Source organism: Demequina sediminicola (genome assembly GCF_000975055.1).
Taxonomy (GTDB): Bacteria; Actinomycetota; Actinomycetes; order Actinomycetales; family Demequinaceae; genus Demequina; species Demequina sediminicola.
Genome location: NZ_BBRB01000007.1, coordinates 1 through 57671, shown reverse-complemented (window position 1 = coordinate 57671; position 57671 = coordinate 1). Strand labels below are relative to the sequence as shown.

General features: G+C 63.2%; 31 protein-coding genes and 1 pseudogene (1 of these 32 running past the window's edge). 12 read left to right on the top strand and 20 right to left on the bottom strand.

The window, feature by feature from the left end:
* From AOP79_RS11395 to AOP79_RS12015, 4 genes and pseudogenes are all read left to right on the top strand, one after another.
* Window positions 1-863: the 3' portion of a DUF6361 family protein gene (locus AOP79_RS11395; RefSeq protein WP_062073677.1), read on the top strand. It extends 265 nt beyond the left edge of the window; 863 of the gene's 1128 nt are visible here — the last part of the coding sequence; the start codon falls outside the window, past its left edge; it ends in the stop codon at window positions 861-863.
* Window positions 860-2764 (top strand): phospholipase D family protein, encoded by a 1905-nt coding sequence (locus tag AOP79_RS11850; protein ID WP_062073675.1) that lies wholly within the window; start codon window positions 860-862, stop codon window positions 2762-2764. The genes AOP79_RS11395 and AOP79_RS11850 overlap by 4 nt, the downstream gene beginning before the upstream one ends.
* Window positions 2748-5957 (top strand): helicase-related protein, encoded by a 3210-nt coding sequence (locus AOP79_RS11385; RefSeq protein ID WP_161794272.1) that lies wholly within the window; start codon window positions 2748-2750, stop codon window positions 5955-5957. Before AOP79_RS11850 ends, AOP79_RS11385 begins: the two co-directional genes overlap by 17 nt.
* Window positions 5958-6057: 100 nt before the next feature.
* A pseudogene (locus AOP79_RS12015) lies at window positions 6058-6424 on the top strand (transposase family protein); the annotation flags it as partial.
* 47 nt (window positions 6425-6471) lie between these two features.
* On the opposite strand, the gene AOP79_RS11375 reads toward AOP79_RS12015, so the two are convergent.
* Window positions 6472-7107 carry an NUDIX hydrolase gene (locus tag AOP79_RS11375; RefSeq protein WP_062073669.1) on the bottom strand — a complete coding sequence of 212 codons (636 nt, stop codon included), beginning with the start codon at window positions 7105-7107 and terminating at the stop codon, window positions 6472-6474.
* Window positions 7108-7190: 83 nt separating this feature from the next.
* Between AOP79_RS11375 and AOP79_RS11370 the strand changes: the two genes are divergently transcribed.
* From AOP79_RS11370 to AOP79_RS11360, 3 genes are read left to right on the top strand one after another with little or no spacing between them, the layout of a single operon-like run.
* Window positions 7191-8801, top strand: coding sequence for an ADP-ribosylglycohydrolase family protein (locus tag AOP79_RS11370; protein WP_201774467.1), 1611 nt, complete (start codon window positions 7191-7193; stop codon window positions 8799-8801).
* A complete protein-coding gene (locus AOP79_RS11365) occupies window positions 8798-9541 on the top strand; it encodes a TY-Chap2 family putative peptide chaperone (RefSeq protein ID WP_062073667.1) in 744 nt (247 codons plus the stop codon). Before AOP79_RS11370 ends, AOP79_RS11365 begins: the two co-directional genes overlap by 4 nt.
* A 16-nt stretch (window positions 9542-9557) precedes the next feature.
* A complete protein-coding gene (locus AOP79_RS11360; RefSeq protein ID WP_062073665.1) occupies window positions 9558-10502 on the top strand; it encodes an FRG domain-containing protein in 945 nt (314 codons plus the stop codon).
* Between the two features lie 56 nt (window positions 10503-10558).
* On the opposite strand, the gene AOP79_RS11355 is transcribed toward AOP79_RS11360, so the two are convergent.
* From AOP79_RS11355 to AOP79_RS11310, 10 genes are all read right to left on the bottom strand, one after another.
* Window positions 10559-11470 (bottom strand): GIY-YIG nuclease family protein, encoded by a 912-nt coding sequence (locus AOP79_RS11355; RefSeq protein ID WP_062073663.1) that lies wholly within the window; start codon window positions 11468-11470, stop codon window positions 10559-10561.
* Window positions 11467-12759 (bottom strand): hypothetical protein, encoded by a 1293-nt coding sequence (locus tag AOP79_RS11350; RefSeq protein ID WP_062073702.1) that lies wholly within the window; start codon window positions 12757-12759, stop codon window positions 11467-11469. Before AOP79_RS11350 ends, AOP79_RS11355 begins: the two co-directional genes overlap by 4 nt.
* On the bottom strand, window positions 12756-14954 hold the full coding sequence (locus AOP79_RS11345) for a 3'-5' exonuclease (RefSeq protein WP_062073661.1): 2199 nt from the start codon (window positions 14952-14954) through the stop codon (window positions 12756-12758). Before AOP79_RS11345 ends, AOP79_RS11350 begins: the two co-directional genes overlap by 4 nt.
* Window positions 14951-21328 (bottom strand): DEAD/DEAH box helicase, encoded by a 6378-nt coding sequence (locus AOP79_RS11340; protein WP_062073659.1) that lies wholly within the window; start codon window positions 21326-21328, stop codon window positions 14951-14953. The genes AOP79_RS11345 and AOP79_RS11340 overlap by 4 nt, the downstream gene beginning before the upstream one ends.
* Window positions 21325-25887 (bottom strand): Eco57I restriction-modification methylase domain-containing protein, encoded by a 4563-nt coding sequence (locus AOP79_RS11335; protein WP_062073657.1) that lies wholly within the window; start codon window positions 25885-25887, stop codon window positions 21325-21327. Before AOP79_RS11335 ends, AOP79_RS11340 begins: the two co-directional genes overlap by 4 nt.
* A gap of 1 nt (window position 25888) precedes the next feature.
* On the bottom strand, window positions 25889-28819 hold the full coding sequence (locus AOP79_RS11330) for a helicase-related protein (RefSeq protein ID WP_201774466.1): 2931 nt from the start codon (window positions 28817-28819) through the stop codon (window positions 25889-25891).
* 9 nt (window positions 28820-28828) lie between these two features.
* On the bottom strand, window positions 28829-29623 hold the full coding sequence (locus tag AOP79_RS11325) for a hypothetical protein (protein WP_062073655.1): 795 nt from the start codon (window positions 29621-29623) through the stop codon (window positions 28829-28831).
* Between the two features lie 65 nt (window positions 29624-29688).
* Window positions 29689-31560, bottom strand: a complete 1872-nt coding sequence (locus AOP79_RS11320) for an AAA family ATPase (RefSeq protein WP_152648115.1) — start codon at window positions 31558-31560, stop codon at window positions 29689-29691.
* A gap of 132 nt (window positions 31561-31692) precedes the next feature.
* Window positions 31693-35037 (bottom strand): DEAD/DEAH box helicase, encoded by a 3345-nt coding sequence (locus AOP79_RS11315; RefSeq protein ID WP_062073652.1) that lies wholly within the window; start codon window positions 35035-35037, stop codon window positions 31693-31695.
* A 514-nt stretch (window positions 35038-35551) separates the two neighbouring features.
* A complete protein-coding gene (locus AOP79_RS11310) occupies window positions 35552-36373 on the bottom strand; it encodes a PIG-L deacetylase family protein (protein ID WP_062073650.1) in 822 nt (273 codons plus the stop codon).
* Between the two features lie 95 nt (window positions 36374-36468).
* Here AOP79_RS11310 and AOP79_RS11305 point away from each other — a divergent pair, with 95 nt between their 5' ends.
* Window positions 36469-37770, top strand: coding sequence for an MFS transporter (locus tag AOP79_RS11305; RefSeq protein WP_062073648.1), 1302 nt, complete (start codon window positions 36469-36471; stop codon window positions 37768-37770).
* A 62-nt stretch (window positions 37771-37832) separates the two neighbouring features.
* Entirely contained in the window at window positions 37833-38297 is a 465-nt protein-coding gene (locus AOP79_RS11300) for a heme-binding protein (RefSeq protein WP_062073646.1), read from the top strand.
* On the opposite strand, the gene AOP79_RS11295 is transcribed toward AOP79_RS11300, so the two are convergent.
* Genes AOP79_RS11295 through AOP79_RS11285 form a run of 3 tightly spaced genes read right to left on the bottom strand, consistent with a single transcriptional unit; the run spans window position 38294 to window position 42894 of the window.
* Window positions 38294-41290, bottom strand: a complete 2997-nt coding sequence (locus AOP79_RS11295) for an AAA family ATPase (protein WP_062073644.1) — start codon at window positions 41288-41290, stop codon at window positions 38294-38296. The genes AOP79_RS11300 and AOP79_RS11295 overlap by 4 nt on opposite strands.
* Window positions 41287-42516, bottom strand: a complete 1230-nt coding sequence (locus tag AOP79_RS11290; RefSeq protein ID WP_062073642.1) for an exonuclease SbcCD subunit D — start codon at window positions 42514-42516, stop codon at window positions 41287-41289. The genes AOP79_RS11295 and AOP79_RS11290 overlap by 4 nt, the downstream gene beginning before the upstream one ends.
* A gap of 39 nt (window positions 42517-42555) precedes the next feature.
* A complete protein-coding gene (locus AOP79_RS11285) occupies window positions 42556-42894 on the bottom strand; it encodes a hypothetical protein (RefSeq protein WP_062073640.1) in 339 nt (112 codons plus the stop codon).
* A 168-nt stretch (window positions 42895-43062) separates the two neighbouring features.
* On the opposite strand from AOP79_RS11285, the gene AOP79_RS11280 reads away from it, so the two are divergent.
* Together AOP79_RS11280 and AOP79_RS11275 are read left to right on the top strand one after the other, a co-directional pair.
* Complete coding sequence (locus AOP79_RS11280; protein ID WP_062073638.1) at window positions 43063-43557, top strand: PIN domain-containing protein; 495 nt, start codon at window positions 43063-43065, stop codon at window positions 43555-43557.
* Window positions 43558-43725: 168 nt separating this feature from the next.
* A complete protein-coding gene (locus tag AOP79_RS11275; RefSeq protein WP_152648114.1) occupies window positions 43726-44331 on the top strand; it encodes a hypothetical protein in 606 nt (201 codons plus the stop codon).
* A gap of 60 nt (window positions 44332-44391) precedes the next feature.
* Here the strand turns inward: AOP79_RS11275 and AOP79_RS11270 are convergent, their stop codons facing one another.
* The 6 genes from AOP79_RS11270 to AOP79_RS11250 form a co-directional block, all read right to left on the bottom strand.
* Window positions 44392-44991, bottom strand: coding sequence for a dienelactone hydrolase family protein (locus tag AOP79_RS11270; RefSeq protein ID WP_062073635.1), 600 nt, complete (start codon window positions 44989-44991; stop codon window positions 44392-44394).
* A 61-nt stretch (window positions 44992-45052) separates the two neighbouring features.
* A complete protein-coding gene (locus AOP79_RS11265; RefSeq protein WP_062073633.1) occupies window positions 45053-45895 on the bottom strand; it encodes an anti-sigma factor in 843 nt (280 codons plus the stop codon).
* Entirely contained in the window at window positions 45892-46557 is a 666-nt protein-coding gene (locus tag AOP79_RS11260; RefSeq protein ID WP_236683422.1) for a sigma-70 family RNA polymerase sigma factor, read from the bottom strand. The genes AOP79_RS11265 and AOP79_RS11260 overlap by 4 nt, the downstream gene beginning before the upstream one ends.
* Window positions 46558-46584: 27 nt before the next feature.
* Window positions 46585-46857: a hypothetical protein gene (locus AOP79_RS11255; RefSeq protein ID WP_062073631.1), complete on the bottom strand. Its 273-nt coding sequence runs from the start codon at window positions 46855-46857 to the stop codon at window positions 46585-46587.
* Between the two features lie 180 nt (window positions 46858-47037).
* Entirely contained in the window at window positions 47038-47196 is a 159-nt protein-coding gene (locus tag AOP79_RS11845; protein ID WP_161794271.1) for a hypothetical protein, read from the bottom strand.
* 118 nt (window positions 47197-47314) lie between these two features.
* The gene (locus tag AOP79_RS11250; RefSeq protein WP_062073629.1) at window positions 47315-49003 is read right to left on the bottom strand and encodes a cytochrome c biogenesis protein CcdA; all 1689 of its coding nucleotides are present in this window, start codon (window positions 49001-49003) and stop codon (window positions 47315-47317) included.
* 344 nt (window positions 49004-49347) lie between these two features.
* On the opposite strand from AOP79_RS11250, the gene AOP79_RS11245 reads away from it, so the two are divergent.
* Window positions 49348-57671, top strand: an 8324-nt coding sequence (locus tag AOP79_RS11245) for a DUF7927 domain-containing protein (protein ID WP_161794270.1), incomplete at its 3' end; no start/stop codon positions are given.

Sequence of the window (57671 nt, the reverse complement as noted above, 5' to 3'; positions counted from 1 at the left end):
AGGATCTGCGTAAGGCGCTCATGGCGGGACAAGCCGGTGACGGCATTGTTGGTGTGACTCGGGAAGAGCCGGTGAAGCAGTTGCCGTATTCGCTGTATTGGTCTGCGTTGTCGCGGTGGGGGATTCTCCCAAATGGGGCTAGCGCGGATGCCTTGTTGAGGGTGCCGGACGAGGATAGTGCAAGCATTTTCCGTGACATCGAGATCCCATATTCGACTGTGCCTACGAAACTTACTTTTGACCTTCATGAACGAGAAGCGAGTTTCCTGCAATCCCGCATCCGTTCTACGTGTCAAGGTTCGATGCTCGCGTATCTGGTAGATCAACCGTCGAGGGAGTACTTGCCTGGTCAGGTGTGGGAACACCCAGCAGTTGCCGATGCAGGGTCGGAACTGAAGTCGATGGTGATGGGCGCACGGAGTTTCAGTTGGGCGATGAAGGGTGCGTCACTCACGTATCACGTGGTTTTGGCACGGCAACAAGGCAACGAGGAGAATGAGGCTGCAAGGCTGGCAGACTTCGCGGAGTGGCGCGAGCAGGTCGGAGTGCATCTGAGTGGTGCGGATGAGCGTGTGCGTTGGTCGGCCCAGATCCTCGAAAGGAACGCTCACGCACTGCAGCCGCTGGAATTCTATGAGCGGTGGCTGGGGTCCGTCGGCAATCTCACGCACGACGCCCCCTCACCGGAGATGGTCACACTTGTCACTCATCGCGAGGCAAGGGTTAAGGGGCAGCGCAAGCGGATCGGTAACTCGGCTGTAGCGAAGAACTGGTCTGGGAAAGAGGGGCCCGGACAGTTGGCCTTCCGGTGGGAAGTCGCGCGTAAACATCTTGCTGACATTGAGGCAGGACTGAATTCATGACGCTTGATCCGAACAGTCGAGTGCTGTTGACGGAAGGGCTACGACCGCCCCCCGGGTACCGGGTCGTCAACGCTGTAGCAACCACCTATTCGCTCGACCTAGCGACGCTCATGACTGCGCCCTTGGCGTTCGCGATGTATGAAGTAGGCGATACCGTCGATGCCGCGATGCGGGATCAGGTCCGTCTGGTCGAGTCGTTGCGGCGGCATACCGAGAACCTGACGGTGTTTTGCCAGGCGGGTGCGATTCACCCACGTGTGAACGCTGACAGGAGGCTCCTTGCCTTCATTGAGGATTGTGTGGTGGAGACCAATGGGTCGACCGACCACGACTCGCCGACGCTGTTCCACCCCAAGATTTGGGTCATGAGGTTTGAGGCGTATTCGGGTGCGGTGGATGGTCCGGCGTTCCTCCACAGGCTCGTGGTACTCAGCCGCAACATCACGGGTGATGATTCTTGGGATACCGCTCTGGTGCTCGACGAGGATCCCGACGGGACAATCGAGGCGGCACCTCTTGCTCAGTTCCTGAGGAGATTGCCTCAGGCTGCCCTCGTTGAGCCTTCGGCCAAACAGCGCGCGAATGTGGAGGCGCTCGCGGACGCTGTCGCACCATTGCGCTTTGCTGCTCCGGCTCCTTTTACCCATGGGGTGTTATTGCCGATTGGTTTGGGCTTTGACGATGTCTGGCCGTTCTTGCCAGGAGCTAAGCGAGTGCTTGCTGTTAGTCCTTTCCTCACGGCGCCGGCGGTAGCGGCGTTGGGGTCCATCTCGCGCAATAACACTTTGATTTCTCGCCAGGACTCCTTGGAATCACTTGGCCCGGATGCACTTGGGTCGTGGACAAGCACCCGTGTGCTCTCCTCCTCCCAGTGGACACCCGGTGAAGGGGAGGATTCTGGCTCAGACGACTCGCACGACAATGCGCATCCTGCGGAACCAGGCGAGGACGCACTGTTCGGTGTTCCCCGCGGTCCGCTACATGCGAAGACTTTTGTGGTCGACTACGGCGATGGGTCGTCCCTGACGGTGACGGGGAGTGCCAATCTCACGTCGTACCCGTGGAGGTCCGGCACGGAGTTTGATGTCGCTCTGTGGGGACCAACGCGTGACTGTGGAGTTGAGGCCGTGTTGGGCGATGGTCGTGATGGTGGATTGTCCGAGGTGCTTGACGAGGTCACGGTTGAGGCGCGCACACCACTGGAGAACGTTGTCGAGCAGAAGCAGTTGGAGCAACTCCATCAGCGCATCGCGGCCGCAGCGCCACGCCTCCACGTGTCGCCCGCAGACGATAGCGAGGTCATGGTTGAGTGGGTGATGGACGCGAAGTGGACGGCTGCAGAGCAGCGCCTGGCGGCCGCGACGCAAATTCATCCGGTCACTGTCCATGCTTCTCAGCGGCTCGATTCGCACGTGCGGTGGTCCATGGAAGTGGACGACGTGACACCCTTTGTGCGCGTCGTGACGACCATCCCTGGCACGGATGGCGACCAGGTGCGTGGGTGCGTGGTCCGTGCAGAGCTCCACGGGAACTTGGGCGATAGGCGCGGGAGGGCCTTGCGTAGCCTAGTCAACGGCCAAGGCGCAGTCACGCAGTACCTCACCTACCTTTTGGGCGATCCTGCGCGTGGAGTCGGTCTGGGCTTAGACGTATCGGGACAGACACGTTTGGGCGGCGAGGCGGGAGACGCAGGCGCTGAGCGGGGAGGTGACGCGCCCGATGCTCCGCTCTTCGAGTATGTGGTGCGTGCCTTCAGCCGTGACCCTGCGGCATTGGACCGCGTGGCATCGTTCATCTCTGATGTGGAGAACGACGATGGTGACGCGAACCTTCCGGACGGGTTTCTGGCACTGTGGGAAGCAGTCATGGAAGCACGGGGCGGGCGTGAGCGTAGTGAGTGACAACGTTGACCCATTGGCCCAGTTGAAGGGCTTCCAACGCGACACTGTCGAGCATGCGTTTAGTCGGCTATGGGACGCGGCCGATGCTGTAGACCAGTTTCTCGTCGCCGACGAGGTGGGGCTCGGCAAGACCATGGTTGCGCGGGGTGTCGTGGCTAAGGCAGTCAAGCGGCTTGGCGCCACGCAAGATCGCGTCAAAGTGGTCTACATATGCTCCAATCAGCAGATCGCTCGACAAAACTTGGGCCGGCTCAGCGGCGGTGCCGATGTTGAGGTCCCACATGCTGACAGGTTGACCATGCTGCCTCGTGCACTCAGCCAACTCGCGGACAAAGAAGTCTCGTTTCTATCATTCACTCCCGGTACAAGCCTTGAGTTTGGAGTCTCGACGGGACACATGGGTGAGCGTGCATTGGTTCTTGCCATGCTGGCACGTGGCTTGCGCCGCCCCCTGACCAAGCGCAAAGGATGGCTTCGGTATTTCCAGTGCGGAGCGGGCTACGAGAACTTCTCTCGCCAAGTCCAGGCCATCCCTGCCGATGCCGTGTCTGACGAGGTATGTGAGGCCTACGTTCAACAGTTGAGTGGATTACCGGGCACCGGCACGGGATCTTTGCTCGATGAAGTTCAGTCCTGCGTAAGTGAGTTCTCTCACCGGGGTTCCGTCATCCCGGAGGAGCTCCACTCGCGGAGGCGTCGGAGCATCGGCCGGCTGCGCCAAACTCTCGCGGAACTTGCCGTGGATTACCTGGAGCCAGACCTCGTCATCTTGGACGAATTTCAGAACTTCAAGAAGATTCTTCCCGTCGCCGGCACGACCAGCGATGGGGATTCGTCAGAGGCCACCCGGCTGATGAGCAAAGTGCTCGGCGGGTCGTCTACCAAGGTACTGATGCTGTCCGCGACACCGTTCAGTATGTATACGCTGCCCGGCGAAAGCGATGGGGATAGCCATCACGAGGACTTTCTGCACACAGTATCCGTACTCGGTGGGCGTGCAGCCGCCTCGTCTGTGCAGGAGAATCTTCGCCGCGTAAGGCGCTACTTGCGCACCGGCGAGGACTTTGAGGATGCGCGCCAGGGGCATCTGGCAGTTGAGGCCGAACTGCGCAGATTCATGTGCCGTACTGAGCGAGTAGTTGCAACAGCAGACCGCAATGGAATGGTTGAGCCTCGCGAACTTGGCGATGTTGCTGTGAGCGCAGAGGACCTGGAGCGTTGGAACACGCTCGACAAGGTAGCCACCCATCTGAAGAGCCCCGATCCGTTGAACTTTTGGAAGTCGGCGCCGTATGCGCTCAATCTCATGGAGAAGGGCTCCTACGTGCTTCGCCAGCGCTTCGAAGAAAGCGTGGAGGCCCAGGACGCTGAGCTTGCTCAAGTCCTGAGCGGTGCCCGGGGCCTATTGCGCGGCCGTGAACTTGCCACTTATGAGCGTGTGGATCCCGCCAACGGGAAGATGCGTGCCCTGCACCAGGATGTGTTTGGCAGCGAGGCTTGGAAGGTCGCATGGTTGCCGCCCGCGCTTCCGTACTACGAACTCGGCGGGCCCTTCGCGAGCCAGCCGATTCGTAAATTTACTAAGAGGCTGGTGTTTTCAGACCTTAAGGCCACGCCTCGATCGATCTCCGCGGTGACGAGTTATGAGGCGGAACGGATGGCCGCCTTGCAAGCCCGTGCCGAGTTTGGCGACTCCACCGAGATGTCCACTGAGTACTACAAGCCCACGCGCCCAAGGCTCACCTACCGCGTGAGCCCTACAGGCAAAGTCGAGTACCTCCCAAACCTCTTGCTCGCATATCCATCGCCAACACTCGCAAAGCTCGGTGACTCCCGCCTCGTCGTGCAGCGTGTGGCGCGGGACAACAACGCCACTGCAGGCGACGTGCTTTCGTGCGTTGCACACGACATTGCCGCTGAGTTGCCGCCGCTCGGGGATCGTGGCACCGCGTCAAGCGCTGATCGTGACTGGTACATGGCCGGAGCGTTGTTGCTCGACCGCGCCAATGGACATGCGCGTACCGCACTTGCAGATATGGAGCGTGGCGCGGCCTTGGTCCGTGACGATCAAGGGCGCAGGAAGGCAAGCCCGCTTGGTGACAACTTTGTCTCCTATCTCACTCGCATGCGTGAGTTGGAGGGGATGACAGTTGCCGAGCTGCGCGAACACTTGGGGCCGGCTCCCGATGATCTTGAAGACATGCTCGCCGCCATAGCAGTGGGTGGACCTGCGGTGTGTGCAGCTCGTGGGCTTGTGCGCAGAGGCGGACAGGCCAGCGACGTCGGTGCGGAAGCGTTTCAGATGGCGGAGGCACTGCGCACGACCATGAACCGGCGCGACATCTTCCTTGCGGTCCAGCGAGGGGCATTGGTTGATTACTGGCGCGACGTCCTCAGGCACTGTGTGGACGGCTGCTTGCAAGCGGTGCTTGACGAGTACCTGCACATGCTTGTGGAGATGGAAGGGCTGCAGCAGGTAGAGCCCTCGGATACGCATCGCCCACTCGCGGAGGCTGCCAGCATGGCGATGACGCTGAGGGGAGGTTCGCTCACGTTCTATGAGATGCAGGAAGTGAATGGCCGCATTGAGCCGGAGCCGCACAGTGTCGGACTGCACTTCGCGGTCCGGTTTGGCCGCGCCAGCCACGAGGACCAGACCGCGGCATACGAAGGTGAGGTGCGTGCTGCGTTCAATTCGCCATTCCGCCCCTTCGTGTTGACAACGACCTCTGTGGGCCAGGAGGGTCTGGATTTTCATGCTTACTCGCACGCCGTAGTGCACTGGAACCTTCCGCCGAACCCCGTGGATATGGAACAACGGGAGGGTCGCGTACATCGCTACAAGGGGCATGCGATTCGCAAGAACATTGCGTCGAGGTATGCCCAGGTTGGCCTCACCTCCGATGAAGAACCGTGGGATGCGATGTTCACGGCAGCGGAGAGGGACCGTGAGCCAGGAACGTCCGAGTTGCACCCATATTGGCTCTATCCGGATAGCGAAGGCGCTGCGATCGAACGCTATACGCCCATGTTTGACCTCAGTCGGGAAGTCAATCGCAGCGCACGGTTGCGTGAGTCAGTGGCTGAGTACAGGTTGCTGTTGGGCCAGCCACGACAGAGCGATTATGTCGGGGACCTGCCGGAGCGTGCCGGCGAACTGATGATTGATCTGCGGCCTGCGAAGCGCCGTTAGGTGTAGTGCCCAGGGACGTTGTTTGATTTCGGGGCGGCGGGGAGAACCTCCGGGCAGAGTGGAGCTGTATAGTTCTTCGCTCTGAATCCCGGAGGTCCTCGTGTCCCACGCTAACGCTGCTTTGACTCCGGTCCAACGTGCTCGCATCGGTCGTCTCATCGTTGATGAGGGCTGGTCCATCGCTGAGTCGGCTAGGTTTCACCATGTGTCGTGGCCCACGGCTGCGAAGTGGGCTCAGCGGTATGCGCTGATGGGTTGGGCCAGTGGAGATGTCCTCGAGCCTGGGCGTGCCAGCCTCGACCGTGCATGCGTTCGTCCATACCGTCATCGACGACCACTCCCGAGTCGCCTATGCCGAGATCCACGAGGACGAGAAGGCCGACACCGCCATCGGGGTCCTCACCCGCGCGGTCGCCTGGTTCGCTGCTCGCGGCGTCCACGTCGAGTCGTTGCTTTCGGACAACGGCAAGATCCCACCCATCAACAGATTGAACAGCCTGCCTGGGCACTACAACTAGTTGATCCTTCTGAACAATCTCGCGGGTTTGCCTACGGTCCCACGTTCGACCTCGCCGGTGTCGGCGAGCATGCCAACCATGGAACGTCGGAACGAGTCACGCATGGGTGTCCCCGCAGGGTCGACGGCGCGGTGGAGGCGCTCGAGCTCGAGCAAGGTGAACGTTTCCCGACCTAGAAGACGCCAGGGGTCGGGGGACCGGGAGTAGTCGGCGCGGAGTCGTTCCACAGCTAGGGCGACGATGTCGGAGTGATCGAACGCCATCGGCGCCACGTCACCGACCTGCACCAGCGCGGCAGTGCTGGCCAAAGCATCGGCCGGTACTGCGACCATGTGAGCGACCGAGAGGACCCATCCGCGTTCGTCACGATCGAGTGCGTCGAAGACGTGCAGTTGCACGGGGGTAAGTCCGGAGACGCCGGCCTTGTCTGCGAGGGAGCGGGCTACGGCATCGGCCAGGCGCTCTCCCGTGTGCAGGAAGGTGCCGGGTAGGCGGAAGCCAGCCGAAGCATCGGCCGTCACCACCACGCTGAGGACTCCATCCGAGACCGTCAGCACCGCGGTGTCGACCGCCACGGATGGTCGCGGATAGTCGGCCAGTGCCTTGCCTGATGTGTCTCGGTACGCCGTCATGCTGGCCATTGTCGCAGATGTGCGCTAATCTGAGAGCAGAGAGTTAGAGCGGAATCGCTCTAACGCGAGACTGAGGGGGCGTCATGAGCCAGAACACCGAACACAATCCAGAATTTCCCTACCGCGATGCGCACATCAGCGGGGCGCTCTACGCGGAACTGCCGGCGGAGGAGAGCGAGCGCCGCGTCGTCGGTGGAGCACGTCGCCGGGCGGGCGCAATCCTCGGAATGGCCGTCGGCGACGCTTTGGGTGCGCCGTACGAGTTCAAACCATCTCAGGGAATCACGCTGCGCGGCACGAGCGAGGACATGATCGGTGGTGGCTCATTGGGCTGGGCGCCGGGGGAGTGGACCGACGACACCGCAATGGCCATCCCGCTGCTACGCGCCCAACGCGACAACGAGTGGGGCGACCCAGATCAAGTAGTCCAGGAATGGCGTGAGTGGGCGTTGACAGCGAATGACGTCGGTATACAGACCCGCGAGGTCCTCGGACAGTTGGACGCATCGTCGACGGCAGACGACGCTCAGGCTGCGGCTGCCTCCGTGCACCGCGCACGTGGTCGCTCCGGTGGCAACGGCTCACTGATGCGCACCACGCCTATCGGGTTGCGCCTGTCTCTGTCAGCCAGCAATGCGTTTAGCCCCAGCCGGACGGTCGGCGTGATAGTGGAGCAGGCACGCTCCTTCAGTGCGCTCACCCACTATGACCCGGATGCTGCCGACGCCTGCGTGCTGTGGTCAATCATGATTCACATGGCCGCCACGCACGGTGTAGTCGATGTGGCCGATGCGGTGAAGTGCCTGCCGAGGGAGCGCCGCGACAAGTGGACAGCCCTCTTGTCGGAGGCGGCAGCTGGGCGGCCCGGAGACTTCCCGAACAACGGCTGGGTGGTGCACGCGCTTCAGGCGGCGTGGTCCGCAATCCATGTCGCTGGCATTGATGTGGCCGACGAGAGCACCGCTACCCCCGACGCCTTCCGGTTGGCACTGCAGCACGCGATCAACGCAGGAGGGGATACGGACACCGTGGCCGCGATTACAGGGGCGCTCGCGGGCGCCTTGGTCGGGGCCGATGCGATCCCGTTGGGCTGGCAGCGCCTTCTGCATGGTTGGGGTGGCGACGGTGTGGTGCTGGACTCGGGTGCGTTGGTGCGGTTGGCGGCCGACGCTCACGCGAACAAGGTCGGCGACCGCTATTCGTTTACGCCTAAGCGCACGCGACGAGTCGACTACAGCACGTTTGGTCCGTGCGACACGTTGGCGCGTCACCCTCACGACGGCGGAGTGTTGCTGGGTGGGGTCGGGGTGCTGGATGCGCTGCCTGACGAGGTCGACGCGGTGGTTTCACTGTGCCGCATAGGTGACGAGCAGGTGCCGGAGCGCATTGCGCGCGAGGACAAGGTCGAAGTGTGGCTGATCGACCGACCTGAGGTGGTGGAGAACCCGAGCCTCGAGTACGTCTTGGCGCAGGCAGCCGATGCCGTGGCTGAACTACGGGCGGCGGGCAAGACCGTGCTACTGCACTGCGTGCAGGCACAGTCGCGGACGCCCACCGTGGCGGCGCTCTATGCGACACGGCACCTAGGAGTGCCGGCCGATGCCGCACTGGCGGAGGTGTGCGCGGCGTTGCCTGAGGCTCGGCCCAATAGGGCGTTCCGAGGACTACTGGCACAGATGGGAGGCCGACCATGACTGGACCCAGGGTGTTTCAACCCGCTGACAGGTTTATCGACGCGCAACTGTGGTGGGTGGCATCGGAGCTGTGCCGGCGGCACCCACGGCTTGGACTCGTGGAGACCGTGTTCGACGAGGTGGGCACTGTGGTCGAGGCCGTTGGGTTGATCGGCGCACGCGAGGCTCGTGTGGGGTTCTCCCGAGTGGCGGGGATTGCGATCAAGGATCGGCAGTTCGGAGTTGCACCGCCCGCGCTACTAGAGCAGGTCAACCCGCACGCCATTTTACGCCAGATTGAGCAAGCCCACGGGATGGGCGCGCCTATCGATACGCCTCCCACCAATGGAGTCACCATCGGGTACAGGGCAATCGCCTGGATCCTGGGCGCCATGGTGAACTCGCGGCATTCGTGGACCGTGCGAGGTGAACGGCGCACTGATCCCCACGTGCTGGACGACCTGGAATGGATGGGCGGTGCAGGCGACTGGCCCGCGATGGCAAAACTGCGCGCCAATTGGCAGGAGGCCGAGGACGACGGAGCGCTCTACGAAGTGGAGCTTGCCCACGCGTGGGTGATCTTGCGCGACCTCGAACCCGTTGCTGTCGTCGACCGATACGGCGACCTGATCACTGCGCGGGGAGCAGTCGATGTGTTGGGGACCTATCGGGCATTCGGCGACGATCTTGGTCGCGCTGTGGAGGCGGCACTGGGGATGTGCTGCGGTAAGGCGGTCGCGATCTGCGGCCCTTGGTCCTGATCGCTACGCTCCATTCATGAGCGAGACAAGACCCAGCACCGAAGCCGCACCCGGCTGGCGATTTGCCGACTGGGACCAGGACGTGATCTCTACGTGGTCCGACTTCCAAGAAGCGGCGTACCGACTGTCCGAGAACTATCGCGGTAGCCGCCTCGTGTGGCGCGGAGTGCGCAACGCAGACTGGGGTGTGCACAGTTCGCTGTATCGACGTTTGAGCGACGTTCTCGGGTACCGGCCCACCGAGACCGAGATGGTGGACGCTGAGAAGGAGATCCTGCGCCGAGCCCGCCAGGATTGGCGCTTCGATGGAGTAGACGCACTCGAACTCTTTGCGCAGATCCAACACTTTGGCGGACCCACGCGCCTGATCGATGTCTCGGAAGACCCTCTTGCTGCACTTTGGTTTGCGGTGGAGGCGGGTAAAGGCACCGAGCCCACGGACACCGATGGCCGACTATTTGCCTTTGTTGCGCCGGTGAAGTCGGACCTTCACCTCAACCGGAACTGGAAGACGCGCGACGCACTGTGGCACGAACTCACGACGGATGACCGGCGGGCCACGAAGCGCTGGGGTACCGGCACGAACCGGCGCTACTGGCGCCCGCCGGTCTACCACTCACGCATTGCGGCGCAGAATGCAGGGTTCCTCCTGGACGGTGTTCCTCTCGACGCTGGTGCGCGCAACAAGTTTGGGCGCGTTCACCCCGGCACGAGTGAGACCTGGACACTCAACGACATGCAGCAAGCCGCATCGATACCTCTGCGCCTCAGCACATCGCGACAAGGAACTATGAGTGAGGACGCCAATCCCGTCTTTACGTTCCGAGTCCTCGAGACCGCGAAGGAAGAAATCCGTCGTCAACTCGAGGAACGGTTCGCGGTCCGCGCATCGAGTATCTATCCCGACATGTTTGGGCTCGCCAAGTATCTTGACGAACGTGCGGAGACTTTGCTCGCTTAACCATGCGCGTAGGGCCGAGGAACTTCCTGGAGCGCTCGGTGGAGCAACCGACCGAATCACGCGATTCCTCGGGTCTCCCAATCTCCGAAGGCGCTTCCATCACTCGTGCGCCATGCCGTGCGTCCATTAGCCGCAGATAGACCCTGAACGACTGCGGCCGCTGCGGACGACGACGAGAAGACTGTGTCGCGAGTGAACTCGGCCCTACTTCCATCGACCAGTATTGATCCGTCCATGATGAGCTTGGCGTGCAGGGCTTTGCGTGACTCATAGGCGCGCAGGGTGCTCTCACGGAGTCCTTGTTTGGAGTCGACGCTGGGAAACACGGTCGATCCTGCGAGGACTGTGAACTCGCCATCCACCTCTTGGGCGGAGGCGTTGACCCCCCGTTTTGTGTTTACCAGGTGAAATACGGGAGAGTCCGTGCCGGTTGTGGTTGTGCCAGGACGGACTAGCACCGACTGGCGCGATCGCATCACATTGATCCCCAACACAGGCAGTACCACATGCAATTGCTCAAGAAAGTACTCCATGTCCGACCTGTCGGCTTCGGGTAACCGTGGGTCAGGTGGATTGGTTCCGTTCACGACGGTGGACCTAGCCGCGGATATCGCGAGCGAGATCAGGCGAGACTCGAGATATCGACAGTGTGCCTTGGTGAGGTTGTCGTCCTTGGACGTGATGGTAATGACGCGGTCCCAGAAGTCCTTTTCCTTAACGTGTGACTTGAGGCGTTGGCCTACTACGTCGGCCTCGCCTACATAACACCTCACCCCGCCGTTAGCCTCTTCGTCGTCGCCTAGTAAGAGATAGACGCCGGTGCGATCCGCTTCATCGCGGTCCAAGAGGCTTCCGACATCCGACCGTCGAGCAGACAGCACATGTCCGGTCCAGTTCGTGATCTCTGCGGTCGTCAGGCCTCCGGGTGTGCCATCAATCAGAAACACCTTCACTTGCTTACCGGTCATAGGGTGTCGCCTTCTTTCGCTGAGTGATCGTCGCCGTTTTGACGCCTTCTCGGGGACCGTTGCGTGAGGGCAGCTCGAGTCCTTCCGGCAGCCGATGCGGCTGAGTCCAGGCCAGATGTGCCCACACGACGCAAAACTCCTGCTCCACGAACGCCGGTGTCAACGGCCCTGTCTCGCGCCTCGACGGCGGCTTCGACCCACCGGCGCGCGACAATCTCATCCTGAGGCCCTCCGATTCCGAGCGCGGAGTGGAATTCGTCAAGGGCTTGAGCGGTGTAGTCGGCGGCAGCCAAAACGGCCTTGGCACTGCCAGGATGCAGCAGGACTGCGGAGTTGGCCGCCGTGGATACAGAGGTGAGCTTTGCTCCTAGACTCTCGCTCGCGGCGGCGATTGCCGACAGTCGCTTTGCCCGCGCGGTCAGTAGTCCGCGACGGTGGGCTTCCAGGTCTTCTGGGAGGCCGTCGAGAACCCGATCTAGCTCTAGTACCCCTGTGGCGTCGTGCAATTGCACGCACCGCGCCAATACAGAGAGCCAGTCCTGCGCGTCTCGCTCGATCTTGCGCACGTCCTTGGCCAGGGCTCCCACGCCCTTCGCCGCTTCGAGCTTTCCAGCGGCCGCGTCGATTTGGCGGAGCGCGTAGGCCTGCGTTCTGTTAATGGTGTTGCCGGCACCTTGAACCTTCGACCAGGTGACCTCTGACACCCGACCCGTTGATTGAAGGATGGCCAAGGCTTCATCGATCGTGAGTTCAATTCCGAACATGTCGGCGAATACGGCGTCTTTCTGGGCGCGAAGGACGTCGTCCACCTTGGCATCGATCAGGGCGAGATAGTCCGTGATCTCGTCTATCGCTTGTTGCATGGCGACTTGCGCCATGATCCCTGCGGCACCGGTCAAGATTGCGGGGTTGCTCGCGATGTTCTTGGCGCCCGTCTTGGAAAATTCCAAGATGTGTGAGGCTTTGCCGTTCTTGGTCAGTATCGCGCGGCTCACGTTAGGGCTTGAACCCTTCATCGTCTCGCCGGTTCGCAGGAGAGCTGCCGACTTGTCAGAAAGCTTCACCCACTTGCCAGCATTTGCCGAGGCTTCCCCCGCAGCATGGAGTGCCGCCGATCCCTTGGCTGTGTGGCGGCTCAAACGGCCAAGGCCTAAAGGACGTGAGGGTAGTCCGTTCGACACGAGGAATTGCTCTATCGCTGCGGGGTCACCGATAAGACCAAAACCGTCACCATCATCGATTATCTCGACCTCTCCCACAGGGGCGATCTCCGCCGGCTCTTCGCTCAACTCTTCGCCCCGATCAGGTCGCTCCGTGTCCCACTCCACGTCACGACTAGTTCGTCTCGTGCGCGTGTGGCCGCAACGTATAGCAAAGATCGCTCACGCAGCATGGCGTCCTCATAGGCGTCGGCATCGTACTTCTCGCTTCCGACCGCCGCAGGCACGGCGCCTTCCGCGACGCCGGCGAGCACCACCTTCGAGAACTCGGTTCCCTTGGCACGGTGCATGGTGAGCACGACTGGAGTTCCAGTACCAATCTTTGCGTGCCCGTCGATGCTACGAGCATCCACCCCACGCTCTCCGAGTGCGGATACGACGCGGGCGGCTTGGCGATTCGAGCGCACGAGGACGGCGATCGCCTCGGGTTCAACGTCCTTTGCCTCGAGCCATCCACGGATGCGTGCCGCGATCTCGTCGAACTCGGCCGCGTCGTTGTTACACGGAACTAGCGCCGGGGAAGGCCCGGAACGGGCGGAGTGGTAGCCAGCGACAGTAGCCGCGTCGCCTTCGACATCTGAGAAGTCGGCGCCAGATAGTACGCCCACTGCCCACTCAAGGTTTTGCTCAGTGGTGCGGTAGTTGAGCGTCAGGCGCTGTGACCGGCCCACGATGCGGATGCCGTATTGCCCCAGCACCACTCGTTGCCCGTAGATGCGCTGGTGGGAGTCTTCAGCGATGAATAGGTCGTCTGGCCCTTCTGCGACCAGGGCGCGTAGCAACTGCCATCGCACAGGTGTCAGGTCCTGGCCCTCGTCAACGAGCACGTGGTCGGCGAGATGTCCAGACATCGAACTCAACGTCAGGTGCTCGGCTGCAATCGCGACGGATTCTTCCCAATCGACCTTGCTGAAGACCTTGCCCGACGCGCGGTATGCATCGATGACCGACCACACCTTCGAACGCAACGCGCGGTTAAGTGCGACACCCCGCCCGGCACGAGAGGCAGAGAAGTAGCCCGCTCGAGACACCACGCGACGGGGGAGCACCACCATCGCGTACTCGGCCGCGAAGAAGGAGGGTGATCTCAGGTTGTCCGGCAGCCCGTCTCCCGCCGCGGAGATAGCTGTTTCCCACGTATCGCCATCGGGCCGGCTTGTCACATGAGTGGCAGGGCGGCCCAATACTTGCTGTGCGGCAGTTGAAATCTCAGTGCCTGCCTCCTTGAGGACCTGTGACACGAGGGCGTCAATGTTGGTGATGTAGACCCCGGGCGCACCGAGTTTGGAAGCGATAGGTACTCCGGGATCGAGTTGTTGCAAGTTGGCGCGGAGCATGTCAGCGAGGTTGCGTGTGTAGGTCGTGAGGACCACGCGAGCCTGAGGGTTCTCGCGCCAAAGGTTGCGCGCGCGGTGCACCAGCACCACCGTCTTGCCTGTCCCTGCACCGCCTGAGAGACGGAAAGCACCGTTGTAGTGAGCGGTCGCATACTTGCGCTGCTCAGGGTGCAGGAAGACTCGCCATGCCCCAAAGTCTTGCGCTTCGATGACCCGCTGAAGTTCTTCTTGCCCTTCGATGTACGCGAACGCGGCCTGAGCCGTGGGGTGCTCGAGACCCCGCAGGATCTTCTCGTCCTCGGTGGCGTCGGCATCTTGCTCGACCGGCGTGTTGAGTCCGAATTTCTCCCGGATGTCCTCGATGCTCAGACCGTCGACGAGGTACCCCAGCGCCTCGCCTTGCCATCCGCCCACCCGCACCGCGACCTCGAGCAGCGCCTCCTCGTCCGGAGCCGCTGCCGCGGCGCGTGCCGTTGCCCGCGCGAGGCCAAGCTGGTCGGTGAGATGCTCGAGCGTGTACCCCCAGCTCTCGAGAAGCGAGAGAGTGTCGGCGGTGTCCGTCGGTTCGACGACGACGTCCTCGTCGTCAGTTTCGGGCTCCTCGACGTAGCTGACTTCCGTGAACCCTCCCACCGGGTTCACGCTGATCGTCATCTTCCGCGCAAGATCGATCGCCTCGTCGTGGTTCCACGTCCCCATGTAGAAGTACGCGACGTCGTCCTTCTGCGGAACTTTGAAGAGGACGGCGCGCCACTGCTGGTCGACGCGTCCCGTGCGCACACGCGCGTCGACCGGCTTCTGCATGGGCTCAATGTGCAGGCCCGGGAGGGCATCGTTGGTTTGCAACTTGTCGAGGAAGTCGTAGACCTTGGCCTTGACTGCCTTGTCAAGCTTCTGTTGCTTGTTGGCCCATACGAGCGTGGTCACTTCTTCACTCCTTCACTCAGCACCGCGGCCATCGCATTAGCGTCGGCTGCGACGACTGTCCAGCCCTCATTCTGCAGGCGCTCACTGACATCGGGGTCGAGGCCTGCATCGACAGCGACCTTGAGGTCCGGCCACGCGATTATTGTGGTCGCGCCGCCGAGAACTTCGTGGCCCAACTCGGGCGGGGTAGCACCAGGTACGGCCGATGCGGCAGTCACCACAGCGCGCTCGGTGTCCGTCTCGCAGTACCCGAGTACCTCCTGCCACTCCTCATCGAGGGAGTCCGATGGAGTGGCACTTGGAGCCGCCTCCGGTTCGGGTGTCCCGTGTGACATCGAACTCAGCGCCGTGATCATCGTGGAGTGATCGCGCATGCCGAACAGGTTCGACAGTCGCAGCCACTCGCGCCAAGCAGTCTTGAAAGTTGCTGAATCCTCGACCGTCGCATCTCGGTCGTCGATAGCGACGACGATCCGCAGGAGGTCGGTGCTTTCGACTTCTGCGTTGAGGCCACATGCACCGTGGCGCCACATCCAGCGGCTCTTCGGATCGGACTCGACAGGCGCGCTCTGACCTTGGAGCGCGGCAGCGAGCACTGTCTCCAGGGGCGAGTCCGGGTCAGCACGGTACCGAGTGGTCGCGGCTTCGTTGACGAAGTAGTACGGGGCCTGGTCGGCGAATGAGCGCCGTTGGTCGAGCCGTGGTTCCCGCATCCAGGACACCAAGAGCGCAATGGGTCCGTCAGCTACTGCGTTGACGTCTTCGGCGCTGAAGCTGGCCCCGCGAAGCATGAGGTGGTTCGTGAGTTGTTCGGTCATCCAGGTGGGCTGAACGACGGCCTGCGCGCTCCACTCGTCGATGTCGGGAGCCGTCACCGCGATCACTTTCACGCCCTGAGCGCGCAGCGCGGCGCGCTTCTGGGCGTCGTCGGCGACTCGGTTGTGGAGCTTGGTGGCGTGGTACGTGAACCCGTCGGTGAAGACGGCGAGTTGGCCATCATTCGGGTTGGTGGAAGACAGCACAAAGTCGGGCTTGGATCCATGCATCATCACCTGCGGTTCGAGGATCCACGTGCGCTTGCCAGCGGGGAACGTGATGCGTAGCTTCGGCCCATGGGGACCCGGGACTGAGACCACCTTCGCGCTCGCGCTCTCGAGCGCTTCGACCAAGGCCGCGCGGAAGGCCTGCTCAAGGTGGCTCTCAGTGTCGAGCTTCGCTGGTGGCGTCGAAGTCGTGCTCCACGCCACGTCGGCACCGGGCTCGGCATTTGATGGTTTCCCAGAGGCCAGCATCGCTCGCAAGTGCATCGCTGCGGCTGCACGCGACGTCGAGGCGACCTCGTGTCCACGCGCAAACGGCAGCAGGCACCGATGGCACGCGTGGCGATCGCCGTCCTGGCATTTGCACGCATCCAGCAGCGCCCACGCGCGCCGCAGCAGGCTCCAGACCTTCTCGGGGTTGCGCAGGTCGGCCAAGTACCCAGTACCGCCGGGCACGACGTCGTGGAGAAGCAGCGAGGGAACCGGGTTCCCGCCGTCGGCGCCGGATTGAGGGTCTACCGTCTCGATGACGTCGATGTGGTCAGGGGCCCCACCGAACTCTTCGCGAAGGCCCAGCAGGATCGCGGCCTTGAGGCTCGGGAGCGCGAAGTCGTCGCCGAGTGTCACGGACTTGGGTAGCCGCAACAGCACGCCCTGCGTCGACAGCGTCCGGGTCAGGACCACCTTGCGGTGGTGTTCGGCACGGTCGTTGCGGTACCGGCACCACGTGCGGTGCTCCCAGGGATTGTTCGCGCCCGCGTGCGAGTCCTGTTTTCCGCAGCCCTCGCACACCGCGAACATCGCCGCCGACACCTCGCGCCCGGACGCCATCAGGGACGTGCCCTGTGCATCGGCCTTGCCCATGTTGAGCCAGCGGATGTCGAGCTTGCTGAAGTAGCGGGCACCGAAGTCGTAGTCCTGGACGTACCAGGACCCGCTCTCGTAGCCAGGGTCGATGTCCGGGGCTGCCAGCACGGAGAAGCGGGTGCGTTGGCGGTCGTCGGTGCGGTCGGAGATGCGGTGCTCGTCGCGCCGCACCTCCGCGCTCGCTCGCGTGAACTCGAGGCTGTCGACGCGTTGGCTCACGTCTGCGATCGACGTGTCGCCGCAGCGCGGGCAATGCGTGACGGCCTCGCCGTCGGTCGCGTCGACGGTGTAGCCGCACTCGCCGCACAGCGCGAGGGTGCGGATGCTCGTGCCATCCACACCCAGGTCGACGGCGTCGATGGTGATCTCCATCCCACCGGCGTAGAAGACCGAGCCGGGGGCGAACTCGCTCAGCGCGGACCGCGATCCGCGTGAGTAGCTCATGGGAGCGGCTTGGAACTGGTCGTTCTCGTCCACCCACGTCAGGGCGATGTCGAGCTCGACGGAGTCATCGAGCAGGGTGTAGTTGGGCAGAATGCCGTACTCCTCAAGCGCGGCCACCCACCACTGCTGCTTCATCGCACCAATCTGCGCGTTGACCATCTTGAGCGAGCCATGTGCCATGCGGGCGTCACGAATCTGTGCTTCGGTGGGCTTCGGAAGCGCCGCGATGCGATCGAGTTCCGGAATCTCCTTCAAGATTGCCGCAAGCCGGTGCTCGAGGCTTTCGAGCGTCGTGGTCCATCGCTGAGAGGCCGCATAGATCAGCGCAGCGATGCCCGAGGTTCCGGGGCCATCGGATGGCGTGGCCCAGCGAGCAAGAGCCTCCCGCGTGGCCTCAGCCAGCCCCGCAAACGTGCCAAGGAACCGGTCGACGTGACCCGATGCATCGGCCTCGGCAAAGTCGATCAATGAGCCCAGGTAGGTGCCGGGCTCACACCTGTTGAGCGTGGCCGATGCGAGCGTCGGGTGCTGGATGGTCGTGTTTCTGGCGAGAGCATCGGCCAGATGCGCGAGGTACTGGCGCTGCAGGATCTCCTCGGCGTCGAGGTAGGTCGCAGGCGGGCGCACCTCGCCGTTAATCACCGACAGGGGGTCCTCGAGCCGCGGCAGCTGCTCGCCGCGTCCCGTCACGAATGCCAGGTTGAGCGCGTTGCCTGTGAGGCGGCCGGCACGTCCCACGCGCTGCAGGTACGAGGCCACCGAACGCGGCAGGGAGGAGAGGAACACCGTGGACAGGTCGCCGATATCGATGCCCATCTCGAGCGTGGGCGTCGCGACTAGAACATTGGGAGCGTCCGGGCGAGTGCCGGACTCCTTGAACCCGGTCTCGAATTCCAGCCGCTCTTTGTCGTCCAACAGGCTCGTGTGCTCGCGAGCGACCACGCGGCGCATCGCGGCGTCGGCGTAGAAGCTGCGGTAGAAGTTGGCGCCCTGTGGGCGCCTGCGGAGCGTGCCGGGGCAGCGGATCACCATGCACGGCGCACCCTCGAGTTGCGCGACGGCTTCCGGCGCGCCGGGCACGACGTTGGAGCACACGTCACATGTGAGCAGCGTCTCCCCGGACTCGAGGGCAACGTCGCTCACTCGCGTCAGCTTCACGCGCGCGGGCGGAAGGGCATAGACGGCCGCTCCGGAGTCCAAGACGGCCGATGCGCTGAGCACTTCGGCATCGGCGAGGGCGGCGAGCAACTGCCGCGCCAACACGGCAGCAACGGGGCCGGGTACCTGCAGCGCCCTCTGTGCCCAGCGGGAGTACCAGCTCTGAGGCGAAGTGACGTTGACGAGGTTCGAGTTCTTGGTCCCGCTGCGCTGCTTGCCGACGCGGGGGAACTCTGGCGCCGGGCGGCCCTGGGGAAACGCGGGCATGCCCTTGTTCTTGGGCCTGCCGCCCCAGATGCGCCAACGGTTGCCGTCCTCGGCGAGGTACTTGTCGAGCCACGGGTGGTGGAGCCCGCCCTGCTGGCGGATGTGGACGAGCACGCCTCGTGCCCATTGAGCGAGTGCGGCATCGTCGATATCGCCGAGGAGCTGGACGTCCGAGCCCTCAAGGGCCTTGCGCGCAACGCGAGCGAGGCGGCCTGCGTCGCCGGCGTCGACATGACCGACCACGGCGCCGGTGAGCTCCAGTGTTCGACCCACTCGGGACTGCAGTCCGAACTCGAGTACCGCGTCGAATGCCAGGCGCTGGCGGACACGCTCGCGAACGCGCGACGGGACCTTCGCGAGCGTAGGTGCCGTCCAGAACTCGCGGAACAGGTCATGACTCACCAGGTCCGGCGGAAGGATGCGGTAGCGGGCGATCGCGTCGTCGCCGGCTTGCTCGATGACCCGTGCGGCGAGCTCGTCGAGCGTGATGGTGCCGTCCGAGGGGACGGCGTCCATGAGCAGCGAGCGCAGGGTCAGCGAGTGGGAGCGCGTCTCCACGAATCCCGCGCGATGAGCGGCGTCCTGGACGGAGTCGGTGAAGACGAGCGCTTTCTTCTCGCGCGTGTCGAGTTTGGCGTCGCCGAACAACGTCGACATCGACACCGAGAGCAAGGTCGCAATGGCGGAGCCCAGGAAGCGGATGCCGTCTTTGCCTCCGCAACTGGGGCACGTGTCGTTGTTGGACTCCTGATCGGCATCGTCGCTGGTCTGGGTGAGCACCGGCAACACCCAGCCGTCGCGCACGGCCTCGTCGTCCGGCGCGGGCGGCGCCGCAGTGATCTCGTGATCATGGACGCGCCAGTGCATTAGGCCCGGGACGGCGGTGCCCTTGAACTCGGCGGCGTCGGCCTCCGCGGGCGCGTACATCAGCGCGCGGAACCGGCCCTCCTTGTTGAGGTGCTTGCGCCGCACGGCGCTCGCGTCGTCCTCGACCGTGAGTCCGGTGGGTGTAAGCGTGATGCCCCAGCCCGACCGGCCGCAATGGCGGCAATACAGCGCAGGGAAAGCGGGCCTGCCAGCCTCGTCGTCGATGCCGGCGCTATCCGACAGCGCCGCGGCGCCGTCGTCGGTCCAGCGGAAGCTGGGGTGTGCCGAGGCGAGCCGGTCGATGCGTGAAAGCTCGCGGACCCACAGGTGCAGGTCGACGTTCAGCATTGGCAGGCGCCCGCGGCCACACACGGTGCGGACGTGGCTGATGGCCGCGAAGACGTAGAGGAGGAACTCCTCGGTGGTCGCTTGCCAGTCCTCGCTGCGGGCTGATGCGGGTGGCTCGCCGGGCAGAACGGCACGGGCGAGATCGGAGATGGACGTGGCCTCGGACGCCGCGGCGACGAGGTCCCGCACCAGGGGGATGCTGACCAGGCGCGCGCGCAGTACTGCGGGCGCTGAGCTCTCGTCCAGATGAGAGTTGCCCGAGAGATGCTTGATCACCGAGCGCGCGAGGGTGTCCGCTTCGTTGACGCTCGCGCTGGAGCGCCAGTCTTTGACCGCGCCGTGAATCGACTCGGCAGTAAGGTCTGTCGCGGGCGCAGCTGATGTGGCATCAGCCTGTGCTTCGCGCGCCCACTCGTCGAACGACATGCGCGACTCGGTCACCACGGCGTCGTGGCGGAAGGCTTCGCCGAACACGGTCTCTGCGAAGCCGAGCATGACGTCTGGGTCGCCCTTGTCGCCCAGCGTCGCTGAGGTCGCGATCGGAGTGATTCGCCCGAGCGGTCGAGAGTCGAACTCGGCGGCCCCCTCGTCGTCGAGGTAGTTGCGCAGCGTGAGGCCAAGGCGGCGTAGCAGCATCGCGACGTCGGTTCCCTGAGCACCGTCGTAGGTGTGGAACTCGTCGAGCACGAGGTACTGCAGCGAGTGCGCGCTGCCGGCCCAGATCTTCTGGTCGGCGGGACGCAGCAGGAGTTGGTCCAGCATCTTGTAGTTGGTGAGCAGGATGTCCGGCGGGTTCGAGCGGATCACGTCCCGGTCGGTGATGAGCCCGCGCTCGGACACTACGGAGCGGTTGCCCGAGTTCTCGCCGGTGTAAATCGCTGCGGTGATGCCAGCCAGCGCCGACTCCTGCGTGAGCAGCTGGGTCAGGCGCTTGGCCTGGTCGTTGGCCAACGCATTCATGGGGTAGAGGATCAGCGCCTTGGTGCCGGTCTCACCACTCACCCGTGCCCGACGCACGTGGTCGAGGATGGGGAAGAGGAAGGCCTCGGTCTTTCCAGAGCCTGTGCCCGTAGTGACGAGGGTGGGTTGCGGGCGAGGCTGGGTGAGGCTCGACAGGCGCTCGAACGCCGCGGCCTGGTGGCCGTAGGGCTTGAACCAGTCGGGAAGCCAGCTGATCGACTTCTCCCAGCCGGGCTCGGCGGGTCGGAACGGAAGCCGGAGGCGAGCGAACGGCCCCTTGAAGATGCCGGACTCACTCGACTCGAGGAAGTCGCGGAGCGCGGATTGCGCATCTGCGTCCGTCAGCGCAAAGGTCGTCGCCAAGTAGTCCAACAGGCCCTCACGGACGCGTCCAGCCTGGATTGACGGCAGCAGTTCACTCACAGTTCGTCACCGAACTTCTCCTTGAACACGGCGTACGCGGCGCGCATATCGGCCTCGCGGTCGAGGACCTCGAAGGGGAACTCATACGTGTAGTCGATGCCGCTTCCGGGATGCGTCACGGTGCGGTCATCAATGGTCAGCGTCTCGCCCTTCTTGCGGTAGAGGCTGGCGACCTCCTTGGGCACGAGCCGTCCATGGGTGTCGTACAAGTCCTCCATATCGTGCTTTCGCAACACAGCGAACTGGGTGCGATAGACGGCACACAACTCGTCTGCCGTCACCCCCAGGCCGAGTGCGAAGAGTGCGTCGATCTCAACTTGGAGCATGCGACGCTCGCGCGCGAGTCTCGCGGGCGAAGCGGGCGTCCAATGGGGCGCGTCCGGCATCGCGCGCTCCCAGAGACTTGAGTAGGCGACGGACAGACACGTGAGACGAGCCGCACGGGCAACAAGAGGTGTCACAAGTCTCTCGTCAGCAAGTCGGGCTAGGCGATTCACTGTCGAGGCACCAATATTCTGAGGCGCCGCGCGTACGCTGAAGTCGTTCAGAAGCGTGCCGAGCGCGGCAGAAATCGCCAGCACTTCCCTCTCTGTAAGCGCCGCACTCCCCGCGGAAAATACGGGATGCACGTGCGCTGCTCCTGGAGGGAGCACCGATCCGATCAACGTCCTCTCGTTCGCTGCCGCGGCCATATTTCGCCATGCGACGCGATAGAAGTTGCGCGCAGACTCGGGTGCGGAACGACCCCAGCGCGTGTAGTCAGCGTCGTAACGCTCGCGGCTGCCGGCGGGCTTGTACGAAGTCACCGGGACATACTCTGCAGCGAGGGCCTCGAGATCGATAGCCGTCCAGTCCTGGTTGTGCTTCATCGTCGCATTCGGAGACTTCGAGAAGGGATTTAGCAACGTGAAGTTTGGACCCTGCAGGATCACATCGTGCCAAGTGTCCGGGGCGCCCCATTCCTTGACGAAGTACCCTTTCTTGCGGTCGATTGACTCGTCCCACCCACGTGAGTACTCAAGGTTCAGATCACCGATGCGCGGAGCTCCGGCAAGCTTGTCGAGCACGCGCGCCACGGATCGGTTGACGGTATAGAGCATCCGAGTTTGCGCGAGCGGGACTTCCTCCGATTCGAGGACTTGGTGCCACGTGCGCAACTCGTCTCGGGTGACGCGGAGGATTCGCGAGGCGTGTGGTCGGACGTCCCAGTGGCCGTCCTCATTCTTGAGGCCCGGTTCGGTGCCGGATCCGTCGTGGTCAAAGGAACGTTCAACGGTGTCGGGACTGTACAGGTAAGCGGCGCTCTTGAACCCGACAGTTTTTGGATCTCCGTATACATGCACTCCGAAGCTCGCTTTGTCTGTGACCTCAAACAGCATTAGCGCATTGAGGAAGTGCCAGTGACGCCTTAGGCGCCCATACGTCGTCGATCGCAGCGCACCTGCCTTGTTGGCGGTAAAGTGGCTCTCCGGGTGAATGAGTCCGACTGTTGCCCGTGCTTGCATGTGCTGCCAGGTCTGCCACATGAAGCAGCGGTACAGGTCCGGCTGGAGCCCAGCAAGGATGGGGTAGTTCACCGGCGCTCCGAGATACGCGGCTACGGACGAGACCTCGGCCGTACCCGCGATCACGAGCTCACGAACGCCGTCGATTTCGAGCGTCGGTTCGCGCTTGGCTGCACGTTCGGCCTCTGACGGCTTGTTCGCGAGCTGCCACCAAGGGTCGCCCTCGGCCAGAAGCGCGTCGACATCCGACCTTGGTCGCACCCACGGCGGGTTTCCGACCTGGAGGTCGAAACCGCCGCGCTCGAAGACCTGGGGAAACTCGAGGTTCCAGTGGAAGAAGCCTTGGGACTCGGACTGTCCTCGGGGGACGTCTAGCCACGGATGGCGCTCGCGCGCGTGCGAAGTACTGATGGCTCCCGCGAGACCGAGGTCGGTGCGCTCGGCATCGCCTAGTTCATCCCAGTCGTCGCTGCTCGCCAGCGTGTCGGCACTGAGCCGGCTGCGCGACCGCGCCTCGGGCGCGCGGCCCAGGATATGGAAGCAGGTCTCGATCCACTCATCGAGCGTCGGTGGCGCGGAGTCGGCTTCGACAGGCCAGAACCACAGCGCGCACCACGCGTCCATGACTGTCCGTAGGCGCCGGTATGCCGAGTCTTCGTCCGCGAGGAAGCCCTCGATCTGCGTGCGGGTGACCACCGCATCGGCTGCCGTCCTATCGCGACCCCAGACGTCGAGGTCGCGTCGCACTTGCTCGTTCGCGATCAGTAGTCGCTTGGCCGACATCTGCCATAGGGCCTCGACGCGATACGTGAGCTCCTGCAGGTCGTCGAGCTGCTTCTTGGTGGGCTTGCGTCGGATCGACTTGCGCCAGTCCTTGAGCGCCTTGGTCGCGTCGGGGGCGAGTGCCTTGGCCTCCTTCGCGTCGGCCCCGGCGCCCCAGCCCTCCGCGGGCAAAAGGAAGTGGAAGATCTGTCCTGAGACCTCCCCCGCCACGGTGCCCGCGGCGGCGTTCTCGAGCAGTTCCGCGACCGGCCGGTTGGTGGGCGGAGTCGTGAGCCAGGTTCGCGAATTGACGGCGTCGCGCGTGTAGGTGGCGCGGCGTGCTCCGATGAGGGAGTTGCCGCGGCGCAGGTGCAGGCCGAACCACGGCGCCTGCAGGCCTTCGACCATGGTGTCGAGCCACAGTGAGATTTCGGCGAGTTCCACCGCAGTGCCGTTGAGGTCGACGCCATACACGTTGTGCAGCGCGATGTAGGCCTTCACCCTTTGCAGTTCGCGCTGGTAATCCTCCGGCGGAATCTTCTCGCCCAGTTCTCGCTGCCGGCGCTTGAGGTACTCCTCCGCGAGCTGGCGGGTCGCCTCGATCGCGAACGCCCCGGAACCGAGAGCAGGCTCGCAGACGGACAGATCCAGCACCTGCTCGGCCGTGGTGGTCTCGCCGTCCTGGTCGAGCAGTTCCTCGAGCGCCTGGCGGACGGTGAAGCGGGTGAGGACCTCTGGCGTGTAGAACGACGCGGACTGTTGGCGCTCGCGTCCCGCGAGGCGGTACACGAAGGTTCCCGCCTTGTGCAGCACCGGCTTGTCCTCGCCGGTGTCCGGGTCCTCCTCGGTGACGAAGTCCGCCTTCGCGATGCCGTCCGCGCGATGCGTGGGAACGACCCATGAGCCCTTCGACGAGTCACCGTTCTTTGCGACCTCGTACAGGTCCTCCTCAGCGAAAAAGCCCGTATAGCTCATGAGGCCCTCGTACACCGCCCCGAGCTGGTTGATGCCGAGTTCCGCGTAGGAGATGAAGCCGCGCTCGCGCTTGGCTTGCTTCTTGCTGAGCAGCAGGCGCTCGAGCACATCCTTGAGGGCGCTGTCCGAGAGCTTGGTCTCCGCGATGTGGGAGATGGCGCTGGGCTGGAACAGGTCCGCACTGAGTGATCGGAAGATCAGCGAGTCCGAGGTGTGCGCGCCGGATGTTCCCGGCGGAGTGTGGCCGCGGTCGACCAGCACGAACAGCACCGCGAGCGAGTCATACAGGTGCGTCTTGCGCTCGGCGTCGTGCGAGGTGATGTCCTGCAGGACCAGTTCCCGCAGGCGGTCGAGGCTGTAGCCCGCGTCGTACTCCTGCGTGCCGGTCGGCAGAACGCCCAACTCAGGCGAGGCCTCCGCGTAGAGAAGGAACAGGATGCGATAGAGATAGCGGAGTGACTGCTTTGCGAGCGTCTGTGCCTCCGACTGCGGCAGCGGGTCGAGCCCTAGCTGCGCACGGCGCGTCACGACGTCGTTCGCGATGATCTCGATCGACAGACGCACACCCTCGCGGAGGTCTTTGCTGACGCCGACCGTGTGCTTGACCGAGTCCTCCAGCACCGACGACCACCACAAATCGCCATCCGCGTCAGGTGCGAGCGAGTCCGCTGCGAGGATGGCCAGCGCGGTCTCGGTCTCGCCTCCGCGCTTGGCGTCGTTGCGCTCGGCGACGAGCTGCACGTCGACTGCGAGGAAGCGGCCTTCTGCCCAGCGTGCGGCCTCGGTGAGCAGCGCCCAGCGGCCCGCCAGGACCAGGACGAAGGTGGGAGCGTCCGTGCCTGCGAAGTGCGACGAGACGAATGCCGGCAGCGACGTCGACTCGGTACCGTCGACAAGTTCGAAAGACTCCCACAGCCCAGGACGAGACTTGTCGCGCAAGTCCTCAAGCGCATCGGCCGGGCGAGCCGTGACGATCGCCAGGGGCGCCGCGCCCGTCAGCCCCGGAGATGAGATCCGCGTGGCGTTCGGGCCCTCCGTGCGCTCGTAGCCGGCACCGACGTAGCCCAGCACGTCGAGAAGGCGATCAGAGAGCGCGCGCGACGCCTCGGCATCGTCTGGGCGCTCGTTGAGCGCGAGGAACGCCGACTCCAGTACGGTGCGGGCAGCGGCGAAGCGCGTCAGCGGCGACGTCTCAGCGTCCTTCCACCCCTTCGCGCGGGCGGCAACGTGCGCGGCGAAGGACGCCTTGCCGTCCGAAGTAAGGAAGTGCTCCGCGACAAAGTCGCCCTCGTTCACGATCGACTCGAATGCGGGCATGTCAGGCAGCCTCCCCTGCGAAGTCCTCGGGCACAACGATGAGCAGCGGCCGCACCAGGAACCGATCCGGTCGCATCTCTTGAATGAGAGCCTCCAGGTGCTGGACTGTGACGCGCTTGGTCTTCAGGTCGTCGCGCTGAATCAGAGCGTCGGCCTCGCGTTCCCAGTCGTTGGCACGCTCGGCCCAGTTCTCGACGCGCTGCTTGGTCGCCGCGCTCGCAGACTCGAGGTGCGATTCCAGATAATGCTGGGCGTCGCCGACCGCGGCGCGCACGAGCGGTTGGAGGGCGTCAACGTTGTGGAGCGCGCCCGCGTTAGCGCGCTCGCCGGTGACGCCGGCCTCACTCAGCATCTCGTGGGCATCGCGGTGCGTGGTGATGATGCACTGCGCGCTCGTGGGGGACAGGCGGAAGGCGCTCAGGTGGCTGGCCGCCACGACGTGGCCGCGCCGGTTGGTCAGCGTGCCAGTGAGCAGCACGGTGGGGTCCTCCACCGCGCCGCGAACGGCGTAGACGTGGTTGCGAGGCAGGCGAGCCAGCGCTCGGTCGGTTGCCCAGTCCAGGACGGGGTGGAGCGGGCCCAGGAAGTGGGCCTCCGGCCAGCTCGAGCCCTTGGCGTCGTTAAGCGCGCGCGTCAGTTCGATCTGGCCGTGCGTCGGGGTGACTGCAAGCTTGAGCGTCGACTTCACGTCGCGGTCCTTGATGTAGGACTGCGGCAGCACGTCGAGCCGCTGGCGAAGGTCCCGCGGCGGTTCGAACTCGACGATGCCGTGCTGCAGATACTCGCGCCAGTGCACGCCACCCTCGCCGTGGCGGTCCGTCAGTGGCGCGCCCTTGTCGGGGAATGCGGCGTCCATTGCGTCGCGCAGGTAGCTCAGGGTGTCGGTGTAGAGGGCCGTGACGCGGGTTGCCTTATCAGTTGACTCGGCGACCGGCGCGTTGGTGACGGCGCCTGCATCGGTGATTGGCGCATCGGCCGGTACCAAGTTGAGGATCGACTGAAGGAGGTCGTTCTGCGAGGCCTCCTCGACGGACCGGACCTCGGTGTCGAAGTCCTTCTTGCCCGCGAGGATGGCCTTGATGGTCTCCTCCTCCTGGCCTACGGAGAACTCGTTCATCAGCGACGCTGTGTCGCCGAGCGCACTGTGCGCCTCGTGCTCGCGGTCAAGGAGCTTGCGCAGCACTTTGAGATCGCCCTGGAACTGCTCGGAGCTAGGGGAGAGCAGGAGCGTGGTGATCTGCGGCTCGTGGCGCTGGCCATAACGGTCGATGCGCCCGTTGCGCTGCTCGATGCGGATGAGCGACCACGGGATGTCGTAGTGGACCAGGTGGTGGCACTGAGCGTGGAGGTTCACGCCCTCGGAGGCGACATCACCGGTGACAAGCACGCGGATGGGTGAGGACTCCTGCTTGAAGGACTCGATGAGGCGCATCTGCTCCTCGTCGGACAGGGCTCCGTGCATGACTTTCACGGCGTCCTGGGGGAGTGCGAGTGCCTTGGGCAGAGACTTGGTGAGCCAGTTGAGCGTGGCGACGCGCTCCCCGAAGACTACGGCGCGCGTCGACTTGCCTTTGCCGACGCCGATCTCCTTGAGGTAGTCGACGAGGGCGGCGTGCTTGGCGCTGTGGTCGAGCGAGGCTTCGTTGAGCTGTGCGAGGTGGCTGAGCGCTTCGCGTTCCTTGGCAGCACTCTCCGTTGGCTGGTCCTTGAGCGTCTTGACGCGATTGGTGATGGTCTCGGCGAGCGCCTGCGGGCTCGACAAGAATGCCTTGGCGAGGGTCCAGCCGAAGAGCGAGTCCGTCTTGCCGGAGTACGGGCTGGTGCCCGCTGCCGGGTGCAGCCAGGTGTGCTCGAGTTCCTGCGCAACGGCGTCCTCCTGAGGGCTCGCAGGCACGATGTCGTGGCGGGGCTCCTTGCGGGGCTTCCAGTCGTCGCCGACTACCGAGGCGACCTCGGGGCTGTGCCGGTGACGGCGGATGAGCAGGCGCTGCGTCTCCGCTCTGTCGGGCTCGCCATCGGGACGGACGGCGGTGGGCTCGAGGAGGCGGATGAGGTTGGCGAAGGACTCCGTCTTGCCGTTGTGGGGCGTCGCTGAGGCGAGGATGAGTGCATCGGCTGTGGGAGCGAGCGTGTTCGCCAGGCGGTTGTTGAGCGCGGTCGCGTTGGTGACGTTGTGGGCTTCGTCGATGACCACGGCGTCCCACTTCAAGTTGCGCAGGTATTGGAGGTAGCGGTCGGACTTGAGCGTGTCGATCGAGATGATGGCGCGCTTGTAGTAGGTGAACGGGTTGCGGGTGGCGGGCAGCTGCTGGCGGACGCGTTGGATGCCGGCGCTGTCGAGGCGGACGAAGGGGAGAGCGAAGCGGGTCCACATCTCGTGCTGCATTTGCTCGAGCACGTGGCGGGGCGTGACGATGAGGACCTTCTCGCCGCGGCCTCGCCGGACGAGCTCGCTGAGAATCATGCCGATCTCGATGGTCTTGCCCAGGCCGACGGCGTCGGCGAGGAGGATGCGCGGGCGGAGGTTGTCGGGGTCGAGCGCCTTGCGGATGGCAGTCGCCTGGTAGGGAAGCTGGTCCGCGAGCATGTGCGGCGAGACCGTGAGGTTGTTGTCGGTGATGGGGACGGACTGCTTGCGCAGCATGGCCTCGACCCACAGGCGGGCGTCGCGGTACTTGGGGCTCGCGTCCGCAGTGACCTTTGCCTCTACGGGATCGAGAACCTCGATGCCGTCACCGTGCTGGGTCTCGATGTTCGCGAAGAACTGGGCAGTTGTGCCGCGGACGAGCTCGCTCAGGCCCTGGACGTGGAGGAGAGGGCCGTCGCTGGTCTCGGCGACGTTGGTGACGAGCCACTCGGCATCGCGGATGACGACGGTGGAACCCGGCGCGATGTTCAGTTCTTCATCTTGGGTGGCGGCGGTTTCTGTCACGTGCACAACCTATCGACTTTGGGCTTGCGAGGGACCGAGCGTTCGTCTCTTTCGGCTCCACTGCAGACCGATTGTGCCTAGGACAGCTGGAATTCCATAGAACGCAAGATTTCCCCAGTATGCGGGGTCGCCGATGGTGCCGAGAGCGATCACGAATGCGCCAAACCAGCAGAAGATCACTAGCGCAAGAAGCGGCCAACGCCACCACCATCCTCGGAGAGAGCGCTTCCGAGTTCGCTTGGTTGAATCTGCGGTTTCCGGCTGAGCGCCAGCATGAGCTGGTCCCCGTGCGTCGCTAGCCTCCTCCAACGGCGGTTGGGAGGGCTCATCTGGGATGCCCGTCGCCGCCTGCTCCTGCTGCCTGGATGGGCGCGGTTCATCGTGTCTGTCGCTCTCGTCCTTGTCGCCGAGCTGGCTGAAAAGGATCTTCTCGAGTGGCACGGCGTGGTCGTTTACGGCATCGACGTTGCCAAGGGGGTCGTACACGAAGAGTGCAATCCGATTGTTCTCCGCAAACGCGCGGGTTGCGTCGCTGTAGCCATTGGCCGAAAACGCGAGGAGAGCCATGTCGGGCTCCAGCTCGTGTATTGCACCCAAGCGCTGCAAGTCGGCTATGTTCGGCTGGCCCGCGAAGGCAACTCGAGCGACCGCGCTCTCCGACACGATGCTCAGGCCGGTGGCGCTAGCGTCTGGTGCCGGCTGGGCGTCGTCGAAACCCATGAGCGCCATGGCTTCGGAAGCCATCGCTGTGGCTTCAGCCTCGCTCGCGATGTAACGCTGTCGGTCGCGGTGGTTGGGAGTCATCACATCTCCGGTCAATGGTTGAGGCACCGTCCCGGCGCCGGGGCGACGGATCTAGGTGCACGGTACTAGCGATCTCGTAGCGGTTCGGGCAGCGCCTGGCTATGCACGATCTGCAACTCTCGGTTCGCGCGGGTGAGGCTTGTGTAGAGCAGGCCGTGCCGCAAGAAGTTCTTAGGGAATTTGGCGGGCTCAACGACAACGACCGCATCCCACTCGAGACCGCGTGCGGCATCGGGAGATACTAAGTCAACAGCCAGACCGTCGTGCCTCCAGCGGTGGGGTTGGTGGGGCTCGCTCTGCCAGCGCTTTTGGCGCAGGTAATCCTCAACCACTGGGCGCTCCATCGCGATGATGGCGATGGAGCCTCCGGGGTGTCGCTCAGCGAGATCTCGCACTTGAATCAGAAGTTCCGGAAGCAGTGCGTCTCGCTCCGTTCGGTGAACAACCACTTCAGCGCCTTCGGTCTGGAACGACTCGAGATCGCGAGAATGTTTGGGTAGGAGCCGGTTGGCGAACGACATGATTGCAGGCGTGGAGCGATATCCTCGCCGGATCCTGGTCACCGGAGCTTCGCCGCCGCTGTCAAGAATGGCGAGGGCATCCGCGATGTAGTTCCAACTCCCGTGTGCGGCGTCCGAGCGGCGCTGGTTCATATCGCCGAGGAGTGTCCATCGCTCGTCTTGGTTCATGGCGTCCAGCAGCACCCACTCGATTGCCATCACGTCTTGGGCTTCGTCGACGATGATGTGGTCGAAGCTTCGCAGGTCCTGGGGTGGTGCGATGCACCACCCCAGCGCGGCTATGAGCGGGATGTGCGCTCGGTTCTGGCGTGCGTTCTCGAACGATGGCAACGATGCAAGGTATTCGATCCAGCGATCGTCAGTGGTCACCAGTGCTGCGCCTTCACCGTTCCGACGCGCAATTTCGTACGCCCGCCTGATGCGCGTAGACCGCGGACCGGCGGATTCGCTCACCCGGTTCATTATCGACGCGGCGTTGTATGCGAGCGACCACAACTGACTGTCACCGTCGTCGATTCGCGTGATCGCACGACCCTCGGGAACTGATGTGAGGCCCGTAGCCTTTCCAAGTACGCCTCGCAACGACATGACGTGGACCTCGCCTGCGCCGTGCGAGAGCCTACTGATGGCGGGAGCGACATGGGCGACATACTCATCCGTGGGCCCAACTAGGAGCAGCCGGCGAATCTGCTCATCCGTGCCTGAGTCGTGGTTGTAGTCAGGCGACGTCAGATAGGCCGCCCGGTGAACGGCGATCACAGTTTTCCCCGTTCCTGGGTGGCCATCGATGATCAGGTCATCGTGACCATGCCTCGTCACAAGGTCATATTGGTCAGACTGGAGCGTCGCAAGGACAGATTCAAGCTGGCCAGTTCTTGCGCGCCGGAGGTTCCTTTCGAGGAGCTCGCGGGCTCGCACGGTGTCGTTCCTTGACGGTCCGCCTTGGTCCGCCTCCGGTTTTGTGGTTGCAAGAATAGGAGAGGCTGGTCCCGTCGAGCGAGGCGTGGCAATCTCTTCCGCGTCCCGACCGCCGTCGCTCGTTGACGACCAGTGAACGGCTGGCGGGGTTGGAGCGGGTCTTGGCAGTGGACGGGTGCTTGGCGCGGCCACAGTCATGGTCCTCTGCGCGAAGAGCGGTCGTGCCGCGGAGCCCGATCGGCGTTCATCGGAAAAGTCATTGATGCGCCCGCCTTCGTGAGTGAATGTGCGGACGCCTTGAACCTGGTGGCAAAGTGGGTGCTCAGTCTCTGTGAAGAAGATCTTTGCAATCGGCGCGGCCCAACTGTACACAGTCATTCCCTCGCCGACGAAGTGCGAGGACCCGATGTAGCAGTCACCGGTGTCCGTCACCTGGGGAGCATCGGCGACAGCCACGCGGCCCACAATCTCTCCGTCAGGCACGTCGGGTAGCTTCATCGTCCCTGTGCCGGTCCAATTCCCACTGGCGAACACGCCTACGCCGACACCCTGCGAGCGCTTCTTGTTGAGAGCGCGACGGTACAGTTCTTCTCTCGCCCTCTCATTCGCAACTTGAGCGTCTTTGTCCACTTACTCAGTCACCTCCAGCAGGCATACCGCGACCGGCTCGAGCGTGATGTCGGGTGCGGCCTCATTCGCGACCTTGAGTATCAGTTCCTCGTGCTTGCTGATCGCTTTACGGCGCATGCCCTCGAAGCCGCGAAGCCTGTGATCGTCCACACCGCGTTCGCGCGTGGTTTCTAGGCGCCTCTCCATCGTCTCGAGTCGGCGAGAGTGCTGCTCTCGCAAGGTCTCGAGCCGCAGTTCCTTCATCGCTCCGAGGTCGCTCTGGAGACGCTGGATTTCGCGTTGGTGCCGGCTGTTTAGGTGATCCATCGCGCGTTCCACGAGCAGCTGGAGCGGGCCCGCCTCGATATCTGTGTGGGGGGTTGTCAATGTGCCCCGCGCGAGTGCGGAAAGCAGCGCGGAGGACACCGGGCCGTCGTCAACTTGGCCTCTCATCGTCACTGCTGTGCCCCACAGCTCTGACTCGTTGCGCGGCAGGGTAGTCGCTCTCGCCAACGCGACAAGGTAGGTTCCGACAGGCACTGCGCTGTCGTGCCGGGGCGCACGGGCATGCGTGAAGCGGATTTCTCGGTGTCCGGGGACCTTGGCAGCCGCGACGACGAGCGGATTTGTCGCCGTGAGTAGGTCGTACTTGCCCGATCGCGCGAGTTCTTGGTCGAGGGCAAAGTGCATCTCGAGACCATTCCGCAACGCGCTTGCGTAGCGGTCGATTTCGGCGCGAGTTCGGCGGTGAGTGTTTGCGAGTCCCTCGACTCGCCGTGCCATTTCGGGATTTCCGATGACAGATACGACGGTTTGGTCGCTCGAGATCTTGACTTGGGGCGCTCCGTCTGTTGCGGCCCAATCCGCGATCAGGTGCGCGAGCTCGATCTGCCCGATGTACTTACCGGACCGGGTGAGGTCGTCTTCGAGGCCGCTGACATCGACATCATCTCCCACGACGAGACCGGCCGAGGCGTCAGCGACGTCAGCCAGGCCCGCGCGATTCTCCTCGACGGCAGCGAGGAACTGGTCGACCTTCTGTTGCCGTTCTGAGTCGGTAAGCGAGAAGTCGAAGGCTTTGGTGAGCACTGTCATTTGCTGGTTGACGATTGGTTCGAGCGCACCAATGGAGTCCTCAAAAATCTGGATCCGATCGAGAACGCGTGCGACGATCCGCTCATCGATCGTGGCGTCGTTGCGGAAGCTGGCCACCAGGATCTTGCGCTCGCTTTGACCGATGCGATCGATGCGTCCGATGCGCTGTTCGATCTCCATGGGGTTCCATGGGAGGTCGTAGTTGATTACCGCTGAGCAGAACTCGAAGTCCAGTCCTTCGCTTGCCACTCTGTTGGCGAGAACTATGTCGTACTTCCCAGCGCGGAAGTCATCCATCACCACACGTCGATCGTCTCGGTTGACGCCGCCGTGGAGTACCGCGACTCGGAAGTGCGATCCCAGACGCGCCTTGAGATACGAGAGCGTGGGGCGGGAGAACGTGAACAGCAAGACCTGCCTGCGTTCTCTGACGAGTTTCTGAAGCAGGGGATAGAGGGCGTCGAACTTGGAGTCCACTCCCACATCAAGCGCATTTGCTGCCGATACCAGGTCGCCATGCGGTGCGATCAGTTGCGACGCGGAGAATGGAGTGACTGTTGCGCCCTCTGCCTCGTCAGTCTCGAACAGGGAAGGCGACCACTCGAGAACAGCGCGCCGTGCCATGGGCAGGCATGCGCTCGCGAGGCGCAGCGGCATTTGCATTGCGAAGTGGACGGGAAGGTTGGCTTCGTTTGCGCGGTCCGTACACCAGTTGACGAACTCGTCGTAGAAGCGCTTCTCCTCACGGGTCCACTCGACTTCGCTCCATAGCGCCTCCCGGACCGGCTTGTCTTCATCGACTTCTGACTTCTTGGTGCGGGTGATTGCCGTGGAGAGTGTGTTGAGCCCAGCGATGATGCGCCGTGCCTCGACGACTGCGGGAGCGTCGAGCGAGTCTTTAGCGACGAGGTCTCGGAGTCTCGCGAAGTCGGGCCGGCGCCGCACATAGGTGCCATATCGAGAAGAAGGAAGATCATCCAACGCGCTCAGTCGCGCTCGCCCCGTGGCGTGAGGGTCGGAAAGCATGCGTCCGACTCGGTTGAGTGCGCGGTTCGGTTCGAGCCTCTCTAGAAGGTCCTCATAGTCGCCCATGTCCTCGGGGACCAGGAGTTCGAGGAGGTTGAAGAGATCGCGCTCACGAAGGTTGATGGGCGTTGCGGTCAGGAAGACTAGTGCGTCGCTCCACGCCTCAAGGTGCGTGCCGAGGTCATTGGATTTGGTGCCGGTGTTGCGCATTTGATGCGCCTCGTCGACCACGACAAGGTCGAGGTCGAGTGGGTCGTCGTAGAGATACTCGAGCCCACCCCAGCTCCTGAGCCGCTCGATGCTGGTGATATACGTAAATCGTGAGGGAAGGCGGTTCTCCTTGAAGCGCTCAAGGAGCTTGTCGAGTCCGCGATTGTCGAGTTCCTCGAGTTGAAACGCGAACCTCTGGTCCATCTCGCGTTCCCATTTACTCACAAGCGCCGAGGGACAAACGATCAGCACTTTGTCCGCCTGACCTCGGGCTTCCAGTTCTGTCCACACCAGGCCCGCTTCGATGGTCTTTCCGAGGCCCACCTCGTCCGCGATGAGAATTCGGTCTTTGCCCGTTTCAAGGAGCTTCATCACTGGCTTGAATTGGTAGGGACGGAAGATGGTGCGCGTCGCCCGGAAAGAGAAGAGGGTGTCCGCGAGGCGGCCTGTAAGTTTGGCCCGCGTAAGCGTCGCGGCAAACCTCTCGACCGGCGCAGGCGAGTGCGTCACCCAGTCGACAGGGTCGTCATTGATGACGGGTAGCTCCAGACTGGACTCGGGGGCCATCTGGGTGCGGCCGTCAACAGTAATCTTGTAATGCCAGTTTCCGTTACTAAAACGGCGTTGGCTCGGCGACACTTCGTGGCCCGAGGACCGGACTTGGACGGGTTGACGAACCGCGTAGGCCGGAGCTTGTACTTCGGTTGCGGTCTCCCACCAGTGCTCACACCAGCGCCATGCATTCGCCAATGCGTGGTCTTCCGGCAAGGTGTTGAGCCCGTGGCGTTCTGAGTCGGTGCGAGTGCTTCCGAACGGCACCCACGCAACGAGCGGTTGTTCGAGGCCGCCGAAGTGGTAGATACCAGCGGGGATCTGCGTGTCCTCGCCTGGCAGATACCGTGCTTCTCGAACGAGGCCGACGACATCCGGCATGCCAGTATCGAGTACCAACAAGCGCGCATCGCGATGGTTCTCGAGATTCTCAGCCGCCAGGCCTATGGCTGGCGTATATGCAAACTCTGGCAAGGTAGCCACGGGGTCCCCTCAGACTCTGACGCACCGATGCGCCACTGGCAGAACACGCTACCGAATCGGTCCGACACCGTTCAAACTTGGGCTCGAGATGTGGCAAAGTTCACGCGACCTGAACCAGCTCACCCGTGCATGTCACACGTCGCGCAGTATCACACTCTCCGTGGGGACAGACTGGGGACTTCGCAGCTCCGCGCTTCGATTTAACCCCGCGAGTGTGCGTTGTTTGTAGCTGCAGTGCCGTCAGTGGTGGTGCCTGGATCGGCATCTGAAGCATCGCGACATCATTGCCACGGGTGTGCCTGCCGCAACTGACACCGGGTGCGATCGATTGGTGGCGCCTGCTAGGGAGGTGCAGCGGATCAACTCGCCAATGCAAGTGGAGCCAGCAGATTGGCGTGATGTGCTCGCTAGACCGCGGTGAGAGCACAGCGAGTTCCCGAGTGTTCCCAACCCAACCCGAGCATCGGCCCTACTACGGAACCGAAACCGGGTCCTCGGCGAGGTCGCGAACGTATTAGAACTCCTGGTCCCACAATGCATAGACGAGCCACCCCGGTAGGCCGTAGCTGGCCTGGAGGTAGTCCTCTTGGGAGGCGTGGATTTCCCAGCCGTCCTTCTTGAGGCCCACCTCGGCGGGCATGGCGTAGTGGGGGTCGGGCTGGTTGTCGGCCACGAATGCGCCGGTCTCTCCGCCGAACATTTCAAGAGCCTTGGTGGGGCTGATCGTATAGACGAGCTGGTCAGGGCCTGCATAGGAGGTGCCGCGGTCGGCGCTCTCCTGCGCGACCTTGGCAATCGCTAGCTCGGTGATGTGCCCGGTCTCCATGTGGTCGGCGTGACCGGTGGCGCCGCTGGCCGGCCAGAAGCCCACAATCACGTCGGGCTCGATGCGCGTGATGGTCGCGGCGAGGCGGTCGACGAGTTCGGCCTCGTCCGCCTCGGGCACGCCACCGTCGGGGTGGTCCCACACCCCGTGCTCGTCGACGCCCAGGTGAAAGCTGTTCTTGAGGGCCTCTGCGGTGCGGACCACGCCGAGGTCCTCTTGCCGCGCCACGACCGGCACCTGCGTACCGGCCTCACCCGGGGTAATGGTCACCATCGCGGTGTAAGCGTCATCTTGGTCGTGTGCGCGCCAGAACAGGCCGTTGACCGTCTGCTCGTCATCGGGATGGGAGAAGACGCCCAGCACGCGCTCGCCGCCAATCTCGCCGATCACCGAGTCGACCTTCTGCGCCGTGGGCATCTGGAACAAGCTACGGCCCCACAAGTACGCGGTAGCGAGTGCCGCGACGAGCACAGCTCCGACGACGATGAGCGCGATCCAGCGCTTACGCATTCTGACTCCCTTAGGCAGACCGTGACGAGAGTTGATCGTACTGGCGTCACGGCCGCCTGCCGGCCACCCGCGGCTGAGCCTGCGAAAATATCTCCGTGCCCTCCCAACGCATCTTCTCCAAGCTCATCCATGAAGATGACGCCGACCTCGACAGCCTGAGCAAAGAAGCCCGACCCTACGTCGCTGGCAACGCGGTCCGGCAGATGGCGGCGCAGGCGCTGCAGTCCACTGGCGATCAGGTCGTCAACGCCAAGACCGTCCTGCCCTGGCTGCTCAACGCCCTAGGCGCACCCGGCGCGTTCGTTGCGTTCGTGGTGCCCATCCGCGAAGCCGGCTCAATGCTTCCGCAGGCCGCCTGGGCGCCCCGTGTGCGACGCCAACGCATCCGCAAGTGGGTCTGGGTCGCAGGCGCCACAGGCCAGGGACTCGCAGCGGCCGCCATGGCGCTCGTCGCCGCCACCGCTGAGGGAGTCGTGGCCGGCATCGGTGTCCTCGCTGCCCTCGCCGTATTTGCCCTAGCCAGGTCGCTGTCCTCGATCGCGAGTAAAGACGTGCTTGGCCGCACCGTCCCCAAGGGCGTGCGCGGGCAGATCAAAGGTGTCTCGACCGTGGCATCGGCCGTTGTGGCGCTCACGCTCGGCCTGGCGCTGCGCGTGTGGGGAGGGGACAACCTCGGCGTGGGCGTCCTGGCTGCGCTGCTCGGAGGCGCAGCCATCGCGTGGGGAGTGGCCGCCGCCATCTACGCAACGGTTCGCGAACCCGCGGAAGACGTGGAGCCAGAAGCCGAGGACGGCCCCAGCTGGGCTACGCAGGCATGGGAACTGTGGAAAGCCGATGCCGTGTTCCGCAAGTTCGTCATCGCACGAGCATTGCTTCTGGTCACCGCCCTGAGCCCGCCCTTCGTGGTGGGCGTGGGCATCGCTCAAGGAGCATCCGGGCTGGGGTCACTGGGGCTGTTCATCATGGCTCAAGGAGTGGCGGGCATCATCGGTGGACCGCTGTTTGGGCGCCTCGCGGACGTGTCCTCGCGGCGTCTCATGATCGGTGCATCGCTGGCGAGCTCAGCCATCATCGTCGCGTTCCTCGGGTTCGTTGCGCTGCCTGCCACCAGCGAGGCATTCTGGCTCGCACCTGCCACATACCTGCTGCTTGCCCTCGTGCACGTGGGCGCCCGCCTCGCACGCAAGACCTACGTGGTCGACATCGCAGAGGGCGACCAGCGCACACAGTACGTCGCCGTCGCCAACACCCTCATGGGCGTGCTGCTCCTGGCTGCCGGTGCCATTACCGCGGCGCTCGCGGCACTGGGAAGTGCGTACGCGCTCCTACTGCTCGCCGCATTGGGTGTGGCAGGCGCCATCGTTGGCCGTAGCTTGCCCGAGGCCGGCCGCGTCTGACGATGCTCGGCGCACCGTCCCGTACGTCACACTGGAAGCACATTCCCAACGAAGGGCCACCAATGTTCACTGGAATCACCACAGAGATCTGCGCACAAGCGTGGGACGTCATTACGCCTGCCATCAAGCGCGGCTACGAGCGCGACATCCTGGATGGGTTCAAGGGCGGCGTGGTGGTCTTGGATCCGGCCGATGCTTCAGCGGAGCCGATCTTCACCGCTCACCTGGGAGACGATCCTGCGTCGTTCGTGGAGTGGGCAACCGCGAAGGCTGCGGTGGCAGCGCGGACGGGGATGGACACGTCGCGCCTGCGCGACCACTCGCCGCACCTGTATCGGGCAGGGGACATCAAGTGGCCTGGGGCCATCGTGCGCGAGGGCGTTGTCGTGGCGTTCAGCGGTGTGCAAGGCGAGTACGACGAGATGATCGCGGAATGGCTCGTGAGCGCCATCCGCGCTATCTGCCGAGTCGAGTTCTCGAACCCCGATGGGCCAAGCCACAACGGTGGGCCGTTCCTCGAGGGCTAGACGCTCGCAGACACCGCCACTCGGCTCGAGCCATCGGAGGCCTTGACCACATCGAGTTTGGCGGGAATCTGTTCCTTCATCGCCTCGACGTGAGAGATCAGCCCGATGGTCCGGCCACCGGCGCGCAGTTCGTCGAGCGTGGACATTGCGACCTCGAGCGTGTCGCCGTCGAGTGAACCGAAGCCTTCGTCGATGAACAGCGTGTCGAGCCGCACGCCTCCGGCCTCAGCGGACACGGTCTCCGCCAATCCGAGGGCCAGTGACAGTGACGCCAGGAACGTCTCGCCACCGGAGAGTGAACGTGTCGAGCGCGAACGCCCTGTATGGGAGTCGGCGATGCGTAGTCCTAGTCCCGTCTGGGCGTTGCGGTACTGACGGTCGTCGTCGTGTTCGAGGCGGTACTGGCCGCCGGACATGATCTGTAGTCGCTGGTTGGCGGCGCTTACGATGCGTTCCAACTTGGACGCCAACACAAATGACTCCAGACGCATGCGCCGCTCGTTGGGAGGGTCGCCCGCCAGCGAGTCCGCAAGCGTGAGCGCCACGTCTCGCTTGTCACGGGCGTCCTGCGTGGCGGCCGCCTTGTCCTCGTATTCAGCACGCATGGAGGCCAACTGGGTGACCTTTGCGCCAGCCGACGCTTCCGCGGCGACCGCCTCATCACGCTCGCGAGCCGCCTCCTCTGACGCCGCCGCCAGTGCTGCGAGATCGGCAACCTCTCCGGGCAGTTCTTCGCCTGCGAGTTCCTCGACTACTGCCTGCGCCCCACTAAGGCTGCTGCGGTGATCATCAACGGCGGTCGCGAGCAACTCCAGCTCGGAGGTGTCCAGAGCTGCCTCCGACGCCGCTTCAGTTGATTCAAACGCACTCGCGCCAAGGGCCTCAGACAATTCCGTGTCTCGCTGGTCGGCGGCCCTGCGCGCCTCATCCACATCGCCAGCGGCAGTAGCGACGCGCTGAACTAGAGTGCGTGAGCGCTCCAGCGCATCCACGTACTCGCGTACTGAGTCGTAGCCCTCGGGTACCGCTGCCGTGAGCACTTCGGCGTCGACCACGTCCTTGGTTGCCGACGCCAGCGCTGACTGTGCCCGGTTGACTGACTCCACGGCCGTCTCAATCTCAGCGTCCAGACCCTCCAGTTGCTGCGTGAGCGACGCGATCTCTTCCGCTAGCCGGTCTCGCTCGGCCACAGCATCGGTGGCTCGCTCATGTGCCTCCCGTGCCACGACGAGTGCCGCGTGGGCTTCTTCCTCGTCGCCCTCACCGGTCGCAGCGAGCGCCGCCGCAAGGTCGCGATCGACGCGCTGGGCGGCCTCCGTCGCGGTGGACAGAGCCACATGCGCTGACTCCATGGCCTCTCGCGCGGACTCCACCTCGTCGTCGGTGACGTGATCCGACGAGGGGCGAGCCGGCTCCGGGTGCTCCGTGGATCCGCACACTTGGCATGGCTCACCGGGAATGAGCGCCTGCGCTAGATGTGCGGCCTGAGAACGCAAGCGCCGGTGCAGCAGCGCGTTGTACTGCTCGGCGGCGCGCACATGCACCGTGGATGCTTCGCCCTCGACCCCGCGTGCCTTCGCCAACTGTGCCTCGAGTTCCGAGGCCTTCGCATAAGCGTCGAGTACGTCCTCCGCACGTTTCAGAGCGTCCGCAGCGTCGTCGAGCCGGGCCGATGCTGCGGTGGCCTTGACCTGACGCTCACGTACGTCGTCGATCCGTGGGGGAAGTTCCTTTCGTTGGGTGAGCAGCTCGGCGTGGTGGTCACGTGCCGATGCCAGCGCAGTCTCGGCATCGACCACTGCCTTCCGCAGTCCGGGCAGCGCCGACTCTGCCTCAAGCGCAGCTGCGAGAGCGCCGATGCGGCTCGCAACGTCCTCAACACTCGACCGCAAAGCGTCCTCAGCAGCGTCCTGCAGATGGTCCTCGTGCGAATCGTCCGCTGGCCACGCAAGCACCAGTGCATCGTCGGCCTGCGCGGACTCGCACGCCAACTGATGGCGCGACCGAGATGTCTCGAGCGCCTCTCCAGCCTCCCGCGCCGAGCGCACCGCGCCTACCAGGGGAGCGGCAGCACGCGCCAGCTTGAGGCGCTCCACCTCAGCGGCATGTGACTCCGCTGAGGCCTCTAACTCTTCAAGGGTGGTCCGTGCCCGGTGCAGGCGCGCACGCTTCTCTTCAATCGCTTGCGCGGTGGAGTGCACCTTGGCCGCAGCATCAACTCGCTTCACCGTGTCTCCGCGCCTTGTCGCGGCAGTCGCGGCTTCCTGCTGAACCTGCTCCGAGGCGTCGATCCACCACTGAGTAATCTGTGCCGGCTCCGGGGCCTCAGAGCCGACCAGGTCTGCGGCGCGTGCCACCAGATCCGTCAGAGAAGCATCGGCCGTTTCCACGGCACGTCCCCGCTCGCGTGCCACATTGCGTAGGTGCTCTTCGATAGCGCGGAACCGGCTTGTGCCAAATAGGCTCCGGAGCACCGCGAGGCGTTCCTTGGTGTCGGCTTGCAGGAACTCTTGGAACCGTCCTTGGGCCAGCAGCACCACTTGGAGGAACTGCTCGGCGCTGAGGCGCATGATTTCGGCAATTGCCTGGCCGACCTCGACGGGACGCACTGCCATCGCATCCCACTCGCCATCCCGTTCGGCCCACAGTTGGGCCGTCGCTGCTTGTTTGGTGAGGCCATCGCCGCGTTGCTTAGGTCGCATGAACTCGGGGGAGCGGGTGACCTTGTAGCGCTGACCGCCGGCCTCGAACACCAGCGTGACTTCGGTGGGATCGGTGGGGGTGCAGAAGTGACTGCGCACTGATTTGTCGGTGCCGTCGTACCGGGGCACTTTGTCGTACAGCGCGAAAACGATGGCATCGAGAATCGTGGACTTGCCCGCGCCGGTCTTGCCGGTGATGACAAAGATGTCGTCGTCGAACTGCGTGAAGTCGATGCTCTGGCGCGCGAGGTATGGTCCAAAGCCCTCGATGGTGAGGCTCAGCACCTTCATCGGGTGGCCTCCTTGGTCTCCAACGCATCGAGTGCAGAGTTCAGCAACTCTTGTTCGGCCTCGGTAGGCCCGGCGCCGTTGCGCACGTAGGTGAGGAACTCGTCGAACACCTCGGCATCCGTTTTCCCCTCCACGCGCGCCGCGTAGTCGTGCTCGCCGTGGTCATGCACGTGGGCGGGTCGGTGAGTCAGTGTCACCGCATGCGGGTAGCGCTCTTGAAGAGTGCGCATCGCGTCGCGGGGAAGTTGGTCATCGGTGAGGATCACCTCGACCCAGGCGTCACGGGCGTCCTCATGAGCGCCTTCCGCCATGAGTTCTGCCAGGGTGCCCTCAATCCGCGCAGCCTGGCGGGGTGTGGGCAACTCGAGCCACTGAGTGTCCGTCTCGCCACCGGCGTCAATGTCCACGAGCCACATGCCTTTTGAACTCGACCGTTCACCAAAGCTAAATCGCAGCGGCGCGCCGCTATAACGAACCGTGTCACTCAAGGTCTGCCGGGAATGAATGTGGCCCAGCGCTGTGTAAGCGGCACCGTCGAAGGTGCTCGTCGCCACCAGATTGAGGCCACCACGCGTAATGTCTCGTTCCTCGGCCCGTCCGGAGTCTTCCTGAGTCTCGGGCGGAGCCTCGCCTCCTGAACCCGCGGCAAAGCAGTGCGCGGCGACCACAAAACGAGGCGTGGCGCTTGGAGACTCAGCGGCAGCATCGGCGCTATCTCTCGCCGTGGCTTTGCTACGCGCATCGTCACGAATCCACTCCATCGCAAACGTCAACGCGTCCTGGTGTGTGCTGCCCGTGAAGTCTGTGTACGCACTCCGCACAAACTCGGGATGCAGATACGGAATGCCGTACACCAGCACCTCGCCATGCTCATCAGTGAGCGTGACAGGGGAGAGATCGGTGTGGTCGGCTTTGATGTGCACGCCGCCCGCGCTCGCAAATGCGGCGTTGTGTGCCAGCCGTGCCGGACCATCGTGGTTGCCCGAGGTGAGAACTACCTGCGCACCGGTGTCGCGGATCGCCCGTAGCGCCGCGCCCAGAATCGTGAACGCATCCGCCTTGGGCGTCGAAGAATCAAAGACATCGCCCGCCACGATCACCGCGTCCACCCGGTGCTCGCGCGCCGCCTCCGCAATGGCCGCAAGCGCTACCCGCAGGTGATCATCGGTGCTGTGACCATGGAACGTCCGGCCGATGTGCCAGTCACTCGTGTGCAGAAACCTCATGCCCCGAAGGCTAGCGGCGGGCGGTGACATTCATAGCGCTCAGCTGTGTGGTGCAGTGCGCCCGCGGCTCTGTCGCCAGTTGTCGACCACTACCTGTGCCGCGAATTGCTCGTGCATGGTGTCGAGGATGCGTAGACCGATCTGCGCGAGCACCCACAGTGGAATGCAAGTGATCACGCCAACGAATGCTCCAGCGAGGGCTCCCCAGAAACTCAGAATTGAGCCGTCAATCTCTGCGCCAAGGATTCCACCGGTGATTGCCAAAGAGGCGACCTGAAACACCACCCACACACCAAGCATGAATTCAATCTTGGATGTCTTGCGAAGTCGGGCGAGCTCGGGCGTGCGCAGGGCGTTGTTGTCGTCGATGTATGCCATGTGAGTAGAAAGTAGGGGATGAATGCCCTGGTCCGGCGCAGATCCACGCGTGTGCGGTAGGCGTTGTGGGGTATTGCACATAGCGACCGCGATGAAGGTCCTATGTCAGACCCCATCCGTAACGTGTTTCTTGTGAGAACTTGCACGGCCAACTGAGGGGGTATTGCTATGAGTGTCATTGACACGTTTCGACCGTCCCGCCGGCTCTTTCTGGTGGATGTCGAGAACTTACTGGGGTGTGAGCCTGCGGAAGCGAATGCTGCATTGTTCGCAATCGCAGTGGAGTCTTTCCTGGAGCGGATGCACTTCGCTCCACAGCGTGACCTAGTGATTGTGGGCGTTGGCGACAAGGCAGTGGGGAATGTGTTTGGTCTCGCGGTGCCGCACCGTTTGGTCGTGAAGGCAGGGGAGTCTGGCGCTGACCGGGCTTTGGTGGAGGCAACAGCCGATGCTGACTTCATCGCCGCTCGCTTCGACGAGATCGTGGTGGGCTCGGGAGACCACGAGTTTGTGCGCACTGTGATCAACATGAAAGCTCGCGGTGTCCACACCACGGTTGCGTCGCGTGACGAGGGTTTGAACTGCACGCTACGCACCATTGCGGATGACGTCGTCTACTTGGCTTCCGCCAAAGAACTGCTGGGAGTGGCGCTAGCGGCCTAATGGGTGGCAGGCGCCAAGGTTTTTCGTGCAGGCCATTGTATGGAATAGGCACTCAGACACCTGTGTTTTCACCAGCAACATTACATTTGTGCATCGCCCGCGCAAACTATGCAAAGTGGTGGAAAACTAGTGGGTGATGGCTCACGTTCACGGACGGATGGAGAAGCAGTGACTACCCCCAACGTCCCGGCGTCTGAGATGCGCGATGGGCAGCCGGGAAGACACTCCAAGATCACGAGCATGCACGCCTACATGACTGATGCGACGCGACGGCTCAAGCATCGCGTGTCGCCAGGTGTGAAGACTCTGATGCAGTATCCGAGCACACGCCTCGCGCGCAAGCCGCAACAAGAATCACCGCAGGCAGCGACCGCCCCGTTCATCGCTGAGGGAGACGCGCCGGTTGCCTTCGCGAACGCGCCCACGGACGTCATCGACGCCGAACTGATTGACCCCGATCTAGATCCTGCGGTGGAGCCCCACGTGATCCACCGCACCCTGGCGCATAGCGAGAGCCCGGCAGCCCACCACGCCGCAAGCGCAGTGGTGGGCTTCGAATGGGTGATTCGCCTCGTATTGCTGGGACTGTTTGCGCTGCTGCTGTATACAGCGGTCTCAGACAACTGGTTCGGTTCCGCGACGCAAGCGTTTTCCGGGTGGTACGAGGAGGAGGTCGCTCCATGGCTCACCTTCGAGATGGAGGACGTCATCGTTCCCGCTGAGGTGGAGGCACCGCAGGAGGGGCAGGGCCTGCGGACCTCAGTCTCCAACTAGGTCGCTCGGTCTCCACCCATCGACAACAGGAGCGTGCCAGCGGGAGCCAGCGAGGCTGACTTACATTGCGACGGGTGCGGGCCTCGCGGTTCCTGCGTCGACAGAGGTTAGCCACGCCAGGACTCGCTCTTCAAACAGATCCGCAGCGTCACCGTCATAGTCGGGCAGTGAGGGGTCAACAAACATGTGTTGCTCACCGGTGTAGGTGAAGACGTCGGCGCCAGGTACACACCTGTGTAGCGCCGAGACTTCCTCGGCGGTGCACCAGTCGTCGGGGTCGGCCACGTGCACTTGAAGAGGAACTTGGGAGCGCCATGCGGAACCGAGTTGCGCGGGATCCATGGCGCCGCCCATCAACACGCAGCCCTGGATCCTGCGCGCGTGTTGAGCAATCAGTTGCGCCTGCATGGTCCCCATAGAGAACCCGAGGGCCACGTTGGCTCCACGGTGCATGCGTGTTGACCGCATGGCAACGTGGGCGAGCGCGTCATGGCCGATGCTTTCCGCGAACGCTATTCCGTCGTCAAGATTGTCGAAGGTACGTCCCGAATACGAATCGGGCGCATGGACAGTGTGGCCGGCGCTTCGGAGCCTGTCGGCCATGTCGCAGAGTCCGTCCGTGAGCCCGTGCGCGTGGTGAAAAAGCAGAATCTCGGCCATACCTTCAGTCTCACCCGCATCGGCTTCGCGCGCACGGTGAGCGGGGGCGCGACCGGAAAGTTTAGGCCTTACCAGGCATCGTGGTGATGCAGACGGCGTCGCTGGTGGGGGCGTCGGACCCTCCGGGCGGTTCCATCGTGACGGCAACAGCTTCCATATCGGCGACGTCGGCGTCGACGACGGCCATGTATTGGCCGTCATCGTGCGGCATGAACGTGGGTCCCGCCATTTTGGTTCCGTCTGCCATGACGAGCCACAACTGGTATTCCATGCCGTCGTCTGGCATCGGCGCGTTGTCTCCCATGATGGCAAGGGAGTCCATCCGGTCGCTCGCGATGACGTGTCCGGCGCCGAGCTCAAGGTCCATGGAGGTGGCGTCGGGTGCGGACATCACCATCATGGCGTCCTTCTCGACGGCGAGTTCCGCTTCGCGCTGGGCACGTGAATCGGCAACGGTGATTCCGACGAGGGTGAGCACTACGGCCGATGCCGCAGCGGTGGCGGAGAGCGCCCACGTGCGGCGGGCTCGCCGGTGGCGGCGCGCAGCGAGCTCATCGGCCTGGGTGGGGGCATCAGCGGGGGACTGCACATCGACCTGAGCGTGAGGCGTTGCCGGGGACTGGGCGTTCGCGGCAACGTCGATGGTTTCGAGGGCGGGCGGCAACTGCGCGGTGCGCCGAACTTGGTCCATGACGTTGAGTTTGAGTCCCGCGGGAGGAGTGGTTTCTTGCGCGACGGCGAGTTCCTCGACCGCGAGTGAGAGCGAGGCGACCTCGTGCTGGCAGTCGTCGCATTCGGGGAGGTGTGCGAGGAACGCATCGCGCTCAGCATCCGTGAGGGCGTCGACGGCGTAGGGCGCGGCAAGGGAGTGCACGTTGTCATTCGGGTAGACCGTGTCATTCATGATTCCGTCTCCCAAGCGTCGCGTAGTTTGATGAGGGCGTCGCGGATGCGCGCCTTGGCTGTCCCCAACGGGATGTTGAGGGCGTGGGCTACTTCGCGGTGGGTGTAGCCCTTAAAGTAAGTCAACTCAATGGCTTCACGCTGGCGGCCTGTCAGGAGCGTGAGCCCAGACCGGACCCTTGCCACCTGCCACTCATTGTGAAGTTGGTCGACAACATCGTCTTGCTCGCCATGATCGACTTCCGATGTCGCTCCGTGTGCCAGCATTCGTGTGGCGTGAGCTTGTTCGGAACGGACTCGATCGACGGCTCGGCGATGTGCGATGGTGAGGATCCACGAACGCGCGGTTCCTCGGGTGCGGTCAAAACGCGAGGACTGGCGCCACACTTCCACGAGCGCTTCTTGAGCGACGTCTTGCGCCATCTCGCGGTCACGCACAATGCGAAGTGCGAGGCCGAACACCGCCGCGGCTACGAGGTCGTAAAGCCTCTGGAAGGCCTCCTCGTCACCGCGGGCGGTGCTCTCGAGCAACATGGCCAGGGCGGCGGGCGAATGTGCATCGCGCACCACTCCAGCGTCGGCTCCGGCTGCGGACGAGGTTGCCGATGCGGGCACAGCACGCAGATGGCGCTCAGCGCTCATCGCATCGTTCCCATCGTCCATGTCCTCGCCACTCTCGCTTCGACGAAGTTACGCGTCGTCTTCTTCCATGGAATCGTCTTCCATCTTGTCGTCCTCCATGGAGTCATCCTCCATCGAGTCGTCGTCGTGCTCCATGGAGTCATCTTCCTCCATGGCGTCGTCCTCTTCCATCATGGCGTCCTCGGTGGGCTCCATGGACTCTTCCATCATGGAGTCCTCACTCATGGCGTCCTCGGGCTCAGTTGAGTCGCCACAGGCAGCCAGCAAAGAACCGGACAGCAAGATCACAGCGGGAACAGCGAATGTTCGAAGCGTAGGCATGGTTCCTCCTTGATTGGGGTTTCGCGAGCCAGGGGTGGCCCGATGCCAGGTATTCGGAGGGCCGATGCTGGAGGATGGGTGGGGAGTTGAAGTTTTCTGAAAGCGGGGCTAGTGGCTAGACGTGAATCGAGGGGCGGCCCGCTGTGGGACCGCCCCTCGATCTGCGGAGGGATGAGGGAGTTAGCCCTCGGAATCCATCGTGGATTCCATGGTGGACTCCATCTCAGAGTCCATCGTCGAGTCGTCGGTACCGTCTGACGACGAGTCACCGCATCCTGCCAGCAGTGAACCTGCGAGCAGAAGCGTGGCGGGAAGGGCAGCGGCCTTGCGAAGTTCCATGGTGGATACCTCCTGGGGACTGTTGGAATACGGCGGGTCACCCTGACCCGCCTCTACTATTCACACCCGAAATATCCCTTTGTGCCACCGGAGGCGGGCAAAACTTTACCCAAGCCCTTTACCCAAACGTGAAGGCATAGACCTCGATGCCTGGCGAGAACTCGATCGTAATTACGTCGTCCGTGGGCTCACCCAGCACCAGGTCGTATCGATCCGCTGTGCCATCAACTGTCACTTCCGTGACCTCGCCTGTGTTCTCGGATGTCACCGTGACTGTGCCTTCGCCAGCCATGACCAGGTGCACATCGGCCGCGTAGTAGTTCAGGGTGAGTGACGCATCGTCCCCGGTCAGGCCGTACTCATCCGTCAGAGTCCATTCACCGTGATAGGCGAACATGTCCTCTCCAGGCGTGCCGTCGTAAGTGAACGTCACAGGCTCATCCTCGACGAGTTGGTCGCCATTCTCCGCGTACTCGAGGCGGCCGTAACCCACATAGGTCTCATGTGTGCGTCCGGAGGTGTGGTTGCCTGCATCGGCGTCCACTGTGTCTTCGGTGTCCGTGTCCAAAAGTTCCTGAATGAGGAGCTCAGTGTCCTCATACGCACCTTCGCCGTAGTGGACCTGCACCACGGTGCCGCTCTGGTCCACCAGGTAGTGAGCAGGCCAGAAACGCTGATCCCATTCGCGCCACGTCTCAAAGTCGTTGTCGATGGCAATCGGGTATTCAATTCCGTAGCGTTCCGCTGCATCGGTGACATTCGACACGTCCTTTTCAAAGGCAAATTCCGGAGAATGCACACCAATGATGGTCAGGCCCTCATCGCGATACTTGTCATCCCATGCCGTGATGTAAGGGAATGTACGCTGACAATTGATGCAGGAATACGTCCAAAAATCGATCAGCACCGGACCATCGAGGTTCTCCAAGTCCAAGGCTTGACCGTCGTCAGTATTCAGCCACTCCTGGATTCCAGGGAGATCACGAGCGGGACCACAATTGCGCAAGACATCTCCGCCCGCCGCTTCGCACTCGTCAAAGGTCATCGCCCCCACCGCTGCGGTCTGATCCTCGCGTCCAGTGAGGTCATCAAGTTCCTCGCGGACGGACTCATTGTTCTCAATGGATTCTTGAGCACTGGCAAGCACACCGGGCACCCAGCGTTGCAACGGCTCTGCCACGTTGGTGGCAATCACCACGGCCGTCAGCACCAAGATCACACCGGAACCGATGCGGATCGCTTCAAGGCGCTCGCGGACAAAAGAGATGCGCGAACCCATGGCCTGGCCTGCCAGCCCGAAAGCCAGCAACGGAATGGCGATGCCCACCGAGAATGCCAGCGTCAGCGCCACCAACCCCCACGAGAATCCGTTGGTGGCGGCCAGCACAGTAATCGAGGCGAGGATGGGTCCAGCACAGGGGACGAACACCAGGCCAAGGGCCATGCCCATCACGAACCCATTGCCATCGCGGTCCATCTTGACGGGGCGGATGCGTTCAAAGGGGCGCTGCAGCAGTTCACCCAGCGGCGGGATCGCCAACCCTAGACCCACGATCGCCAACACGATGATTCCGGTCCACCGAAGCAAAGCGTCTGGTAGTCCCAGGGTTGAGAGCAGAAGTCCGCCCAAGAGCGTGAAGAACGCAAAGCTTGTCACCAGGCCAGCGACCACCGCAACGGGGCGACGCTTCGAGGTGGCTCCGTCCTGCACTGAACTGGTGAGAATGGCGGGCAGCACCGGCAAAACGCACGGGCTGATGGCAGTGATAATGCCGGACACGAGTCCAACCAAAGTGAGCGTGATCATGCCTAGAGTTCGGAAGCCTCGCAACTGCGGTTGGGTCTCAGTGTCGGCCCGCGCTGCTTGGTGCAATTAAGTCCACCAGGAGAAATGCCGATAATGCAGTCGTGATGTTCCTGTTGCGGCATGAGAAATCATCGGATTAGATGACAGGGACAGTCTGCAGTCACATTGTGGCGTGGCTGCAATCGGAGCAATGACGCTCTAGGCATGACCCAATGGGCGCAGTGACGCGTCGGGGGAGGCATTGTCGGATGCACGCGAGTTCGCTGATCACCTATGTTCCTTCAATGCCGGGCGAGCGCGCTTTGCGCCCTCGTTGGTGGCGCCGGACTTGGCGCCACAAACTGGTGAGTGGCGCGCTCGTCTTTGCCGTAGCGCCCGTCGCTGCGGTGGCGGTGGCAGCGGTGCAGGCAGCGCCAGCGGTGGGTGCACCGGGCACCCCGGGTGTCATGCAAGCCCCGACCGTGGCGTGGTACGAGGACTTTCAGAACATTGCCACCGAGAACTCCACAGCATTCGTGAACACGCTGGTGCCAGTGACGGGCGACGAGGTGGCCCAACCGGGTTACTTCTCCCCGGGTGGCGACACCTACACTTCCGACCCCGACTTTACGGATGGTGCCTATTGCAACGGTTTGCTGGTGCGAGGCAACGGGAACGCAACCCTCTCATCCAACAATCTCACCCGGCAAGGCGGGGACTTGACCCTCGACTGCGATAGCAACGCCAACTGGACCGTTGCCGTCTTCGCGTCCAACATTGCAGGCCGGTGGCAACTGGACAACAACTATCCCTACAACGGCCAGCCCCCCGAGCTCGCTGGAAACAACGAAGCCACGAACTATGCGTTGAGCTTGTTCAACACCAACGGTGCAGCCGAGGGAGTGCTGTTCGATACTGCCCAGAACATTCCGACCATTGCGGGCCACTCATATATGGCCACCATCGATGTGGCTACTGCGACGTGTCAGGCCAACAATCCTGTGTCCTTGGTTCCTCAGATCGAACTCACCCAAGACTCCGGGTCCACTCTGCTTTTCCCGGCGCTTGGAGAACCTGGGGCTCCCAACTCTTGTGCTTACGACTACGGCATTCAAGCGGGAAACAGCAATTTCAACCGCATGACCCGCGCCTCCACGCAGGTGGCCCCTGTGGAGATTCTCAGCGATGGGTCTCCTCTGCAGTACACGCTGTCAGTTCAAACGCCGCCTAACCTGAGGTCCCTCGTCGACAACCCTGTCATCGTTGACACCACGCCTCAGTTGGACAAGGAATTCCTTCCGGGCGTGCACGTAGCCGGACAACAGAGTCGAGTCACTTTCACCGTGACCAACACACACATGGTGGGGGATTCTGCGACAGCCTCGGGTCCCAAAACCGGCTGGTCTTTTGATGACACGCTGCCTCCGGGCCTGGAGGTATCGAGTACGCCTGACCCGCTGACGACCTGCACCAACGGATCGATCACGGGTACCGGAACGTCCATTTCGGGAACGGGAGACCTGTCAGGGGACTCGCTAGAGTCGTGCACGCTCTCCATCAATGTGGTCGCGACCGCGCCCGGTGAGTACACCAACGTTGCCACCGACGTTTCGGTGACCGGGCTGACATCCCCCGACGACGCAGACATTCTGTACTCCGAGGGCGATGTATGCCCCACCACTGCCACGTTGTGGCAGTTTGGTGCCGGCAATATCACGCACGCCAACGAGATCAGCTTGGTGACCGGAGATTACGTAGACCAAGGGCCCTTGCCTGGTGACTTCACCACGAACGCTGTCGGGTACAACGAAGCAGACGGCTACTACTATGGCGTCGCCGATTCGACGATCAGTAGCACGCCAAGGATCTATGCCATCTCGCCTGACTACTCAGAAGTGATTGACCTCGGTGAACCCGACTGGAGTGATTCGCCCTATAGCGGGGGCAACTTCCCGAACGCCTTCAACGTGGGCGACGTCACGCCGGGCGGAATCTACTATGCGCGCGGTGCTGACAACAACGGGAACTGGCGTTGGGCGGCCATCGACGTCAACGCAGACTCTCCCGACTTTATGAAGGTCGTGGGCAGCGGCGGCGCAAACTTTAGCAACGCCAACTACAACATCGGCGCGGACTGGTCATACAACCCGGCCGACGGCAAGCTCTATTCGGTGGGCTGGAACACCAATTCCAACTCTTCTGCATACTTGGATGCATCCCTCTTCAGCTTGGACCCGGGCGCGGGAAACGCTACCCAGGTGGTGCAGTCTCTGGGTCGCTTGATCGCCTCGGATGGGAGTGCTACCCAGCGGAATCCCGCCAGCCCGGGAGTCAACGCCAACTACAACACCTTCGGTGCGACGTACATGGATGCTGATGGCTTCCTCTACGCCTCCGCCAATGGTTCTGGCCACATTTGGCGCATCAATGTCACCGACCCCTCGGACTATGACTTCTTCGCGTTCGGACCGTCCTCGTCGGGAAACGATGGAGCTCGGTGTGCGAGCGCGCCCGTCAGTGTGGATTTTGGTGACGCGCCTGAGTCGTACGGAACGTTCCTCGCTGACGGTGGGCCATTCCACGAGATCGTTACTAACGACCTCGACCAGCCGCTCGTCATGCTCGGCGGGTCGGTGTCCCGCGAGAACGAAGCACAACCCTCAGCCCTCGCTGACGCGGACAATGACGATGCCTTCACGGGTGAGCCAGTCATCGTCCACGGGGATAGTGGGTCCACGGTCCAGGTACCCGTCACGAACAATGGCGGTGAGGCTGCCACCTTGGTGGGCTGGGTCGACTTTGACCAGTCTGGAACCTTTGATGAGGACGAGCGCGGTGTGGCCAATGCTGGGACGTCGACGGGAACGGTGACGCTGAGTTTCCCGAACGCCCCGGACGTGGCCTATGGGCCTACCTTCATGCGCTTGCGCGTGTCGTATGAAGGCGAAGAGAACATGCCCACCGACACCGCTGCTGGCGGTAGTGGCGTGTCGACCGGTGAGGTTGAGGACTGGCGAACCCAGGTCATCCCTTCTCCGGTGGAGTGTCAGCCGGGCCCCGTGCTCATCAATGGAGACCCGGTGGACGCGTACCGTCTCAACCTGGTGACTGGAGAGAGTGAACTGCTCGCCGAGGACATCGTCACCCTCGATGCTGCGGGCTACAACACCAATACGGGCTACGTGTATGGCCTGAGTGCTGGAACAGACACGGGGCCGACGCTGGTGCTCGCTACCGGTGAGGGTGATCACCTGACATTGGGTGAAGTCACCAACTCCACGGCGACCCCCGTGCCACTTGACGGTTGGACGCTCGGAGATTTCGATAACGATGATCACCTGGTGGTAGCCACGGGAGCCACGGACCCGTTGACATGGGCCAAGATCAACGTCACCACGGGTCAACCTGACTTTTTGGCGGTGGACTCCGCCGGTACGGCGGCGTGGCCTGCGAATGTGGAGTCGCTCGCGCTGGACTGGGCATATGATCCGGTGCTGGATTCCATGGTGACAGTGGGCTACACCACGGGTGGCACATGGGTCCTTCTGACGTTCGATCTCAACTCCGAGACCTTCGAGGTCACGAGCCTCCTGGGGCTCCTGACTGCCCCCGATGGCACGTCGATCACTGGAGGAAACCCTGATCCCACCATTGGTGGCGTCATGATTGACGAGAACGGCTTCGCCTACATCACCAGCAATGACACCGGTCAGATCTGGAGAATCGAAGTGGCGTCGGGTGCCACTGACTTTTACTCGTATGGCCCTGCTCCGGAGGCTATCGACGAGGTCGGATGTCCGCTGACGTCTATCCCCGTCGACTTCGGCGACGCACCGAATTCTTACGGCACCACGTTGAGCGTCGATGGCGCTCGGCACAGCCTGATCGAGCCGGACGGTGCGGAAATCCCGGACGTGTTCCTTGGTTCACCTGGTGCCCCCGGTGCAGCCGACAGTGAGTTCGACGGTCAGCCTGATATGGGCGCTCGCGGTGACGACAATACGGCCGATGCCGACGAGACGGGCCTGCCTCAGGGCACGACATTCGAGATGGGCTCCGCGGTCTCATTGACCGTTGACGTGACCAACAACTCTGACGATGTGGCGACGGTTGCCGGCTGGGTGGACCTCAACGGCAATGGTGTTTTCGCGGCAGATGAGCTGGCGACAGGAACAGTTCCGGCCAATGCGGGGGAGAGCACGACGATCCTGACATTCGACGCTGCCACGACCTTTGACGCTTCGACCTATGTGCGCCTGCGCGTTGTGCCAGGGACGTGGGCAGATCCGCAGCCCACCGGGCCGGCCGCAGGCGGTGAGGTCGAAGACCATCGCATCATTGCTGTGCCGCCATTCCCATTCGAATGCAGTGCCGACGGTTACATGACTGTGGGCGCGGGGCCAGTAGCACTCAACGCACTGCAGATGGTGACCGGCGAACAGACAGAGATTGCTGCCGACGTGTTCCCAGACGAAGTCAATGCGTTGGGGTACCACCCTCTCGACGACTACATCTACGGCACCACTGTCAACAGTGATGGCGACACCGAGGTAGTGCGCGTGGGCGCTGATGGCACTGTCCAGTCATTGGGAGTGCCCGTTGAATCGGGAACGGCGGTGGCGCTCACGGGAGAATGGACGGCGGGCGACATTGATGAATCGGGTCAGTTGTGGCTCGCCCGAGGTTCTTCGGACCCTGTGGAGTGGGCCCAGGTGGACCTCGACGGAGCGTCGAGCACCTTCCTTGAGGTACTCACCAGCGGCACCGCAGACCTGACGGATGCTGAGAGCATCGGCGACTGGGCGGTGGCTGGCGGAAGCGGCGGTGCCCCCTTGCTGTACTCCGTGGGAGCGTCGGACGGCACCACCGATGAGTGGTCCGTGGTGGAGTTTGACGCCGCCGCAGGTACCTTCTCGCTGGTCGCGGACCTTGGCGCGTTGACGGCCCCCGACGGCACGGAGACGACGGGCGGTGAGTTCCCCGCGATCTTCGCTGACCCCGATGGCTACATCTACGCCCATCACGAGGGCACCGGGCTCCTGTGGCGAGTCGCATCCGGGGATGGCAGTGCCGACTTCTTCGCTTACGGCGGCGCGACCGGTGCGCTCGACGGCGCCCGCTGCGCGACGGCACCGCTCCCGATCGACTTTGGAGACTTGCCGGATCAGTACGGCACCGAACTGAACGCGGATGGCGCACGCCACGGCATTGTCGACTATGACTCCAACGCCGGCTATGCACCGTTGATGCTGGGCTTTGAAGGTGGCCTCGACACAGAAACGGATGGTGTCCCAAGCGCAGGTGCCGATGGTGACGATATCGCAGGTCCGGCGGCTGATGACGAAGATGGTGTCCAGGGAACCGTGGTGCTGGAAACCGGCGAGATCATCGTCGTGCCGGTAGCCGTGACCAACGACACGGACGAGCCCGCAACATTGGCTGCGTGGATCGACTTCAACGCTGACGGGGATTTTGCCGACGCCGGCGAAGTGAGATTGCTCCCGGTGAACGCTAACTTCCGAGGCATCATCGATGTGACATTCCCCGCTCAGGTAGAGGTCTTCGATACCTACGGACGTGTGCGGCTCATGCCCGGTGAGGTGGCCGATGCTCAACCTACCGGCGCAGTCATGGGTGGTGAAGTTGAGGATTATGCCGTAGTGACTGCAGCGCCGGAGCTCGATATCGAGAAGAGCATCGTCGGTGATCCCAACACCGTTGCGCCAGGCGAGACCATGACATATGAGGTCACACTCACGAACCCGGGGAGTGTGAACTACACCGACGGAAACCCTGCGCGCTTTGTCGACAACATGACTGACGTGCTGGATGACGCCGCGTGGGCTGGGAACGTCGCGGTCACTCCCTCGATCCCCGCTGACACGGGGTCATGGACTTTCAGTGCGGTCACGAGTCGCCTGACGTGGCAGGGCCCGCTCCAGGCGGGCGAGTCTGTTTCGATCAGATACGACGTGACGATCAACACGCCTCCGAGCGATGACGGTGACCCTGCAACAGACGAAGACATCCTGACCAACGTGGTGACGGGCCCCGCAGAGTCCAACTGCGCATTGGGGGCAGACCCCGCTGATCCGTTGTGCTCGACGACGGTGCCGGTTGAGGGTTTGCTCGTAACAAAAGAGGTGACGCCCGAGGGAATTGTCACCGTTGGCGACGAAGTGTTCTTCACGATCACCGTCGAGAACGTAGGTGCGGTCACGTACGATCCCGCGACGGTGACGGACAACCTGGCAGAGATGGTCGATGATGCGACCTATCAGGACAATGCCGAGGCCACGATCAACGGGGCCCCCGCGACGGAGCCCGACGTCACCGGAGACGTCCTTACCTGGAGTGGCACGCTCGCCCAGGGCGACGTCGCCGTCATCACGTTCTCCTTCATCGTCGATGAACCCGATGACGCCTCCAACGGGGACATGTCCAACGTCGCGCAAGTGCCGGGATCCAATTGTGTTGCGGATCCGGATACGGGGGAGTACCCCGAGGAGTGCACCACGGACACCTTGGTGGGCGCTTTGGAGGTGTCCAAGGCCGTCACCCCTGCCGACGAGGTCTACGCCGGCGACGAGGTCACCTACACGGTTACGGTGGAAAACACCGGTGCCGTGACCCTGACCGTTCCTGACTACCCCTACTTCGACGATGACCTGTCAGACGTACTCGCCGAAGGTGAGCTCGTCGGCAGCCCCTCGACCGCCTTGGTTGCAGGCTCAGGAAACCCAGGTGTCGCGACAGTGAATGGCGACACGCTCCACTGGGAGACAGACACGCTCGACCCGGGGGGCATCGTCGAAGTCGAATACACCATCAAGGTTGACGACACCCTCGACCCAACCCAAGACCACATTCTCGAGAACTCAGTGGTGTCCATTCCAGGCTCAAGCTGTGAAGCGGGTTCAGACAACCCCGACTGCACGACGTCGGTTCCCATCCGTGCACTTGAGCTGAGCAAGACCGCGGACCCGAGCGACGAAGTCGCGGCCGGCTCCACCGTGAAGTACACGGTGGTCGTCACGAATACGGGCGCCGTCGACTACGACGGAACCACGGAACTTGCGTCGTTTGAGGACAACCTGACCGGAGTGCTCGACGATGCCACATGGGATGACAACATCACCATTACACCCACCGATGGGACAGATCCCGGAACTGCCACGTTCACCGCGGGGCCTCCCGATCTACTCTCCTGGGCTGGTCCCTTGCTCGTGGGTGAGAGCACAGTGGTGGAGTACACCGTGACGGTTGGCGACCCGCCTGGCGGCGACAGTAACCTCGCCAACGTTGTCGCAGGTCCGGCTGGATCCAACTGCGCGCAAGACAGCAGTGACGCAAACTGCGGCACCGAGACCCCGGTGCGCGCTGTCACGATCACCAAGAGTTCACCCAACGACGTTGTGCTCGCAGGTGATCTCGTGACCTATGAAGTCGTCATCACCAACACCGGTAACGTGGCCTACACGGAAGAAGAGCCGTTGCTCGTCGAAGACACCGTGACTGCCGTTCTGGATGACGCGGTGTGGACGGGCATTCTCGTGACGACGCCGCTGACTGCGCCACAGGCGACATTCAACCAGCCCATTCTCACGTGGGAGGGACCTCTCGGCATCGATGAGACGGTGACGATTCGCTACTCACTGAGGGTCACGGACCCGCACAACGGTGATGGCTTGGCGACCAACACCGTTGCTGGTCCGCCGGAATCCAACTGTGATGCTGCACAGGATCCTGCTGACCCGAACTGCACGGTCACTGTGCCCGTCCAGTCGATGGCAATCACCAAGATCGCCGATCCCACGGATCAAGTCGAAGTGGGCGGTCAGGTGATCTACACCATCACTGTGGAGAACACCGGACAGGTCGCCTACGGTGTGGACGACGTCCCCCTCGCGGCGATTGAGGACGATCTCAGTTCGGTGTTGGATGATGCTGACTTCGATACTGCTTTTGGAGTCGAGACGGAATCATCGCTGCCGAGGGATCCGGCCGATGCAGTGTTTGATGGAGACTCCACGTTGACGTGGGAGGACACGCTCGCAGTGGGCGAGACGGTCACGATTCGCTATGCCGTGACAGTCACCGAACCTGGTGTCGACAGTGACGGGCAGCTCGACAACGCGGTGGTGGGGCCTCCCGAGGCCAACTGTTCTGAAGGCGACGACCCGCTCTCAAGTGAGTGCACCACGAACGTTCCGGTGTTGGCGCTGGACATCTCCAAGGAAGCCAACGTTGATGTGGCCATGCCGGGTGACATCGTGCAGTACACCGTCACTATCGACAACACGGGTGGAACGGCCTACCCCGATGTGGTCGTCACCGATGACCTCACCGACGTCTTGACGAACGCGACCTGGGTGGGATTGGTTGACCCCGTGCCTGCTGGCACCGAATATGTCGCCCCGGAACTGACGTGGTCCGGCGATCTTGCGGCCGACGAAACGATCACCATCGTCTACGAAGTCCAACTCAACGACACGATCGACGAGGGAGCCGCGCTCGAAAACGTGGTGGTAGGCCCGCCGGGATCGACGTGTCCGACAGGGCTGGAGCCTGGTTGCACAGTCACCACGCCTGTTTCGCAGCTCGACATCGTCAAGACGGTCGATGCCGACGTCGCTACGCCGGGCGAGGACCTCACTTACACCGTGGTGATCACCAACACAGGCTCTGC

Coding starts and splice junctions, on each gene's coding strand:
- AOP79_RS11850 (WP_062073675.1), top strand. CDS start 860: ATGACGCTTGATCCGAACAGTCGAGTGCTGTTGACGGAAGGGCTACGA.
- AOP79_RS11375 (WP_062073669.1), bottom strand. CDS start 7,107: ATGACGGCGTACCGAGACACATCAGGCAAGGCACTGGCCGACTATCCG.
- AOP79_RS11370 (WP_201774467.1), top strand. CDS start 7,191: ATGAGCCAGAACACCGAACACAATCCAGAATTTCCCTACCGCGATGCG.
- AOP79_RS11365 (WP_062073667.1), top strand. CDS start 8,798: ATGACTGGACCCAGGGTGTTTCAACCCGCTGACAGGTTTATCGACGCG.
- AOP79_RS11360 (WP_062073665.1), top strand. CDS start 9,558: ATGAGCGAGACAAGACCCAGCACCGAAGCCGCACCCGGCTGGCGATTT.
- AOP79_RS11355 (WP_062073663.1), bottom strand. CDS start 11,470: ATGACCGGTAAGCAAGTGAAGGTGTTTCTGATTGATGGCACACCCGGA.
- AOP79_RS11335 (WP_062073657.1), bottom strand. CDS start 25,887: ATGCCCGCATTCGAGTCGATCGTGAACGAGGGCGACTTTGTCGCGGAG.
- AOP79_RS11325 (WP_062073655.1), bottom strand. CDS start 29,623: ATGACTCCCAACCACCGCGACCGACAGCGTTACATCGCGAGCGAGGCT.
- AOP79_RS11320 (WP_152648115.1), bottom strand. CDS start 31,560: ATGAAGCTACCCGACGTGCCTGACGGAGAGATTGTGGGCCGCGTGGCT.
- AOP79_RS11310 (WP_062073650.1), bottom strand. CDS start 36,373: ATGCGTAAGCGCTGGATCGCGCTCATCGTCGTCGGAGCTGTGCTCGTC.
- AOP79_RS11300 (WP_062073646.1), top strand. CDS start 37,833: ATGTTCACTGGAATCACCACAGAGATCTGCGCACAAGCGTGGGACGTC.
- AOP79_RS11295 (WP_062073644.1), bottom strand. CDS start 41,290: ATGAAGGTGCTGAGCCTCACCATCGAGGGCTTTGGACCATACCTCGCG.
- AOP79_RS11290 (WP_062073642.1), bottom strand. CDS start 42,516: ATGAGGTTTCTGCACACGAGTGACTGGCACATCGGCCGGACGTTCCAT.
- AOP79_RS11285 (WP_062073640.1), bottom strand. CDS start 42,894: ATGGCATACATCGACGACAACAACGCCCTGCGCACGCCCGAGCTCGCC.
- AOP79_RS11280 (WP_062073638.1), top strand. CDS start 43,063: ATGAGTGTCATTGACACGTTTCGACCGTCCCGCCGGCTCTTTCTGGTG.
- AOP79_RS11270 (WP_062073635.1), bottom strand. CDS start 44,991: ATGGCCGAGATTCTGCTTTTTCACCACGCGCACGGGCTCACGGACGGA.
- AOP79_RS11265 (WP_062073633.1), bottom strand. CDS start 45,895: ATGAATGACACGGTCTACCCGAATGACAACGTGCACTCCCTTGCCGCG.
- AOP79_RS11260 (WP_236683422.1), bottom strand. CDS start 46,557: ATGGACGATGGGAACGATGCGATGAGCGCTGAGCGCCATCTGCGTGCT.
- AOP79_RS11255 (WP_062073631.1), bottom strand. CDS start 46,857: ATGCCTACGCTTCGAACATTCGCTGTTCCCGCTGTGATCTTGCTGTCC.
- AOP79_RS11845 (WP_161794271.1), bottom strand. CDS start 47,196: ATGGAACTTCGCAAGGCCGCTGCCCTTCCCGCCACGCTTCTGCTCGCA.
- AOP79_RS11250 (WP_062073629.1), bottom strand. CDS start 49,003: ATGATCACGCTCACTTTGGTTGGACTCGTGTCCGGCATTATCACTGCC.